The organism is Shewanella sp. 553 (assembly GCF_059338375.1).
In genome coordinates, this window is sequence record NZ_CM181701.1 from 2,017,010 (window position 1) to 2,074,680 (window position 57,671).

The 57,671-nt window shown below is 45.2% G+C and carries 45 protein-coding genes, 2 tRNA genes and 3 pseudogenes (2 of these 50 running past the window's edge); 19 read left to right on the forward strand and 31 right to left on the reverse strand.

The window, feature by feature from the left end; translation table 11 throughout:
• On the reverse strand, window positions 1-1,237 hold the 5' portion of the coding sequence (aroA, locus tag AC5YBZ_RS09095) for a 3-phosphoshikimate 1-carboxyvinyltransferase (RefSeq protein WP_475516885.1). It extends 44 nt beyond the left edge of the window; only the first 1,237 of its 1,281 coding nucleotides appear in the window; the start codon lies at window positions 1,235-1,237; the stop codon falls past the left edge of the window.
• A 389-nt stretch (window positions 1,238-1,626) separates the two neighbouring features.
• On the opposite strand from aroA, the gene AC5YBZ_RS09100 reads away from it, so the two are divergent.
• Window positions 1,627-2,817 (forward strand): amino acid aminotransferase, encoded by a 1,191-nt coding sequence (locus tag AC5YBZ_RS09100; protein ID WP_494523557.1) that lies wholly within the window; start codon window positions 1,627-1,629, stop codon window positions 2,815-2,817.
• A gap of 73 nt (window positions 2,818-2,890) precedes the next feature.
• Here the strand turns inward: AC5YBZ_RS09100 and serC are convergent, their stop codons facing one another.
• Together serC and gyrA are read right to left on the reverse strand one after the other, a co-directional pair.
• Window positions 2,891-3,979 (reverse strand): 3-phosphoserine/phosphohydroxythreonine transaminase, encoded by a 1,089-nt coding sequence (serC, locus tag AC5YBZ_RS09105; RefSeq protein ID WP_494519082.1) that lies wholly within the window; start codon window positions 3,977-3,979, stop codon window positions 2,891-2,893.
• A gap of 182 nt (window positions 3,980-4,161) precedes the next feature.
• Window positions 4,162-6,855, reverse strand: coding sequence for a DNA gyrase subunit A (gene gyrA, locus AC5YBZ_RS09110; protein WP_494519081.1), 2,694 nt, complete (start codon window positions 6,853-6,855; stop codon window positions 4,162-4,164).
• A gap of 298 nt (window positions 6,856-7,153) precedes the next feature.
• Between gyrA and ubiG the strand changes: the two genes are divergently transcribed.
• The 6 genes from ubiG to AC5YBZ_RS09140 all read left to right on the forward strand — a co-directional run bounded on the left by ubiG (window position 7,154) and on the right by AC5YBZ_RS09140 (window position 14,353).
• Complete coding sequence (ubiG, locus tag AC5YBZ_RS09115) at window positions 7,154-7,870, forward strand: bifunctional 2-polyprenyl-6-hydroxyphenol methylase/3-demethylubiquinol 3-O-methyltransferase UbiG (protein ID WP_494519080.1); 717 nt, start codon at window positions 7,154-7,156, stop codon at window positions 7,868-7,870.
• Complete coding sequence (locus AC5YBZ_RS09120) at window positions 7,863-8,561, forward strand: HAD family hydrolase (protein ID WP_494521621.1); 699 nt, start codon at window positions 7,863-7,865, stop codon at window positions 8,559-8,561. The genes ubiG and AC5YBZ_RS09120 overlap by 8 nt, the downstream gene beginning before the upstream one ends.
• A 567-nt stretch (window positions 8,562-9,128) precedes the next feature.
• Window positions 9,129-11,417, forward strand: a complete 2,289-nt coding sequence (gene nrdA / locus AC5YBZ_RS09125; RefSeq protein ID WP_494519079.1) for a class 1a ribonucleoside-diphosphate reductase subunit alpha — start codon at window positions 9,129-9,131, stop codon at window positions 11,415-11,417.
• Window positions 11,418-11,490: 73 nt separating this feature from the next.
• On the forward strand, window positions 11,491-12,621 hold the full coding sequence (gene nrdB, locus AC5YBZ_RS09130) for a class Ia ribonucleoside-diphosphate reductase subunit beta (protein WP_494519078.1): 1,131 nt from the start codon (window positions 11,491-11,493) through the stop codon (window positions 12,619-12,621).
• Window positions 12,622-12,742: 121 nt separating this feature from the next.
• A complete protein-coding gene (gene yfaE / locus AC5YBZ_RS09135) occupies window positions 12,743-13,159 on the forward strand; it encodes a class I ribonucleotide reductase maintenance protein YfaE (RefSeq protein WP_494542838.1) in 417 nt (138 codons plus the stop codon).
• A gap of 72 nt (window positions 13,160-13,231) precedes the next feature.
• Window positions 13,232-14,353 carry an ISAs1 family transposase gene (locus AC5YBZ_RS09140; protein WP_096035922.1) on the forward strand — a complete coding sequence of 374 codons (1,122 nt, stop codon included), beginning with the start codon at window positions 13,232-13,234 and terminating at the stop codon, window positions 14,351-14,353.
• A gap of 240 nt (window positions 14,354-14,593) precedes the next feature.
• Here the strand turns inward: AC5YBZ_RS09140 and AC5YBZ_RS09145 are convergent, their stop codons facing one another.
• Together AC5YBZ_RS09145 and AC5YBZ_RS09150 are read right to left on the reverse strand one after the other, a co-directional pair.
• Window positions 14,594-15,283 (reverse strand): hypothetical protein, encoded by a 690-nt coding sequence (locus AC5YBZ_RS09145; RefSeq protein ID WP_494519075.1) that lies wholly within the window; start codon window positions 15,281-15,283, stop codon window positions 14,594-14,596.
• Window positions 15,284-15,843: 560 nt separating this feature from the next.
• Entirely contained in the window at window positions 15,844-17,859 is a 2,016-nt protein-coding gene (locus tag AC5YBZ_RS09150; RefSeq protein ID WP_494542839.1) for an oxidoreductase, read from the reverse strand.
• A gap of 165 nt (window positions 17,860-18,024) precedes the next feature.
• On the opposite strand from AC5YBZ_RS09150, the gene sppA reads away from it, so the two are divergent.
• Entirely contained in the window at window positions 18,025-19,866 is a 1,842-nt protein-coding gene (sppA, locus tag AC5YBZ_RS09155; protein WP_475516982.1) for a signal peptide peptidase SppA, read from the forward strand.
• A gap of 316 nt (window positions 19,867-20,182) precedes the next feature.
• Window positions 20,183-21,196 carry an asparaginase gene (gene ansA, locus AC5YBZ_RS09160; protein ID WP_475514018.1) on the forward strand — a complete coding sequence of 338 codons (1,014 nt, stop codon included), beginning with the start codon at window positions 20,183-20,185 and terminating at the stop codon, window positions 21,194-21,196.
• A gap of 37 nt (window positions 21,197-21,233) precedes the next feature.
• On the opposite strand, the gene AC5YBZ_RS09165 is transcribed toward ansA, so the two are convergent.
• The 7 genes from AC5YBZ_RS09165 to AC5YBZ_RS09195 form a co-directional block, all read right to left on the reverse strand.
• The gene (locus tag AC5YBZ_RS09165) at window positions 21,234-21,515 is read right to left on the reverse strand and encodes a YeaC family protein (protein ID WP_494542840.1); all 282 of its coding nucleotides are present in this window, start codon (window positions 21,513-21,515) and stop codon (window positions 21,234-21,236) included.
• Window positions 21,512-21,829, reverse strand: a complete 318-nt coding sequence (locus AC5YBZ_RS09170) for a zinc ribbon domain-containing protein (protein ID WP_494519071.1) — start codon at window positions 21,827-21,829, stop codon at window positions 21,512-21,514. The genes AC5YBZ_RS09165 and AC5YBZ_RS09170 overlap by 4 nt, the downstream gene beginning before the upstream one ends.
• Before the next feature lie 12 nt (window positions 21,830-21,841).
• Complete coding sequence (locus AC5YBZ_RS09175; RefSeq protein ID WP_494542841.1) at window positions 21,842-22,969, reverse strand: M14 family metallopeptidase; 1,128 nt, start codon at window positions 22,967-22,969, stop codon at window positions 21,842-21,844.
• 208 nt (window positions 22,970-23,177) lie between these two features.
• Window positions 23,178-23,855: a response regulator transcription factor gene (locus AC5YBZ_RS09180; RefSeq protein WP_494542842.1), complete on the reverse strand. Its 678-nt coding sequence runs from the start codon at window positions 23,853-23,855 to the stop codon at window positions 23,178-23,180.
• A 453-nt stretch (window positions 23,856-24,308) separates the two neighbouring features.
• Window positions 24,309-26,084, reverse strand: coding sequence for a DUF885 domain-containing protein (locus AC5YBZ_RS09185; RefSeq protein WP_494542843.1), 1,776 nt, complete (start codon window positions 26,082-26,084; stop codon window positions 24,309-24,311).
• Between the two features lie 258 nt (window positions 26,085-26,342).
• Window positions 26,343-28,265: a RecQ family ATP-dependent DNA helicase gene (locus AC5YBZ_RS09190; protein WP_494523559.1), complete on the reverse strand. Its 1,923-nt coding sequence runs from the start codon at window positions 28,263-28,265 to the stop codon at window positions 26,343-26,345.
• A 95-nt stretch (window positions 28,266-28,360) separates the two neighbouring features.
• Window positions 28,361-29,167: an endonuclease/exonuclease/phosphatase family protein gene (locus AC5YBZ_RS09195; RefSeq protein WP_494519066.1), complete on the reverse strand. Its 807-nt coding sequence runs from the start codon at window positions 29,165-29,167 to the stop codon at window positions 28,361-28,363.
• A gap of 167 nt (window positions 29,168-29,334) precedes the next feature.
• Here AC5YBZ_RS09195 and cls point away from each other — a divergent pair, with 167 nt between their 5' ends.
• The gene (gene cls, locus AC5YBZ_RS09200) at window positions 29,335-30,789 is read left to right on the forward strand and encodes a cardiolipin synthase (protein ID WP_494519065.1); all 1,455 of its coding nucleotides are present in this window, start codon (window positions 29,335-29,337) and stop codon (window positions 30,787-30,789) included.
• Between the two features lie 144 nt (window positions 30,790-30,933).
• Here cls and AC5YBZ_RS09205 read toward each other — a convergent pair whose 3' ends face one another.
• The 9 genes and pseudogenes from AC5YBZ_RS09205 to astE form a co-directional block, all read right to left on the reverse strand.
• Window positions 30,934-31,278: a zinc ribbon domain-containing protein YjdM gene (locus tag AC5YBZ_RS09205; RefSeq protein WP_110457673.1), complete on the reverse strand. Its 345-nt coding sequence runs from the start codon at window positions 31,276-31,278 to the stop codon at window positions 30,934-30,936.
• A 173-nt stretch (window positions 31,279-31,451) separates the two neighbouring features.
• The gene (locus AC5YBZ_RS09210; protein ID WP_494519064.1) at window positions 31,452-31,643 is read right to left on the reverse strand and encodes a CopG family transcriptional regulator; all 192 of its coding nucleotides are present in this window, start codon (window positions 31,641-31,643) and stop codon (window positions 31,452-31,454) included.
• Window positions 31,644-31,977: 334 nt separating this feature from the next.
• Window positions 31,978-32,065, reverse strand: a tRNA-Ser gene (locus AC5YBZ_RS09215).
• 262 nt (window positions 32,066-32,327) lie between these two features.
• Entirely contained in the window at window positions 32,328-34,316 is a 1,989-nt protein-coding gene (locus AC5YBZ_RS09220) for a methyl-accepting chemotaxis protein (RefSeq protein ID WP_494542844.1), read from the reverse strand.
• A gap of 362 nt (window positions 34,317-34,678) precedes the next feature.
• The gene (gene nadA, locus AC5YBZ_RS09225) at window positions 34,679-35,746 is read right to left on the reverse strand and encodes a quinolinate synthase NadA (RefSeq protein ID WP_494542845.1); all 1,068 of its coding nucleotides are present in this window, start codon (window positions 35,744-35,746) and stop codon (window positions 34,679-34,681) included.
• Window positions 35,747-35,858: 112 nt separating this feature from the next.
• A pseudogene (locus tag AC5YBZ_RS09230) lies at window positions 35,859-37,452 on the reverse strand (dihydrolipoyllysine-residue acetyltransferase).
• 10 nt (window positions 37,453-37,462) lie between these two features.
• A complete protein-coding gene (locus tag AC5YBZ_RS09235; protein WP_494519060.1) occupies window positions 37,463-38,440 on the reverse strand; it encodes an alpha-ketoacid dehydrogenase subunit beta in 978 nt (325 codons plus the stop codon).
• A gap of 3 nt (window positions 38,441-38,443) precedes the next feature.
• Window positions 38,444-39,622: a thiamine pyrophosphate-dependent dehydrogenase E1 component subunit alpha gene (locus AC5YBZ_RS09240; RefSeq protein ID WP_494519059.1), complete on the reverse strand. Its 1,179-nt coding sequence runs from the start codon at window positions 39,620-39,622 to the stop codon at window positions 38,444-38,446.
• 207 nt (window positions 39,623-39,829) lie between these two features.
• Window positions 39,830-40,873, reverse strand: coding sequence for a succinylglutamate desuccinylase (gene astE / locus AC5YBZ_RS09245; RefSeq protein ID WP_494519058.1), 1,044 nt, complete (start codon window positions 40,871-40,873; stop codon window positions 39,830-39,832).
• A 296-nt stretch (window positions 40,874-41,169) separates the two neighbouring features.
• On the opposite strand from astE, the gene msrA reads away from it, so the two are divergent.
• Window positions 41,170-41,649 carry a peptide-methionine (S)-S-oxide reductase MsrA gene (gene msrA, locus AC5YBZ_RS09250; protein WP_494523562.1) on the forward strand — a complete coding sequence of 160 codons (480 nt, stop codon included), beginning with the start codon at window positions 41,170-41,172 and terminating at the stop codon, window positions 41,647-41,649.
• 298 nt (window positions 41,650-41,947) lie between these two features.
• Here msrA and AC5YBZ_RS09255 read toward each other — a convergent pair whose 3' ends face one another.
• Complete coding sequence (locus AC5YBZ_RS09255; protein WP_494519056.1) at window positions 41,948-42,604, reverse strand: glutathione S-transferase family protein; 657 nt, start codon at window positions 42,602-42,604, stop codon at window positions 41,948-41,950.
• 491 nt (window positions 42,605-43,095) lie between these two features.
• Window positions 43,096-43,608 carry a type II secretion system protein gene (locus tag AC5YBZ_RS09260; protein ID WP_494523563.1) on the reverse strand — a complete coding sequence of 171 codons (513 nt, stop codon included), beginning with the start codon at window positions 43,606-43,608 and terminating at the stop codon, window positions 43,096-43,098.
• 128 nt (window positions 43,609-43,736) lie between these two features.
• On the opposite strand from AC5YBZ_RS09260, the gene AC5YBZ_RS09265 reads away from it, so the two are divergent.
• Window positions 43,737-44,030, forward strand: coding sequence for a tyrosine-type recombinase/integrase (locus tag AC5YBZ_RS09265; RefSeq protein ID WP_494542846.1), 294 nt, complete (start codon window positions 43,737-43,739; stop codon window positions 44,028-44,030).
• 435 nt (window positions 44,031-44,465) lie between these two features.
• Here the strand turns inward: AC5YBZ_RS09265 and AC5YBZ_RS09270 are convergent.
• Window positions 44,466-44,556, reverse strand: a tRNA-Ser gene (locus AC5YBZ_RS09270).
• 149 nt (window positions 44,557-44,705) lie between these two features.
• Window positions 44,706-45,971 (reverse strand): purine nucleoside transporter PunC, encoded by a 1,266-nt coding sequence (punC, locus tag AC5YBZ_RS09275; RefSeq protein WP_494523568.1) that lies wholly within the window; start codon window positions 45,969-45,971, stop codon window positions 44,706-44,708.
• A 117-nt stretch (window positions 45,972-46,088) separates the two neighbouring features.
• Between punC and punR the strand changes: the two genes are divergently transcribed.
• From punR to AC5YBZ_RS09305, 6 genes and pseudogenes are all read left to right on the forward strand, one after another.
• Window positions 46,089-46,991 (forward strand): DNA-binding transcriptional activator PunR, encoded by a 903-nt coding sequence (gene punR / locus AC5YBZ_RS09280; protein WP_494519052.1) that lies wholly within the window; start codon window positions 46,089-46,091, stop codon window positions 46,989-46,991.
• A gap of 227 nt (window positions 46,992-47,218) precedes the next feature.
• Window positions 47,219-47,880: pseudogene (locus AC5YBZ_RS09285) on the forward strand (Bax inhibitor-1/YccA family protein).
• A gap of 127 nt (window positions 47,881-48,007) precedes the next feature.
• Window positions 48,008-48,397, forward strand: coding sequence for a sulfurtransferase complex subunit TusD (gene tusD / locus AC5YBZ_RS09290; protein WP_494519050.1), 390 nt, complete (start codon window positions 48,008-48,010; stop codon window positions 48,395-48,397).
• Between the two features lie 59 nt (window positions 48,398-48,456).
• On the forward strand, window positions 48,457-48,813 hold the full coding sequence (tusC, locus tag AC5YBZ_RS09295) for a sulfurtransferase complex subunit TusC (RefSeq protein ID WP_494519049.1): 357 nt from the start codon (window positions 48,457-48,459) through the stop codon (window positions 48,811-48,813).
• Entirely contained in the window at window positions 48,813-49,085 is a 273-nt protein-coding gene (gene tusB / locus AC5YBZ_RS09300; RefSeq protein WP_494519048.1) for a sulfurtransferase complex subunit TusB, read from the forward strand. Before tusC ends, tusB begins: the two co-directional genes overlap by 1 nt.
• Window positions 49,082-49,419: pseudogene (locus tag AC5YBZ_RS09305) on the forward strand (TusE/DsrC/DsvC family sulfur relay protein). Before tusB ends, AC5YBZ_RS09305 begins: the two are co-directional and overlap by 4 nt.
• A 225-nt stretch (window positions 49,420-49,644) precedes the next feature.
• On the opposite strand, the gene serS reads toward AC5YBZ_RS09305, so the two are convergent.
• From serS to lrp, 6 genes are all read right to left on the reverse strand, one after another.
• A complete protein-coding gene (gene serS, locus AC5YBZ_RS09310; protein ID WP_494542847.1) occupies window positions 49,645-50,931 on the reverse strand; it encodes a serine--tRNA ligase in 1,287 nt (428 codons plus the stop codon).
• Window positions 50,932-50,950: 19 nt separating this feature from the next.
• The gene (gene crcB, locus AC5YBZ_RS09315; RefSeq protein WP_494519045.1) at window positions 50,951-51,325 is read right to left on the reverse strand and encodes a fluoride efflux transporter CrcB; all 375 of its coding nucleotides are present in this window, start codon (window positions 51,323-51,325) and stop codon (window positions 50,951-50,953) included.
• Complete coding sequence (locus tag AC5YBZ_RS09320) at window positions 51,318-52,649, reverse strand: replication-associated recombination protein A (protein WP_494519044.1); 1,332 nt, start codon at window positions 52,647-52,649, stop codon at window positions 51,318-51,320. The genes crcB and AC5YBZ_RS09320 overlap by 8 nt, the downstream gene beginning before the upstream one ends.
• A gap of 8 nt (window positions 52,650-52,657) precedes the next feature.
• Window positions 52,658-53,284: an outer membrane lipoprotein periplasmic chaperone LolA gene (lolA, locus tag AC5YBZ_RS09325; RefSeq protein WP_494521620.1), complete on the reverse strand. Its 627-nt coding sequence runs from the start codon at window positions 53,282-53,284 to the stop codon at window positions 52,658-52,660.
• 71 nt (window positions 53,285-53,355) lie between these two features.
• The gene (locus AC5YBZ_RS09330; protein ID WP_494542848.1) at window positions 53,356-55,872 is read right to left on the reverse strand and encodes a DNA translocase FtsK; all 2,517 of its coding nucleotides are present in this window, start codon (window positions 55,870-55,872) and stop codon (window positions 53,356-53,358) included.
• A 179-nt stretch (window positions 55,873-56,051) separates the two neighbouring features.
• Window positions 56,052-56,555: a leucine-responsive transcriptional regulator Lrp gene (lrp, locus tag AC5YBZ_RS09335; RefSeq protein ID WP_110457698.1), complete on the reverse strand. Its 504-nt coding sequence runs from the start codon at window positions 56,553-56,555 to the stop codon at window positions 56,052-56,054.
• 178 nt (window positions 56,556-56,733) lie between these two features.
• On the opposite strand from lrp, the gene ald reads away from it, so the two are divergent.
• On the forward strand, window positions 56,734-57,671 hold the 5' portion of the coding sequence (gene ald, locus AC5YBZ_RS09340) for an alanine dehydrogenase (protein WP_494542849.1). Its footprint extends 178 nt past the window's final position; only the first 938 of its 1,116 coding nucleotides appear in the window; its start codon is at window positions 56,734-56,736; its stop codon lies off the right edge, out of view.

Here is a 57,671-nt window from a genome sequence, read left to right on the forward strand (position 1 = left end):
TTTTCGAAGTGCAATCGGGATCATTAATGGTGATACCACAATCGGCAAAGGCCAACATGGAAAAACACATCGCCATACGATGGTCATTGTACGTATCTATCTGCGCAGTGTGAGGCTGTTCGGGAGGCGTCACGGTAATATAGTCGTGGCCTTCGTCGACCTCGGCGCCTACTTTACGTAACTCGGTTGCCATGGCAGCTAAACGGTCGGTTTCTTTAATGCGCCAATTATAGATATTACGAATCGTGGTCGGCCCTTTAGCAAATAAGGCCGTCGTTGCTATTGTCATCGCCGCATCGGGAATATGGTTCATGTCCAGGTCGACGCCAGTTAATGGCGCGGCGCGGGCAATAATATAATCATCGCCCCACTCTATCTGTGCGCCCATTTTCGCCAGTACATCAGCAAACTGAATATCGCCTTGAATGCTATTACGCCCAACACCAGTGACCTTAACTTCGCCGCCTTTTATCGCTCCGGCCGCCAAAAAGTAAGACGCAGACGAAGCATCCCCTTCGACTAAGACTGTTCCTGGCGATACATATTGCTGCCCAGCAACAATCTCAAAGCACTGGTAGTTATGGTTTATCACCTGAACACCAAACTGAGCCATCAAAGCGATGGTGATATCGATATAGGGCTTGGAGACGAGTTCACCCTTAATTTGAATATTAACGGCCTCTTTTGCTAATGGCGCCACCATTAATAAGGCCGTTAAAAACTGGCTAGAGAGATCGCCTGCAATGGTGACATCACCGCCATTTAAGCCGGTTGCATTAATCGTCAGAGGGGGGAAACCGTCGTTTTTAAGGTACTCAATATCAGCGCCAAGCACCCGAAGTGCATCGACTAAGTCACCGATAGGGCGCTCTTCCATACGGGGCTCACCCGTTAAGGTAAATTGCCCTGTCCCTAAGGTAAGCGCCGCACATAATGGTCGCATTGCGGTACCCGCATTACCTAAGAATAAGCACTGAGGTTGCGATGCATGGAGCGCACCGCCAAGCCCTTCGAGTTCACAGACGGTTTTGTCATCTGAAAGCCGATAGTTAACACCTAATTGTTCAAGTGAAGCCAACATATGACCAATATCATCAGAATCGAGTAGATTGGTCAGTGTGGTCGTTCCTTTGGCTAAGGTTGCTAATAATAATGCACGATTAGAAATGCTCTTAGAGCCAGGGATGTTAATCGTACCTTGCACTTTGCTTATGGGCTCGAGTCGTAGTTGCTTCATTAATCACTCTTTTATCATTGCACGACCTATTTATCGGCCTGCGGGTTATCATTAACGTTATTACCATCACGACAAAATGGCGATCTGTTCAAAAGACTTTGAACCTCGTAGTTATAAAATTACTGATTGACGCGCAGTATTCAACCCTTTTTTACTATTTTTACCCATTATTGCGTCGTTTTATTACTAAGCGGTTAAAAATAGGGTTTGTAGCCTGTGGTGATCCCTTAATGACTTAGGGTAAATTGCTCTGGCATGAATTATTGCCAACTGAACAATGAAATCATTTCATCATGTTGACTGTTACTTAGAATAGGGTTTAGTTTATTCTTAATCACTTCACCGCATTCGCCGCTTACGGCCCAAAACAACAATAAAGGTTATCGAATATGTTTGAAAATTTGAGCCCTATGCCAGCAGATCCTATTCTAGGATTGATGGCTCAATACCGACAAGACCCTCATCCGCACAAAGTCGATTTAGGCGTTGGCGTTTATAAAGATGCTGTCGGTAATACACCCATTCTTGCTTGTGTAAAGCGGGCCGAACAACTGCGTATCGATACCGAACGGACCAAGGTATATATTGGCCCAACAGGCTCACCCGAGTTTAATCAATTAATTGCCGAATTAGCTTTCGGCAAAGATCATCAAGCCTTGCAAGAGGGCCGCATCCGAACGGTGTCGACTCCAGGAGGCACTGGCTCGCTGCGTGTCGCCGCAGATTTTATTAAACGCCTTAACCCCAATACCACCGTATGGGTTAGCGACCCGACATGGGCTAACCATATAGGGCTATTTGAAGCCGCTGGGTTAAGGGTCAAAACCTATCCCTATTATGATCACGCCAACAAAACCCTTAAGTTCGATGAGATGCTCCAGGCGTTGGCACAGATTGGCAAAGACGATGTAGTGTTACTGCATGCCTGCTGTCACAACCCAAGCGGCATGGATTTGACCAATGCGCAGTGGAACAAGGTCGTTGACCTCACAGTACAACAAGGGTTCACCCCGCTCATCGATATGGCTTACCAAGGCTTTGGCGATGGTGTTGACGAAGATGCCTACGGAGTTCGGCAAATGGCAACTCACGTCGACGACATGATTTTATGTAGCTCTTGTTCAAAAAACTTTGGTCTCTATCGTGAGCGTATTGGTGCCTGTTCAATTGTGGCAGCATCGAGTCAGGCTGCCGAGGTGACATTATCGGTATTGTTATATGTAGTGCGTTGTCTTTACTCCATGCCCCCGGCCCATGGCGCCGCGATAGTAGAGAGTATCTTAGGCAACACAGAACTAAAACAACAGTGGCTCGATGAACTGAAAGTGATGCGGGATCGGATCAATGGTAACCGCGCCATGTTGGTTAATAAACTGCTAGAAAAAGGCGTTAGCCGTGATTTTAGTTTTATTGCCCAGCAAAAAGGGATGTTTTCTTTCTTAAGCATCACACCTGAGCAAGTCGCGCGATTGCAACGCGATCATAGTATTTACATGGTGGATTCTAGCCGTATCAGTATTGCGGGAATTGCTGAAGGAAATGTCGACTACTTAGCTGAATCAATTGCCAAAGTGCTATAAAACAAAAAAAGTTCCTAGGATCTTTATCCTAGGAACTCATTTAATATAAATCACTTATAATAGCTAGCTGCGACTAATGTTGCTCAGCAAAATCCCGCATAAATCTGACTAACGCTTCAACCCCTTCAATGGGCATGGCGTTATAGATACTGGCACGCATACCACCGACACTGCGGTGACCCTTTAATGCTACTAAACCCGCCGCTTTCGCCTGAGTAATAAATTGCTCGTTGAGCGATTCATCTTTTAAGTAAAAGGTCACATTCATTTGCGAGCGATTGGCTTTAGCTACGCGGCTTTCATAAAAGTCATTGCTATCGATAAACTGATATAGCGCTTGGGCTTTTTGCGTATTGAGTTTCGCCATCTCGGCAATCCCCCCTTTACCCTTAAGCCATTTAAACACTTCAGCAGCCAAGTACCAGGCAAAAGTCGGCGGCGTGTTGTACATAGAATCATGCTTAACGGCTAAGCGGTAATCCATGATTGAAGCTTGCGGCAGTTGCGGCAGAGCCAATAGCTCATCTTTTACGATAACAATACTCAGTCCTGAAGGACCTATGTTTTTCTGCGCACCCGCGTAAATTACCCCAAAACGACTTACATCGATGTCACGCGACATAATGTTCGATGACATGTCAGCGACAATCGGCCATGGCGAATCTAATTCATCAAAAATTTCGATACCATCGACAGTCTCGTTAGGACAGTAATGTAGGTAACGATAATCTTGATCAATACTGCTAAGATTTGGAACGACAACACTGCTGATATTATTACTTTTTTCGACAATATCAAGCACGTCAATATTCTGCTCACCTACCAGTTTAATCGCTTCTTCTGCCGCGGCTAAAGACCAACTACCATCGACTAAATAGAGTGCCCTGCCATTGTTGCCTAAAAAATTATTCACCACAGCAGCAAACTGGCCTCGACCGCCGCCATGCATAAACAAAACATGGTAGTTATCGGGGATAACCATTAGCTCACGCAGATCTGCCTCGGCTTGCTCTGCCAGCGCAATAAACTCTTTACTGCGATGACTGACTTCCATCACCGACACACCTTGGCCATTCCAATCTAATAACTCCGCTTGTGCCTGTTGCATAACGGGGGCGGGCAACATTGCAGGGCCTGCACAGAAATTATATGTCGCGCTCACTTCTCTTCTCCTTTGACCTTTGATGTGTCATTGCGTGGGTACAAATGGTTATATTTAATTATGGGTAATACGTTTCGGGGACTACATTTCAAGTACTATATTTTAAGGTTTCACGTACTCAGGGTTTGGCTTGCACAAACAAAACGAGCGTCCCAAAGGACGCCCGTTAATTTACCTAGCTGTTACTCAGCGGGCTCTGTATCGGGTGCATCACCCGACGCCCCCTCAACAGGCGCTTCATGGGCCTCGACTAAGATAGGATTACCCTCTTCGTCTAGTTCAACCTCATCTTGGATCTCATCGATACGCTGCAGACCGACCACTTTCTCATCTTCTGCGGTGCGAATGATAGTCACACCTTGAGTGTTACGACCAATGCTCGATACGCCGGTAGCTGGTGTACGAACCAAGGTGCCCTTGTTACTGATCAGCATGATTTCATCATTTTCGCCAACTTGAACTGCACCGACAACGGCACCGTTTCGTTCGCTCACCTTGATAGAAACCACCCCTTTAGTGCCACGACTCTTAGCCGGGTACTCAGACAAGGCTGTACGTTTACCATAACCATTTTCGGTCACGGTGAGGATATCACCATCACCTTTTGGCACGATAAGTGAAACCACACTGTGGCCTTCTTCTAGCTTAATACCGCGTACACCGGTTGCCGTACGGCCCATGGCACGCAGGGCTATAATTTCTTCGCCAGTTTCAGGATCGATCTTCACTTCACCCGTCTCAGAGTTACGGGCTTTTTCATTGAATCGAACTACTTTACCTTCGTTAGAGAACAACATGATATCGTCATTACCATCGGTAATATCGACACCAATAAGCTGATCGCCATCTTTCAGGTTAACGGCAATGATACCGTTAGCACGAGGGTTGCTATAAGCCGTCAATGCGGTTTTCTTCACCGTGCCGTGCGAGGTCGCCATGATAATAAACTTATCTTCAGCGTACTCACGTACTGGTAAGATTGCCGTGATATGTTCACCATCAGACAGTGGCAACAAGTTAACAATTGGTCGTCCACGGGCGGTACGACTGGCTAGCGGTAGTTGATACACCTTCAGCCAGTACATCTTACCAAAGTCAGAGAAGCATAAGATGGTGTCGTGGGTATTGGCGACCAATAATTTTTCGACGAAATCTTCATCTTTAACCTTAGTCGCTGCTTTACCTTTACCACCACGACGCTGAGCTTGGTAGTCAGACAGAGGTTGGTATTTAGCATAACCAAGATGAGACAGGGTCACGACCACGTCTTCTTCGTTGATCAGATCTTCAAGGCTCATGTCAATTTCGTTGGCATTAATGATGGTGCGTCGTGCATCACCGTACTGCTCTAAAATCTCTTCAAGCTCTTCTTTGATCACTTCCATCAGACGCTCAGGGCTGCTCAAAATAAGCAATAGTCCAGCGATGAAGATCAGTAGTTCTTCATATTCTGATAGAATTTTCTCATGTTCTAGACCGGTTAAGCGATGTAAGCGCAGTTCTAGAATCGCCTGAGCTTGTTGCTCAGTCAGGTAATATTTGCCGTCGCGAATACCAAACTCTGGCTCTAGCCATTCTGGACGTGCGGCATCATCACCCGCCTTCTCGAGCATGCTTTGTACATGACCCAGTTCCCAGCCCTGTGCCACCAGTTGTACTTTGGCTTCCGCTGGGGTTGGCGAGGCTTTGATAAGCGCAATAATAGGATCGATGTTTGCCAGAGCAATGGCGAGTGCTTCCAAGATATGAGCACGTTCGCGAGCTTTACGCAGTTCAAACACGGTGCGGCGAGTCACCACTTCACGGCGGTGTAAAATAAAGCACTCGAGCATCTCTTTGAGGTTAAACAGCTTAGGCTGACCGTCGGTCAACGCCACCATGTTTATACCAAAAGAGCACTGCATCTGAGTTTGGGCATAAAGGTTATTAAGGACAACCTCACCCACTTCGCCACGCTTGATCTCGATAACGATACGCATACCGTCTTTATCTGACTCATCGCGCAGGCCGCTAATGCCTTCAATCTTCTTATCTTTAACCAGCTCGGCAATCTTTTCGATTAAGCGAGCCTTGTTCACTTGATAAGGGATCTCATGAACGATAATGCGTTCACGGCCATTGTCTTCAGTTTCGACTTCTGCTTTAGCGCGCATGACGGCGCGGCCTCGGCCAGTATTGTAAGCATCAATGATGCCTTTACGACCGTTAATAGTGGCGGCCGTTGGAAAATCAGGCCCTGGAATATATTCCATTAGCTGTTCAATCGATAAGCTTGGCTCTTCGATTAACGCTAAACACCCTTTTACCACTTCGGTTAAGTTGTGCGGTGGAATATTGGTCGCCATACCAACAGCAATACCCGAGGAACCATTGATTAACAGGTTAGGTACGCGCGTTGGTAATACGGCCGGAATGAATTCGGTGCCATCGTAGTTAGGTACAAAATCGACGGTTTCTTTGTCTAAGTCAGCCAGTAAAGAGTGAGCTAACTTCTCCATACGAATTTCGGTATAACGCATTGCTGCTGCAGAGTCACCGTCGACCGAACCAAAGTTACCTTGGCCATCAACTAGGGTGTAACGTAGCGAGAATGGCTGCGCCATACGAACGATAGTGTCATAAACCGCGGTATCACCATGTGGGTGATATTTACCGATAACGTCACCGACAACACGTGCCGATTTTTTATAGGGTTTATTCCAATCATTCTTGAGTTCGTTCATCGCAAATAACACGCGGCGGTGAACAGGTTTGAGTCCGTCTCTTACATCAGGTAGAGCACGGCCAACGATAACGCTCATGGCGTAATCTAAATATGAATTCTTTAATTCGTCTTCAATATTAATTGGTGTTATAGATGAAGCCAGATCAGTCATAAACTGCTCGATCCCTTGAAATTTAGCCGACACCCTACTGTATGAAAATAAAACAGTGTTGTATCAAGCCTGAAAACGTGATTTGGCATTCTAACACAGATAATTATTGTCGCTAGACCCTATTGATATTTCCCAGCAAATATATGATTAAACCGATAAACATTGACTCAAATCAAACCCAGTATGCTTTGACAGCAAAGTCAACACCGAGCTTACGCAACCTGATTGATAATCCTTTGTTTATTAATTGCTATCGGTATAATAGCACCACAATAAAATCTCGATGAGAGGTCCAAGAGTGTCTAACCATAGCAATGTTGATCCACAGGAAATCGCTAAATTTGAAAAAATGGCAGAAACCTGGTGGGATCCAGAAGGCGAGTTTAAGCCTATTCACAAACTCAACCCGCTACGACTGAACTTCATCGACCAAACGGTCGGCGGCCTGTTTGGCAAACGTGTATTAGATGTCGGCTGCGGCGGCGGGATCTTATCTGAAAGCATGGCCCGTATTGGCGCTAAAGTGGATGGGTTAGACATGGGGACTGAGCCATTAGATGTCGCTCGCTTGCATGCACTTGAGACCGGGGTTGAGATCAATTACATTCAAGATACCGCCGAAGCTCACCGCGATTACCACCTTGCTGCATATGATGTGGTTACTTGCATGGAGATGCTGGAGCATGTGCCCGATCCTGCATCAGTCATTCAAGCCTGCAGCGACATGGTCAAACCTGGCGGCTATGTGTTTTTCTCGACTATTAACCGTAATATCCGTGCTTACATAGAGACAGTACTGGGCGCAGAATATCTGCTTAAGATGTTACCCGTGGGCACCCATGATCATAATAAGTACATCAAACCTGCTGAGCTTATCGCGATGGCAGATAATGCCGAGCTTATCTGCAGCGACGCTACTGGGATCACTTACAATCCGTTAAGCGGTATGTTTCGTTATACCAAGAGTCTCGATGTCAATTATATGATAGCGACAGTCAAAAATGACGATGCCTAACAGTACGATCCTCGGGGTGCTGTTTGATTTAGACGGCACCTTGGCTGATACCGCACCCGATCTGGTTGCGGCGCTGAATCTGGCTCTGCACGATTTCGATTACCCCAGTGTTGCACTTGAAGATGTACGTGACGCCGCATCCAATGGCAGTTTAGCCCTAGTTACTGCGGCGCAGCCGACACTCGATGCTGCGCAAAAAGTCCAACTGCAGCAGGCGCTGCTGGCGCACTATCAACGCATTAATGGCGACAATGCTAGGTTGTTTGATGGCATGACTGAAGTACTGCACTATTTAATGGAGAATGGCATTGCCTTTGGTGTGGTCACGAATAAGGCAGCACGATTTACCCGCCCTTTATTAACTAAACTGTGTTTAGGGCAACAGCCCCTTATCGAGTGTATACGCAGCGTTATCAGCGGCGACTCTACCACCCAAGGTAAACCCGCTGCAGCGCCGATGCTGTTAGCTGCGCAGCAGCTGGGCTGTGATGCTGGTAACATCATCTATATCGGTGATGCACGGCGCGATCTTGAAGCGGCGCAAAATAGCCACATGCATGGGGGGATCGCCATGTGGGGCTATATCGCTAAAGATGACAAGCCAGCTGATTGGCCACATCAAATATGCTTTGATAAGCCATACGCAATTATCGACTATCTTGCTCAAGCCTCTGTCAGCCATAATACGTAAACGAAACCACTGATAACCAGTAAATCGCACTATAGCGATTTGCTGGTGTTGGTTTTAAAAACACGCTGCTTTTGACGATTTTTTATAAAATGTTGCTTTGAAATGTCGTTTTATGATTTCCAGTGTTTTACATCGAAGCACCTTGATGGATATTTACAGTGATTTGCTCGCCATCTCACAACCCATTTGCCAATCATCGATCGTCGCGATCGATGATAAAACTAGCGTTCTATTAGATTAAATTTAGCAGCACAAAACTTACTCAAAATCAGCAAGCATTATTGAAAACAAGCCTTAAAGGTTAGCCGTTACTAACCCTTAATGTTACCCCCAAGATATCCACAACTTGTCCCCTAAAATGCCGCTTGCAAAATGCCACCAACCTCACTATCTTGTATCCTATTATTTATATAACACCATATATTGTGTGTGAGTGACGATCGAAGCCACTAAAACCTAAGTTGTATTTTGGTAGTTTTTGTTAACTTTTCGATTGTTTTGACAGGGAAACGTTGAGTGTATTTTCCAGCTCATATGACCACAATATTTAATCAAGGCTTATCTTTAATGAACAGCACTATGCAAGTCACTAAACGCAGTGGCGAACGTGAAACTATCGATCTCGATAAGATCCACCGAGTGATCACTTGGGCGGCAAATGGACTGAAAAATGTCTCTGTCTCTGAAGTGGAATTACGTTCTCACCTTCAGTTTTATGATGGAATTCCAACTGAAGCAATTCATGAAACCATTATTAAGGCTGCCGCAGATTTAATCTCGCCAGAATCACCTGATTATCAGTTTCTCTCTGCCCGTTTAGCTATCTTCCATTTGCGTAAGAAAGCCTTTGGTCAATTTGAACCGCCTAAGCTATATGATCATGTCATTAAGCTGGTGGAGATGGGCAAATACGATAGCCACATCCTAAGTGACTACACTCGCGAAGAGTTAGATTTGCTTGATGAGCATATCGATCACTGGCGCGACATGAACTTCTCTTACGCAGCCGTTAAACAGCTCGAAGGCAAGTACTTAGTGCAAAACCGGGTTAGTCATGAGATTTATGAGAGCGCCCAGTTCTTATATATCCTGGTTGCGGCATGTTTGTTTGCCAAATACCCAAGAGAGACGCGTCTAGATTATGTAAAAAACTTCTATGATGCGACTTCAACCTTTAAGATCTCGCTACCCACCCCCATCATGGCGGGTGTGCGTACCCCTACGCGTCAGTTCAGTTCGTGCGTACTGATTGAATGTGGCGATAGCTTAGACTCAATCAATGCTACCGCGTCGGCCATTGTAAAGTACGTATCACAACGTGCCGGTATTGGTATTAATGCTGGTCGCATTCGTGCGCTAGGTAGCCCAATTCGTGGCGGCGAAGCTTTCCACACCGGTTGCTTACCTTTTTATAAGTATTTCCAAACCGCGGTTAAGTCGTGCTCACAAGGCGGCGTTCGTGGCGGCGCAGCGACCCTCTTCTACCCTATGTGGCATTTAGAAGTTGAATCACTGCTGGTATTGAAAAACAACCGTGGTGTTGACGATAACCGTATTCGTCATTTGGATTATGGTGTTCAGATCAACAAGTTGATGTATCAGCGCTTGATCCAAGGTGGCATGATAAGCCTATTCAGCCCATCTGACGTACCTGGTATGTATGATGCATTTTTTGAAGACCAAGCCGAGTTTGAACGTCTTTATCTGCAATATGAAGCGGATGACAACATTCGTAAGAAGCAAATTAAAGCCGTTGAGCTATTTGCATTAATGATGCAAGAGCGCGCTTCTACTGGTCGTATCTATATTCAAAACGTCGATCACTGTAATACTCACAGCCCATTCGACTCTAAAGTAGCACCAGTGCGTCAATCTAACTTGTGTTTAGAAATCGCTCTGCCAACCAAACCACTGAACAATGTAGACGATCCTAACGGTGAAATCGCGCTGTGTACCTTATCAGCCCTTAACTTAGGTGCAATTAAGAATCTTGAAGAGCTAGAGCCATTAGCTGATCTGGCTGTACGTGCGTTAGATAATCTACTCGATTATCAAGATTACCCTATAACCTCGGCTCATAAAGCATCGATGAACCGTCGTACCTTAGGGATAGGCGTGATTAACTTCGCCAACTACTTGGCTAAGGAAGGGGTACGTTACTCCGATGGCTCAGCCAACGGCATTACCCACAGAACCTTTGAAGCTATCCAATATTATCTATTGAAAGCTTCGGTAAACTTGGCGAAAGAACAAGGCGCTTGCCCTTTGTTCCATGAGACTAATTATGCCAAAGGCATTTTACCCATAGACACCTATAAGCGTGACTTGGATAAAATTTGTGACGAACCATTGCACCTTGATTGGGAAACACTGCGTGAAGAGATAGTGACTCATGGCCTGCGTAACTCTACGCTGTCGGCCCTGATGCCATCAGAGACCTCATCACAGATCTCAAATGCGACCAATGGCATTGAACCTCCACGCGGATTAATCAGCGTGAAAGCCAGTAAAGATGGTCAGCTTAAGCAAGTGGTGCCTGACTTTGAAAAGTATCAGCATAGCTATGAGTTATTATGGCAAATGCCGAACAACGATGGTTATTTGCAATTAGTGGGGTTAATGCAGAAGTTTGTCGACCAATCGATTTCAGCCAATACTAACTATGACCCAAGTCGTTTCCCTGGGTCAAAAGTCCCTATGCAAGTGTTGCTAAAAGATCTATTGACCGCTTACAAATACGGTGTGAAGACACTTTACTATCACAACACTCGTGATGGCGCCTCAGATAGTCATGACGATATCACCGCCATTGAAAAAGAAGATGATAGTTGCGCTGGCGGCGCGTGTAAGATCTAATCACTTGATGTTTATCATCAGTATTTCACGTTAATATATGGGGGCTTAGCCCCCATTGTCGGAAGATAGAAACATGGCCTATTCTACATTTTGTCAAACCGCTAATAATGCCTCATTGGAACCCATGTTTTTGGGACAATCGGTTAACGTAGCGCGTTATGATATTCAAAAATATGAAGTTTTTGAAAAGCTAATCGAAAAGCAATTATCGTTTTTCTGGCGACCAGAAGAAGTTGATGTCAGCAAAGACAAAATCGACTATGCAGCACTACCCGATCATGAAAAGCATATTTTCATTTCAAACTTAAAGTATCAGACTCTGCTTGACTCGATTCAAGGCCGCTCACCTAACGTGGCATTTTTACCCTTGGTATCATTACCCGAGTTAGAAACCTGGATTGAAACTTGGTCGTTTTCTGAAACCATTCATTCACGCTCATACACTCACATTATCCGTAACATTGTTAACGACCCATCGGTAGTATTTGACGATATCGTCGCCAATGAAGAGATCCTCAAACGTGCTAGCGATATTGCCGAGTACTACGATAAGCTAATTGTCCTTAGCCAAGCCTTCCACTTGTTTGGTGAAGGTACGCACGAGGTTGACGGTAAACACGTCGTGGTCACCCAGCGTGAGATCAAAAAAGCACTGTATCTGTGTATGGTGTCGGTTAACGTATTGGAAGCGATTCGTTTTTACGTCAGTTTTGCCTGCTCTTTTGCCTTCGCTGAACGTAAAGTTATGGAAGGTAACGCTAAAATTATTCGATTGATCGCCCGTGATGAAGCTTTGCACCTAAATGGTACCCAGCATATCCTTAAGATTATGCAAGCGGGTAAAGACGATCCAGAGATGGGGGACATTGCCAAAGAGTGTGAGCAAATAGCCACAGATATTTTTATCAAAGCGGCAGAGCAAGAAAAAGAGTGGGCAAAATACCTATTCAAAGATGGCTCAATGATCGGTCTTAACGAACAGATCTTATGCCAATACGTTGAGTACATCACTAACGAGCGTATGAAATCGGTTAACTTAGTCAGTCCGTACGCAGATCAGAGCAACCCGCTGCCTTGGATGAAGAACTGGCTAGAGAGTGATTCAGTACAGGTCGCACCGCAAGAGGTAGAAGTATCATCTTACCTTGTGGGCCAAATTGACTCTTCAGTCGATGAAAGTCAGTTTGCCGATTTTGATCTGTGATGATATGGCTCTGTGATTGAGTGGCTAATAGTCCTGCATGGATAAATCGATGCATCCTATTTTTAGTCACAATAACGTGAGCAATCATAGCTCAATAAATAGATGTTAGATAATTAACAGCATGACGTTTAAGCAAGCGACCTTTAAAAAAGCGCCCATTGTCAGCCTACAAGGCCAGCCAGTGCTACTCTATACAGAGCAGCACGTTAGCCTGCTACAGGCACTAGAACAGAAAAACGTTAAGGTATTTTCAGAATGCCGAAACGGCTTTTGTGGTGCCTGTAAAACCAAACTCAATCATGGCTCGGTGATATACCATACTGAGCCTTTAGTTGAACTGGAGGCCGATGAATGTCTGCCTTGTTGCTGCCATCCCGATGGCGACGTGGACTTAGCCTTATCTACTCAAGGTGTTAATGTAGTTGTCACACGAGCGTCAATCTCGACAAAAAGCACTGCCACATCGACCAATAATATCCAGTCAACTAAAATGTCGACCCAGCCAGGGCGAGATCGCGAACATAATTTGAGCTATTAGGGTGATATTCGCTCAAATAGCTGGACGGGCCATATTGGCTGTGATCTTATACTCTCTTTTGTGGAGAGCCCTATGAACTCCGGTGCATTTCAACAGTTCTTTAGTTCCTTAGAAGATCCTCGTCAGTCAGCCAAAGTCGAGCATCTATTTACTGATATTTTATTCCTCGTGGTTTGTGCCTCAATAGCTGGGGCACAAGGTTGGGAAGATATCGAAGATTTTGGCGATCTCCACTTTAACTGGTTTGCCAAAAAAGGACTTTTTAAGAATGGGTTACCTGTTCATGACACTATTGCTCGAGTCATATCGAGAATAGATAGCGAGCAGTTTCAGTATTGCTTTATCGACTGGATGAAGTCTGTTGCTGAGTTATCCGACGGTCAGCTTATTGCGATAGATGGTAAACGGCTATGTGGTTCATATAATCGCGAGAACAGACTGTCAGCCATCCACATGGTAAATGCCTTCGCAACAGAAAATAACGTCGTGCTTGGGCAAGTTAAAACCGAAAGTAAGTCGAATGAAATTACCGCCATTCCCGCATTACTGGCGCTGTTGGATATAAAAGGTTGTCTGATATCAATAGATGCCATGGGATGTCAGACAGATATCGCCGAACAAATTATTGAGCGGGGTGGAGATTATTTACTTGCCGTAAAAGGTAATCAAAAAACACTGCATAATGCCGTTCGTAAGGCGCTTGGCAGCGAGATTGACGAAGAAGTGCTTTGCTTAGAGAAGCAGCACGGACGTAACGAAGCTAGAGCCTATTGTGTAATGGACGCAGGCAGCTTAGCCGACGCTTTCCCTGAATGGAAAGGGCTTAAAAGTATTGGTGTTGCGTTAAGCTATCGTCGAACGAAAAGCGGCAATGAATCCCTTGAGTACCGTTATTACATCAGTTCAGCCAAACTGAGTAAGGCTCGTTTTGCCAATGCAGTACGCAGCCACTGGGCGGTTGAAAATAGCCTGCATTGGGTATTGGACGCGTCGATGAAGGAAGACCAATGTCAAATATATAGAGGCAATGCGGCGGAGGTATTGTCCGGAGCAAGGAAGATAGCGTTGAATATGCTCCGAGCGGAAACAACTCGAAAAATCAGTATCCCACGCAAACAGAAGCGTGCACACGGCAGCACTGATTATCTGGAGCAGGTACTAACAGCAGGCTTAAAGACGTTGGGTGATATTTAAGCATTCATGCTCTCACCCTGCGACCCAGCAAGTTTAGACACTGTTATTGCGCAGGAAGCGGGCAACGATTTCTACCAGTTGCGATCGTTCTACATAGGCTCAACATTAAGACTATCGCAAATTGTTAACAGCATTGCTGGCTCAACAGTGTCGAGCCGTTGGTTTAATAAAAAGGCTAACCTCATCGGTTAGCCTTTTTATTATGTTGACAGTGACGAAACCATAATTTGGCTCACTTTATTATCTAGGCAGGGTTATGGATTTAACGTCAGGATTGGAGTTAAAAGAAATACGGTACTCAAAAATTCCAGTGTCGGAATTATGAACTTCCATAGAGTTAACAAAACCCGATTTATGAGTCGGTGAACTATCCCCACGAATAAACTCAATAAAAAACTTATCTAATTCATCTTTAGATTCCGAAGAAAAGTAACCAAAGCATATATCATTATTACACGCGACATCATAATCGCTAAGAAGTGGATTGACATCTGACTTGTTTATATAGTCGCTAATACGGTTTTCATACTCAACAGTATCAGACTCTTTATTTGTATAATTAGGCAGTTCTTTAACAATCTCTCTATATACAGGAGATGTCATTATTGCTGCTAGAGTAACGCCATCAACAACATTATCACTCACGATCGATTGATAAAGTTTTTCACCAATGTCGCTAACTTTTATCTGCTTATCTCCTATTTTATAACTTTGCCTATCAGTTTCAGAAATCTGATTATTTGATTTACCTTCATAACTGTTAGATAAAGCATTGCCGACATCACTCACAAAATCAAGGTTTTCACTTTCTTTAACTTCATTACTTTCTGATACGGATGAATCATTGCTTGAACTATAAAAATAGACAAACACAATAGACATTATGGCTAAAATAAGTAGTGATGATAGTACTTTTTTATTTGCAATCATGATTTACCAACTCTTAAGTGGTTATTGAATTCTAGTGTGTTCTACCATAATGATCTAGGATTGTGCCTAAGCAACTATTTTTCACATATTGGAATAGGATTAATTACGTAAGCAAAGTCGCCGCTCGATAAGGAAATCGCGAATATATAGTCACATTTATTTATAATCATTATTTCCCTATAAAATTATAAACAGAACATATTTAAATATAGCCCACAGTATTGCAACCATGCTAGCAACTGGCCAGATTCACGTCAACAAACTGTTAACACTCTGAGTTGTAGGTTTTTCCATAATGTAGATAATAACATTATCCACTCTAATTGAGATGTAGGAAGGGAGTGAAGAAGCTATATTGGTTGGTTTATCAATAATTGTATTAGGCGTTTACGGCCAATTCTAGATTGGTACCCCATCAGTCTCTACATCGACAAACGACACTGCTACAATAAAGTCGTTTTTGCATCAGTAATGTCGTAGCAACACCACGTTATTCGCTTATTATGCTGAGATCTGATTATAAGATGGGATAACCCAAGTGTTATCCCATACTCAGTTAATTACAAGCTGATAGCCAGCTCTGCCCCCTGACGGATCGCGCGTTTAGCATCCAGCTCTGCCGCAACATCGACGCCGCCTATCAGGTGCACGGGTAATCCCGTTGCTTTCATCTCATCGACCAAAGTACGGTTCGACTCTTGGCCAGCGCACAAGATAACATTATCGACGTCAAGCACGCGTGAGTCATCACCCACCTTGATATGTAAACCTTGCTCATCGAAGCGTTCATAGTTAACTCCAGTTAACATTTGCACTTGATGGTGTTTTAACACAGAGCGATGGATCCAGCCGGTGGTTTTACCCAGCCCTTTACCCATTTTACTGGTTTTACGCTGCAGTAAATAAATCTGCCGCTCAGGCGCCGATAGCTCTGGCTCAGTGAGCCCGCCAGGCTCAGCATACGTCTTATCAATGCCCCACTGTTTAAACCACTTGTCCGGTTGCAGTGTACTCGACTCACGTTCACCAAGATAATGCGCCATATCAAAGCCAATACCGCCCGCACCAATCAAGGCTACCCGCTCACCAACGCTAATTTCACCGCTAAGCACCTGCTGATAGGTCACCACCTTAGGGTTATCAAAACCAGGAAGTTCTAGGCGGCGCGGCACGACGCCTGCCGCAATCACAACCTCATCAAAGGCTTCATCACGTACCACAGAAGCATCGAGACGAGTGTTGAGTCTAAGCTCAACATGATGGCGTTTCATCTGCTCAGTAAAGTAGCGAATGGTTTCATTAAACTCTTCTTTACCAGGGATCTTACGCGCTAAATTAAACTGACCTCCCACCTCACTTTTCGCCTCAAATACCACGACTTGATGACCACGCATAGCCGCATAGATTGAAAATGCCATGCCGGCAGGGCCAGCGCCCATCACGGCAATGCGCTTTTTGGTCGCAGCTGGAGTAAAGTTAAGCTCAGTTTCATAGCAGGCTCTTGGGTTAACCAGGCAGGTCGCACGCTTAAGGGCAAAGGTATGATCCAGACAAGCCTGATTACAACCAATACAGGTATTAATCAGCTCGCTTTCACCCGCAGCGGCTTTGTTAACAAACTCGGCATCGGCAAGAAACGGGCGCGCCATCGACACCATATCGGCCTGCCCTGAGGCAATGATCTGTTCACCTATTTCGGGCGTGTTAATGCGGTTGGTAGCAATTAACGGTACTGTTACTTCCTGCTTGAGTCGCTCAGTCACCCAAGCAAAGGCGCCGCGCGGAACACTGGTAGCAATGGTTGGTACCCTAGCTTCATGCCAGCCAATACCTGTGTTGATAATCGACACCCCAACCTGCTCAAGGGATTTGGCTAAACTGACCACTTCATCCCAGCTCGAACCATTATCCACCAGATCCAACATAGATAGACGGAAAATAATAATAAAGTCAGCGCCAACCTTAGCACGTATCGCCTTGACGATTTCGATGGGAAAGCGAACGCGATTGTCAAATGTACCGCCCCATTCATCCTCACGCTTATTGGTACGCGAACAGATAAATTGGTTAATCAGATACCCTTCCGAACCCATGACTTCGACGCCATCATAACCGGCTTTTTTAGCCAAGGCCGCCGATGTCGCGTAATCTTTTATCGTGTTTTTCACCTGTCGAGATGACATGGCCGAGGGGGTAAATGGAGTGATAGGCGATTTGATTTTGCTTGGTGCCTGTGAAAACGGGTGGTACCCATAACGCCCGGCATGTAAAATTTGCATACAAATTTTACCGTCAGCCTCATGAACCGCATCGGTCACTATTTTATGTTTAGCCACTTGCCACGGGAAACTTAATTGACAGGCATGTGGGGCTAAGCGGCCGCGCAAATTGGGGGCTATTCCGCCAGTTACAATTAGCCCTACGCCACCTTTAGCACGCTCTTGATAAAATGCTGCCAGTTTCTCAAAACCGCCCTTTTCTTCTTCAAGCCCGGTATGCATGGATCCCATGAGTACACGGTTCTTGAGTTGAGTGAATCCAAGATCTAAGGGTTCTAATAAATGTGGAAACGACATTCAAACATCCTTTTTAAACAAGTGATTTAAACTAGCATACCCGTTGTTTGTTTTAAGCTCAATACACAATCAAAGGGCTATGAAAAGATTCATTTACAATTGTGTTTCACCCCAAAGAGGATTTTCAGTTAGCATAGGGAAATCTAGCTAATATAGGAGTGGATGATGTCCGCTAAACCCTCAGTTTTTAAAAGGATCTTAATCGGTTTGTGGAAAGGCCTTAATGGTACTCGCAAGCTAATACTTAATCTGTTCTTTTTCGGTTTCCTCGCGCTCATTGTGGTTGCCATGAGCAGTGACGAGCTGCCTACCGTTGAAGATGGCTCTGCGTTAGTGCTCAATTTATCCGGCACTGTGGTAGAACAGTTACGTCAAGTTGATCCCATAGAAGCAGTGATGAAAAGCAATCAAGGCGCCGATGTTGATGGTGAGATTTTACTGGCCGATCTGTTACGCACCATAGATAACGCCGCCACCGATAATCGCATCGCCGCAATTGTACTCGATATTGGTGAACTCAGAGGCACGGGGATCAGTAAGCTGCAAAGTATCGGTGAAGCGTTAGAGCGCTTTAAAGCATCAGACAAACCGATCATTGCCATGGGCAACTGGTATGGCCAAAATCAATATTTTTTAGCCTCTTTTGCCGACACCATTTATCTAAATCCACAAGGTGGAGTTGAAATTGATGGCCTAAGTCGTTATCGCCAATATTATAAATCGGCGTTAGACAAACTTAAAATTAAGGCACATGTGTTTCGGGTTGGCACCTTTAAATCGGCGGTTGAACCTTTCGTACGCGATGATATGTCAGCAGCAGCCAAAGAAGCTAACAGCGCCTTACTTAACGATATTTGGACCAGTTACGAGCAAACGGTTGCCCGTAATCGCGGTCTTGAGCAAAGTGATTTAGTGCTCACATCTGAGCAGTACCTTGCCGAGCTAGATAAAGCTAAGGGCCGCTCGGCAGAAATGGCCGTGAATATGGGCTGGGTCGATAAACTGGTCTCGGCCGAGGCCTTTCGTTTAGCCATGATAGATAACGTGGGTAAAGCCAAAGAAGGTCATCAATATAAGCAAATAAATTATTACGATTACCGCACGCTTGTAAAAGAGTTACCACCTCTGATGATACAAGACACTGTTGGCATCATTGTGGCCAAAGGCAATATTCTTAATGGTAGTCAACCTGCTGGCCAAATTGGCGGTGAAAGCACCTCAGCCCTGCTGCGTAAGGCGCGCTTTGATGACAAAGTCAAAGCGGTTGTGCTACGTGTCGATAGTCCTGGTGGTAGCGCGTTTGCCTCTGAGCAGATCCGCCAAGAAGTGCTCGCACTGAAAACCGCTGGTAAGCCGGTGGTTGTCAGTATGGGCAGTTATGCGGCTTCTGGTGGTTACTGGATCTCGGCCAGCGCCGATTATATCTTTGCCACGCCAACGACCCTAACAGGCTCTATTGGTATCTTTGGTATGGTTGCCACATTTGAAGATTCACTGGCTTCCCTTGGCGTGTACACAGATGGAGTGTCAACATCAGACAGAGCTGCATTCTCTGTCGCTAAAGGCATTAGCCCTGAGTTAAAGCAGATCATCCAACGCCAAATTGAGCGCGGCTATTATGACTTTATTTCACTGGTCGCCACTGAGCGCGATATGGAATTGGCCGAGGTCGACAGCATCGCCCAAGGTCGTGTTTGGTCTGGTAAAAAAGCCCTCGATTTGGGATTAGTGGATGCGCTCGGCGATCTCGAGCAAGCCGTAACCAAAGCGTCTGAGCTGGCTAAACTGGATAAGTTTGACACTCGCGTGATTGAGCAAGAGCTCACACCTCAAGAACTATTTATTCAAGAAATGTTCGCCAGCGTTGGCGCCTATTTACCTGAATCGGCATCAAACAGCCAGTTAGCAGATAAAATCATCGGTCAATGGAGCAAATTTGCTCAAGAGTTCAGTGCCTTTGACGACCCAAATGGCGTGTATCTCTACTGCGATACCTGTAATTTTTAATCTCACAGATCTTGACCATTAACGACAGGTGTTAATCAAAAAGCCCTCGCATTTTCGCTGGGGGCTTTTTTATTCCTCCTCACCATTAATCATGCCCATAAGACACGGCAATAGGTCATATTGCCGTCTCCATGTGGTTCAGCTGTGGGTATGTTAGCGCCTGCAGATTTTGGGTAACGCCACACTCAGACAGAGAATCACCAAAGTAGAGGCGGATTATGGGCAATTGCTAAGCGCTTACCAGCTATAACCTTTTTTATTAATGCCAACCCCAGTATAATCGCGCCACCCTTGCGATTAACCAGCCACCATTATTATGACAAAACGCTCAATCTACGTTGCCTACACAGGCGGTACCATCGGCATGCAAAAAACCGATAACGGCTTCGCGCCGGTACCAGGGTTCTTAACCGATTGTGTTAACGATATGCCGGAGTTTTTCCATGCAGAGATGCCCAGCTTTGTCATTCATGAATACCAGCCGTTAATCGACTCATCCAACATGGCGCCCAACGATTGGCAGATGATCGCCAATGATATCAAGGCTAACTACGACAAATACGACGGATTCGTGATTTTGCATGGCACAGATACCATGGCCTTTACCGCATCGGCACTCTCTTTTATGTTACAGGGACTCACCAAACCCGTGATTGTCACCGGCTCGCAAATTCCATTGGCGCAGTTGCGCTCCGATGGGCAAACCAATTTGCTTAATGCCTTGTATATCGCGGCAAACTACCCGGTGGCCGAAGTGTGTTTGTTCTTCAATAATAAGCTGTTTAGAGGCAATCGAACCACTAAAGCCCATGCAGACGGTTTTGACGCTTTCGCCTCGCCTAACTTTCCACTGTTAATTGAAGCCGGGATTAAAATTCGTCTGCGCGCAGGCAAGATCAGTCAATCGCAGGCCAACACCCTTAAAGTGAACAATATCAGCCCGCAGCCGATTGGCGTGGTCACCTTGTATCCCGGTATCACCACTGCCATTATCGACAATATTTTACAGCAACCGGTTAAGGCGTTAATTTTATTAACTTATGGCGTGGGTAACGCGCCGCAAAATCCTGAATTGCTCGACTGTTTACGCCGCGCGAATGAACGCGGAGTGATCTTAGTTAATTTAACCCAATGCATGCAGGGAAAAGTCAACATGGGTGGCTATGCCACTGGTAATGCGTTGGCACAAGCGGGGGTGATCAGTGGCTTTGACATGACCACAGAAGCGGCGTTAACCAAACTGCACTATTTACTGTCTACCGATTATAGTACGGCGCAAATTCGCGAAATGATGCAGCGGGATCTGTTTGGGGAGTTAACCGAAGATTAAAAAAATGCCCCTAATTATGGTTAGGGGCATTATTTAATTATAATTCTTCGGCTTTAAACGCGGCGATGCTCTCGCCTTTAAACTGTTTTTTAAGCTCTGCTTTAGACAGCTCGTTTAAGGTGCCTTGGTTACCTATGGTAAAATGGTCAGTTTGATTTAACCTTCTTGCCTGATAGAGCATCACCAGTTGTAAGGTTTGCTCTTTTTGTTTATCAGACAACACACTGCCATCATCCCACTTGCCCAATTCAGCAGCGCTTAATAATCGCGCATACACTTCATCTGGCATCTCATCGATTACTTTATTAATGTCACTCATACACTTTTCCGTTTATGTAATACTATTCGCACTCTGGCAATGAGGTAACCCACAAACCCAAACACTACGCACGCACCAGCAATGTTGGCCCGCGCACCTTCGGCAGGCTCTCCGCCCCAAAACCAAATCACCACCCCAGCGATGAATAATGTCATAGCAAAAAAACTATGATTCATTAACTGGTTACTGCGTTTAATATGGCTTATCCGATTAAGCGATTCATTGTCACCACTGGATTTAGCAGCGCAGTGAGGACACGTTTTCGCTAGGCTGGATATGCGCTTATTACAATTTGGACATTGTATTAACGCCATATCAGCCCTCCATTACTTAATATCGTCAACCACGGCCAACATGGCCAACAACGAGGCTTCACCTAAATAGATACAGCGCTCTGGCGACCAACCCGACATAGGATCAGCCATATTCGCATTATCTTTAAAGGGCATTTCCAAGGTATTGGACAAGCAGCCAAAGGTTTCGGCTACCCAATTTGAGGCAACCGTAAGATTCGCCTTGCCCGGCTCATCTTTATCGTAGCCAAATTTATCTTGAAAATCGGCGCTGGTCAGTAGCAAAGCATCGACAAAGCGACGCTGTAACTGCGCCATCTTATCGTTAAAGCACGGCACGCCTTCGCAGCCGGCCAAAAACACATAAGGTAAGCCTTCATCACCATGCACGTCGTAATATAAATTCACCCCAGTTTGCTGCATCTTGTTCACAACATGATACACCTCGGGGCTTTTCTCCAGTGAAGGGGTTTGCCATTCGCGGTTAAGGTTGACGCCCGCAGCATTAGTGCGTAAATGACCTCTAACGCCGCCGTCGGGATTCATATTCGGTACTATGTAGAAATTAGCTTTGTCTAACAATGCCTTGGCTGTCGGGCAATCACCGTCGAGTAAGTTGGTCAGCAGGCCTTCAACTAACCACTCGGCCATGGTCTCACCTGGATGTTGGCGAGCGGTGATCCAGATATTAGCTTTATCGGGATCTTCATCGCCGACTTTGACTAAGGTTATGTCGCGCTCATCAAGTGTGAGGCCTAGGTGCTCTAGCGACACCAAAGGATGTACTTGAACGGTGCTGAGCAGATCTTGGTGACGCTCATAACTGTATGGCGCAAAATAGGCGATTTGAATAACGTCACAATCGAGTTCAACCTCAATGGTCAATTTACCGTCTTGATAACGGGTTGGCAGACGAAACCACTGCTGGCGATCGTAACTGGCCACGGCTTGGTAATCTTCCCAACCCTTGGTGTACGATGCTGAGCCGGCATTGATAATATTAAGGGTATAGTGTTGGCCGACAGTGCCCTGCAACTTAAAGTTAAACCACTGAAAAAATTCGCCGCCTTCATCTGGTCTGATCGCCAGCTGTATATCATTTATATTATCTTGATTGATGACATCAATATTACCGCCATCGAAATTGGCACTGATCCGCATATCCATTCCTTCATATTATATCGCCGCATAAGGCAGCGTTGTTATTTGAAATCCGCTTATCAATCAAATGCACCCACTGATCAGACTATGGTTACGCCCGACACCGATTATAAGTACGCTTGATATTAATGCCCATAGGATAAACTAAATTGGCTCACTTTCGCAGTCGCCACCACAAAAAACCATAAATCTTGATCAAATAGCTCGTTTAACTTGCAAAGCTGTACCCTTGTCCTCGTACCGTGTTAATCATGCTTTTGGGCAGATTGGTCTGGGCGAGCTTTCGACGCGTATTGCTGATGTGCATATCAAGGTTACGATCGAACTGGCCTAACTCCTTTTTGAGCACCGCACGTTGTAACTCCTGCTTGGTGACCACCTCTCCCTTGCGCTCAAACAGGTATTTGATCAACTTAAACTCTGTGTGTGTCAGAGTAACCCGGCGCTCATCCACTTCAATACTGTAATCGAGTTCATTAAAGTTCATCTGCTGAAATACACAGCGTTGTGGCCGAGGTTGAGTACGGGCCAGTTGAATTCGACGCTGCAACGCGGCGACTCTGACCAGTAACTCTCTAGTGCTAAAAGGTTTTGCGATAAAATCGTCAGCGCCTAGCTCGTAGCCTTTGATGCGAGTCTCTTCATTATCATTAGAGGAGATAACAATGACAGGCAAACTATCGCGGCGAGATGTTAAGAACGCAAAGCCGTCTGCACAGGAAATATCAATATCGAGTATGATAAGTTCTGGTTGCAGCTGTTCAACTTTGTCTAGCGCTTCTTTGCCAGTACTGGCGTGATCAATTTGGCAAGCTTGTGAATACAAGGCTTGAGCCACGATCTGTCTTACGCTCAGATCGTCATCGATAAGTAATACCCTGCTCATCCATCAACCTTAATGATAACAATTATCATTAAGGTTACCTCTTTTAAGTATGCGAAGCCATTAATTTTCTATATACAGTGGCTGCTTTTAAGCAAGATTTAATCACATCGTGACAATCCTCACCCTTTTTCCTACCTGAGCTCAAAATACCCCACAGTAGCGAGCCAACATTTGCACCTAAAACACTCCAGCCGTATAAGCACTATCATTGCGCTCAATATTTGGCAGGCTATCGATAATAAGTAGGTTATCGACATTAGGCGGCCGTGAACACCTGCAGCCAGTAACCTCTTAGACTCTTAAGCTCTATAAAAAAGCACTTAGTGCTGATTGACTCAGAACGATAAAATGCAGTCAAAACTCCTCATAAAAATGCCATAAAAAAGCAGCCTCTGAATCGCGATTCAGAGGCTGCTGCTATAGCAAGTCACAAGATTAATGCATATTAAGCCGTTACTGCTGCGCTAACATCAACTGACGAATGTATTTTACTGGCGCACTGCCATAACTTAAAAAGGTCTCATGGAAAGATTTAAGGTCAAACTTATCCCCCTCGACCTGCTTTAACTCTTCTCTAAAGTCATAAATCTCACGGTAACCGGCATAATAACTGGTTAATTGCACTTGGCTCAATGTCGCTCGGCGCCATTTACCTTGCGCCTCGGCTTCCTGCTGAAACGCCTCTTGCGTCATCAGTGCTATCGCTTCAGCCTCTGTCATGCCTTTGACTTGGATGGCATAATCTAAAATGGTGTTGGCAATGACTCTCAGATTCCATTTGTAATACATTAGCCACATTTCTGGTTCAAAATTACCGTAACCTTCTTCCAGCATCATACGCTCAGTGTACACCGCCCAACCTTCGACCATAGCGCCATTACCAAAGAGGCTTTTGACTAAACTTGGCGACTCATTAGAATAAACTAACTGAGTATAGTGACCTGGGATCGCCTCATGAATATTGAGAACCTGTAAAATCCAGTGATTATATTCGCGTAGATAGCTTTCAGCAGACTCATCACTCATGTCATCGAGTGGCGTCACATTGTAATAAGTGTTGCTGGACTTTTCATAAGGCCCTGGGGCGCTAATAGAAGCCCCCGCAAAACCGCGCATGTATTCAGGTGTTTCACGCACCACTAACGGCTTGTTAGGATCTAATGTGACTAACTGTTTAGCGTTGACAAACTTAACCAACTGAGGAATTTGTGCACGCACCTCATCAACAAAGTCTTCCCGTTTAACATGTTTGGCCGACAACTTATCGATCAGCTGACGAGTCGCCACCGTACTGTCGCTTGGCATAGGCGTGGTAAAATAAGTCGACCACAACTGAGCGGTGATCTTGGCCATTTCAGCTTGAACGCGATCTTTATCGGCTAACGCTTTCTCATACAATGCCTTTGCTGTCATGCCTGACTGAATATCAAAGGCAAACTTTTGCTCGTATAGCGACTCACCAATCCTAAAGCTACGCGCGCCCTCTTTTTCAAGCTGACTTTCTAATGACTTAAGCCATTGTATATGTTCATTAATGGCGCTAGTTGCCGCGTTAAAACGACTAACAAACAGTGCTTTTTCTTGCTCGCTTAATCCTGAGCTTTTAACCGTGCCTAGCAGTTCATCAGAAAAAACCGCAAACGCCCCCTCATTTTGCATCACAGCCAACTGAGTATGCTCAAGGGTAGGATTGTTAATGTTAGCGCGCGCGGCATCGTAATAAGCGGGAACATTTTCCATGCGGCCTAAAAATGAGCGCAGGCGTTCATCGAGCGGCGCAAAATCTTCATTGATGATCTGCGCAAAGCCACCAGCGACATTATAAGCCGAGGGATCCCATTGCCATGATTTAAAGGTCTCTATCTCCCATTTATCCCGCAGTAGCAAATTTTCAATCAGGCGATAATCGATCAGTTGACTCGCCGACAGTGATTGCGGCTCAAACTGCTGGAGTAGCGCCAACTGCTGTTCGATAAATTGCAGCGATAGCGCACGATTAGCCGCATTCGGTACTTTTAACTGTGCATCATATTGATGGTAGCCACTGTACAATGCCCACGTTGGTGACTCCTGCCAAAGTGCGTCGATAAATTGCTGTGAAAACTGCTCAAATTGATATTGTGTCGCTTGCGTCATGGCAGGCTCACTCGGTGTTACAAGCTGATGCTGACAGGCAGTCAAACCGCCTAACGCGAGCACAACGGCCGCTGCGAGAAAGGATTTTTTCATCTTGGCTTCCCTGATATATTTTACTTTGTTATTAATTTTTAATCGGTTGGGGTAATTTTGTATTTAACACTCGTACATACACAAGTCCATAGATGCTGGAGACTCAGATTATTACCACTATGACGAATGACGCCTGAGTTAATCACGTTAGCCGCTAAATTGCAGCTAAAGGGTTAATATTGACAAAGATTGTTACAAAAAGTCCTGTCTAAAAATGCACGTGCAGTCGGTGCAACGCGACTGCACGTTCTAGGCGCACTAACCTAAATGCTGCTGGCAACAGGCTTTCACATCGGCAAACGGATATGACTCTAGCGCTGCAAAGTTAGGATCACGGCGTAATTTAAGTTTGGTAAACAGTGGTGTAGGTAAGCCACATAAGGCACGGGCTAACATATTGGCATCGGCTCGTTCGCCTAATAGGTTCAATAATCCGTCACACAGCGCTGCAAAAGGTTGGCTCGCAAGTGGCGCCAATCTGGTGTTATGGGGTAACACAGCCGCACCTTGTGTACATACCGAGCAATGACCACAGTCTTGCGTCAACTGTTCATCGGCAAAATAGGCTGACAATCTGCGGGTTAGGCATTGGTCACTGCCTAGCATATCAACCATGGCTTGGATCCGCGCAATCTCACTTTGCTCTTTACGTAAAAACTGCAGATATAATTTCTCGACTAAAGCATCAATCTTTTCATCAAACTCAAGCAGCTGATAAACCTCAGTCATTTGCTTAGTTTGCAATTCTATCAAGCCTTTCTCTTCAAAATAATTGATAGCAGATACTGCCCGGCTACGGTCACTCGGATAATGCCGATTCAGCGCATTAAAATCGATGGTATACCAAATTCTGGCTTTATTGGCACTAGAGAGCAATGCGTGCACAAATGCCTGACGCTCACCGCTAAAGCGTGCAATAAGCTCCTCTTCACTGCACAACAACTTAAAACGGTATTCGGCGTAATAGCTAAAAGCGGGTTTGATCACCGCAAGCATCTCTAAATACACCAATAAGGTTTTTAAGCTTAACAGGCGCACATTAGATTGCATTGAGAGAGTATTGAGCATCACTTCCCATTGTGACGACTGTTGTTTGGTTTGGACGATTTCATGTAACACGTAAGCAATACCTTGTTTATCGGGCGTATCCCCATACACAAAGTTTTGTAACACATTGAGGTTATCGGTGTTGGCAAGGACTAAGCAGTCCGATGGTAAGCCATCGCGTCCGGCTCGTCCTATCTCTTGAGCATAGTTTTCTATCGATTTAGGCAGATCATAATGCACTACAAATCGTATATCTTGTTTATCGACCCCCATACCAAAGGCGATGGTCGCCACAATGATCGGGCAATTTCCGGCCATAAAATCACGTTGTATGGCTTGACGAACATCGCTCTCCATACCCGCATGATAAGCCTTAGCCGCTATATTGGCGCGATTAAGTGCACTGGCCACCTGCTCAGCACTTTGCTGTAAGGTGACATAGACAATGCCGTGCTGAGCCTGACGAGGTCGTAGCCAGTCAATCAATGTCGCTAGCTTATCTTTGCCGCTCACCCCTTTCACATTAAGGTGTAAATTAGCACGATAAAATCCGGTTAGCGCAATATCACCACGGGGAATGTTAAATTTAGCCCCCATATCCTCAATCACTTGTGGTGTGGCTGTTGCCGTTAACAACAAGGTTTGAGGAATGCCAAGATCATGTTGGTATTGAGGTAGTTTTAAATAATCGGGCCTAAAATTGTGCCCCCACTCTGAAATACAGTGGGCTTCATCGACCACCAGCAATGAGATGGGCACATTAGCGATAAATTGCCGAAAGCGTTCATTGTTAAACCGCTCAACAGAGATCATTAAAATCTTAATCTGCCCTTGGCGGATCCCTGCCATAACCGCTTGGGTTTGTTCATGGGTTTGGGTGGAGTCAATACTTGCAGCCGCGATGCCTTTTTGATGCAAAAAAGCCAGTTGATCTTGGATCAAGGCCAATAAAGGTGACACCACAATGGTTAAATGCGGTAACGCTAACGCGGGTAATTGATAGCATAAAGACTTACCCGAGCCTGTGGGGAAAATAGCCGCTGCACTGCGACCAGCCATAATGGTTTCAACCACTTGCTGCTGACCTGGGCGAAACGTAGCGAAACCAAAATACTGTTGTAAAAGTTGCTGCACAATAAAAGCCTATGACTGAGAAGCCCTAAAGGAGGCCAGTCTGCCTAGCCTATCTTGAATTGGCAAGTATCGCTGCGTATATCAATAAGAACCCGCTAAGGGGTCAGTGCAAACTTAGCCACTATGGGGTTGTGATCTGACGCCTTAGTCTTAAATGACTCGGCTTCAAGTAACGTTAAGCCGCGGTAATAAAGGTGATCCAACGGTAAGCCAAAGACTCTGTGCCTATGATCAATATGATACTTAGCTTCTTTCAATTTAAGCCGCTCAGTAAGCTGAGCGACAACGCGTAACCGCCCCTCTCGCCAAGTATTAAAGTCACCGGCAAGCACCACCGGCCCTTGGTGTAGCGCTACTTTTTTAATGATCTGCTCCCACTGAGCTTGGTAAGTATCAAGGCGCCAATCAAAATTCACCCCATGTAAATTAATCACCAATAAAGATTGATCATTCGACAGCCGATATTGAGCAATTAAGGTCGATTTAGCAAAGCGGATAAGCGGTTCTCGGGCTTGAAAAGCACAGGCTTCATAGGCCGATTGCCAAGAGAGGTTCATCACTCCCATGGGCACATTCAACCACTTAAACCCTTTTGCCATCACTACATGTTGTTGCTGTTGTTGTAAATAGCCGGCAAAACGCCGCGTTAAACGCGCCTCTTGTAATAGTACTAACTCGCTTTGAGACGTCAGTTGTTGCAACACAGCCTGCCATTGCGGTTTTTGTTGTTTATAAATATTCCATACCGCGATATTGAGTAAGCCCTCTCTGTCTAATGCCTCTGACGAAGCGGCATGCTGGCATTGTGACACAAACATCGGCTCAACTTGGCTCATCATCACCTCGGCACTTCCATTAAGCTGCTGCACGACAACAACATAACACAATGGCAATAGAAGCATTATGGCCCCTAAGCCTACTTTTACTCGTGTTGAAACCAATCACTTTCCTTACTTAAGCCTATAATTCACTCGAATTTGTGTGTATAGCTACGTTTTATTATGATTAATCAGTACAATCAAGCATAGCGTGCTCCATTACAACAACCAAGGCTAAGTGCCACACAATTATGGAAAATTTTTATCAAATACTGACCATTGCGGGTGTACTGCTCTATTGGTTAACACTGGGAGCGGTGGCTGTACGTGTAGTGATTAAACGCCGCACCATTGGGGTGTCATTTTCTTGGTTACTGGTTATCTACTTTCTTCCCTTTATCGGTATTGTTGCTTACATGCTGTTTGGCGAGTTGCACTTAGGGAAATCAAGGGCCAGCCGGTCTAAGGCGATGTTTAGGCCCTACGGCCAGTGGTTTGCCAAACTGTACCAGCATCCTCAACACCAACCACACTGTCAAAGTCACTACGGTGTTTCGATTAGTAAATTGTGTGACAGCCAACTGGCTATTCCCTCTCTAAGCGGCAACAACCTGTTGCTACAACATACGCCAGAGCAGATCTTAAACTCAATCATTGCCGATATCGATGCCGCCCAACAGAGCGTCATCATGGAGTTTTATATTTGGCATCCAGGTGGTAAAGCCGACAATGTGGCCCAAGCCCTGATCAGCGCAGCCCTTAGAGGAGTGAAGATAAAGCTGCTGCTTGATGCTGCCGGTAGCCGCCAATTTTTCAAATCCAAATGGCCAAGTCAACTACGCAGTCATGGCATTCAAGTCGTCGGCGCATTAGCTGTGAGTCCACTGAGAATGTTCTTTCGGCGTCTGGATTTACGTCTGCATCGAAAAATTGTGGTTATCGATAATACCATTGCTTATACCGGCTCAATGAACCTCATCGATCCGCAATACTTTAAGCAAACTCAAGGTGTGGGCCAATGGATTGATGTCATGGTACGTATCACAGGGCCCGTGGTGCCAGTTGTCAGCGCAGTGAGCGCGTGGGACTGGGAAGTGGAAACCAACCAGCGCGAGTTGCCTCAGCAACCTATTGATGGGCATTTATTGCCCTGTTCAACCTCTCTGGTACAAGTGATCCCATCGGGGCCGGGGATGCCAGAAGAGGTGATCCATCAAGTGTTGCTGCAAAGTCTTTATGAAGCTCGACGCAAAATTGTTATCACCACCCCCTACTTTGTGCCCAGTGAAAACTTACTCGACGCATTGGCTACCGCCGCTCACCGCGGCGTCGATGTGAATATTATCATTCCACGTAAAAACGACTCCACCATGGTGAAATGGGCCAGTCGCTCTTTCTTTGGTGAGTTGCTTAAAGCGGGGGTTAAAATTCATCGATTTCATGGCGGTCTACTACACACCAAATCGGTAATGATCGATGATGAACACTGCCTTATCGGCACAGTTAACATGGATATGCGCAGTTTATGGCTTAATTTTGAACTCACGCTTGCTGTTGATGATGTCGTTTTTGCCGCTAAATTAGCCCAATTACAACAGCAATATATTGATAATGCTGAGCAGCTCAATTTAACTCGCTGGCAAAATAGAGCGCTTTATAAACGCTTTATTGAACACCTATTTTATCTGTTTAGTCCCTTGTTATGATATGGGGGCGTTACATCCATTATCCGATGAATAGCCTAGCTAAGAACCTTTAAAAATGCTCATATCTGCACTTTCATTAGTTAATTTCAGGCAAAAAAATACCTGCTCATAGCAGGTATTTTTAACAGTAAAACTAATAAGAATTTAGTTTTGTTTTCTGACAAACTGCGATTTCAACATCATTTGACCATTGCCATCAACTTTACAGTCGATATCGTGATCACCATCGACGAAACGATTAATGACAGCTTTAGTACCGACTTTAAGTACCAGTGAAGAGCCTTTCACTTTAAGATCTTTGATCAACGTGACCTTATCACCTTCGGCCAATAGGTTACCCACAGCATCTTTTAAGATGATGGCATCTGGATCAACGATCTCTTCGTTGGGATTCCATTCATTCGCACACTCAGGGCAGATCAATAGCGTGCCATCTGAATACGCATAAGGAGACTCACATTTTGGGCATGGTGGGATTATATCGCTCATCACTAATTCTCTTTAATTTACAAAATATAACAGTCAAAGCTTTATCTATAGCAATAATCGCCTCGCATACATGATGCCTTTGACGTTCGCTCTGACCAAAAATGATAATAGTATTATAATAAAATTATCATGTTTCAGCTAGCCAACTTTGGTGACAATGCTGTAAAACTAAATTAGCTTCTCACTTTGGGATTATGAATCGGCTTTTGTTGACCATAGCTCACATCATACTGCTCAAGGTAGCCACGAATAAGCTGGCGCACCACTTGCGATGGGGTTAAATCTTGAGACGCGCAAAGCTGCTCAAAAGCTTGTTTCTTGGCGGGATCGAGTAATACGGTAAATCGCGCTGTTTTATTTTCCATTGAGAGTAGACCTACACCTAAACATTATCATCTGATTATAATCAATCCCCCCTTGAATGCCTACCATTGCAATAAGTTGACTCTAAAAAGACAACTATTCAGACGAGTTAATCAGTAATGTATATTGACATCGCGTCTACAAGCTTGAATGACCGATTCAGATAGATCGGAGGCACTAAAAGAGCTAGGTGTGGCTAGGGAGCCAATAGGTCGATAGCGAGCAGAACAGGAAGATATTCGAACAAGAAAAGGTAAAGAGAAAGTGGTGAAAATTACGAAAAGGCACCAAACAAAAACGGGAACCAGTAAGTTACTGATTCCCGTTCTTTTAATTTGGCGGTGAGAGAGGGAGTCGAACCCTCGATACGTTACCGTATACACACTTTCCAGGCGTGCTCCTTCGGCCACTCGGACATCTCACCGTATCATCAACTTTATCGGATCCTTAGGATTCGATGCGGCTAACGGAGCGACACTTTACGCAAATCACTAAACAGGGTCAAGCAATAAAACAACAGCGTCAAGCATTTGCATAATAGTTCACCAGTTCCCCTATTTCCCTGTCCTATTCTGGTCAGGCTCTGGTTAAAATATCTAAGATCTGTTCTGTAGGGCACAAAATGATGCATATGCAAATCATCAGATGAAAACCTAAATCGCCCGCCCTACTCACTAGCAAGTGAGTTACTTAAATTTACTTACGAGTTGTGACATCGCACTGACATCGTTAAGTAAGGCTTCATTAAGTTGACTGAGCTTATCGGATACATCATGGGTGTTACGATAAATCTCACTTATCTTCATCGCATTTTGATTCACCTCTTCAGAGACTGCCGACTGTTGATGTGTTGCCGCGGCGATCTGTTCGTTCATGCTATCGATGACACTGACCTCACGCACAATACGCACTAATTCTTCACCTGCGCGGCGAGACTCCACAACACTGGTTTCAGCTCGCGCCTTGCCCGCTTCCATCGTTTTTACCGCTAGGCGAGCGCCTCGCTCTAGGCGCTCTGTCATGCTGCGAATATCTTCTGTCGAACTCTGTGCCCGTTGAGCCAGACTTCTGACTTCATCGGCCACCACAGCAAACCCACGGCCCATCTCACCAGCACGAGCCGCTTCAATAGCGGCATTAAGTGCCAATAAATTGGTTTGCTCGGCGATGCCACTGATCACGCTAAGCACATCGACAATCCCTTTAATATCTTTATCAAGGTGATTAATGGCGAGCGCCGCTTCATCAATTTCAATCGCCAACTGATTGATAGACTGAGCCGTACGTTCCACCTCCTGACTACCCTCTTGGGCTTCTTTATTGGCTTTTGCAGACGCTTCTGATGCTTGCACCGCATTTTGAGCAATCTCTTGCACCGTGGCACTCATCTGCGTCATTGCAGAAGCAACTTGATCCACTTCACTATGACCTTGAGTGACATCTTCGCGCATATTACGCGCGTAGCCCTCCATCTCTTGACAAGCATCGAGCAAGCCTTTGGTATTAGTGCGCACCGAACCGATAACCGTATCAAAATCAGCCATCATATGGTTAAACGCTTGCCCCAACTGCGCAATCTCATCACGTCCAACAATATCGACCCTTACGCTCAAGTCAAAATGTTGCTGCGATTCGGTCACTTTATTATATAGGCTGCGTAGTGAGCCATGTAGATAACGGCCAATAAGCAATGACAACAAAATCACGATTAAACCAGAGGTCAGCATCAACACGATGGCGCTGATCATCAAGGTGGTGGCTTGAGTCAAAGCACTACGAGTATCGGCAAGCAGATCGCTAGATAAACGCTGTTCAAATTGCCGAAGGGCTTCTATTCTCGCGGTCGACTTGGCAAACCATTGAGGTGAGCTGTTGGCTTGTAATTGCTGTGGGTCTTGGCTAAATGCAATGCTACGTAACTGGTTAACCTCGGTAAATACTGAAGAGTTAGCAAGTTGTTGATACGCCATTTTAACTTTAGGTGTCGCCAATGCCAAAAAGCGCTCTTTATAAGTATTTTGCTCTGATACTAGTGTCGCAAATTTAAGAAACATATTGGGCTTAAAACTGGGGTTACCAAACGTGGCACTCAATACGGCTCGTTCGATACCAGCACGCTCCTTCATCTGCAAATAGGCAGCGAAACTAGCAGATTGAATGGCAATAGCGCGGCTATCCCCCTGCTGACTGGCGTGGTCGACAATCGCTAATAATGCCGTATTGAGGTCGCTATAATACTGCACCTCCTCTGCCACACTAATGGTCTGTTGATCGATACGGCGGCGCACCTCATCGAGTTGACTCAGCATACTGTTAACGCTGTTCATCTGAGTTGCAAAATCAGGTGGGATCGCATGGTTTAAGGTAAAGGATCTAAATGTATCAACTTGTTGATCGCTTAGCTGACGTTGACTAGGCAACTTATCGGCAAATGCTTGACCTTTTGATCCAAGAAATCCGGCGCTCATGCCGCGCTCTTTTTGCAATTCATGGACTAAATTACTGTTCACTTGTGAAAACTCAGCCAGAGTTTCTATTTGACTCAGTCCTTGTTGCATTTGATATTGACCATAAACAACATATAGGCCAAAAAATAATGCCCCAAGGATAGGCGGCACGATAACAAGTAACAGTTTATTTTTAATTGAAAGATTGCTTACCCATTGCATATTCATGATTGGTTATCCCTAACGCCGCATATTTTAAGCCATAGTATTAACATCTGATTAAGACACTCCGTAATATGATCCACTGGATCGCTGCATGAGGTCTTGGTTTATAAACACTAGCACACAATCCAAATGTAATGAAAATGCTAACAAAACATAGGCTAAAGCCAACCCAATGAGACAGTGTTACTTAACCCTTCAGTATTGAAGTGCAATGCGCCTCTGTTCTAGCACTGCGCGGCATTAGAACAAATTCAGGCATAAAAAAAGCGCCTTTAAAGGCGCTTTTTTTGCTTAATATCAAGTTTACTTAACTGTTGGATAATTTACAGCCTTATTGACCACTTTTCAGCTGCTCCATGGCGGTGTTAGGCATTACCTTTAATTTGCATATTTAACGTTTTGGCAAAGTTGAGCATTCTGTCTAAAGGCAACAACGCCCTTTGACGCAAGGACTCATCGACAAATATCTCATGTTGTGCGCTGTCACTGTCACTTAACGCTGCCTCAATGGCTTGTAGGCCGTTCATCGCCATCCATGGGCAATGGGCACAACTTCGGCACGTTGCTCCGTTACCACCAGTGGGCGCCTCGATTAATGTCTTGTTAGGTGCAGCTTGCTGCATCTTATAGAAAATGCCTTTATCGGTTGCCACTATAAAGGTGTCGTTATCCATTGATTGTGCAGCTTTAATCAACTGGCTGGTTGAGCCCACTGCATCGGCTAACTCGACCACACTGGCGGGTGACTCAGGATGAACTAACACGGCTGCATTTGGATGCAGTGCTTTAAGCTCACGCAAGGCCTTGGCCTTAAATTCGTCATGGACAATACACTCACCTTGCCACATCAACATCTCGGCGCCAGTTTGCTTGGCAATGTAACTGCCTAAGTGTCTGTCTGGGCCCCAGATGATTTTTTTACCTTCGCTATCTAGATGCTCGACAATTTCCAGTGCAATACTAGATGTGACCACCCAATCGGCGCGGGCTTTGACCGCTGCAGACGTATTGGCATAAACCACTACGGTATGATCGGGATGAGCATCGCAAAAAGCACTGAAGGTTTCGATGGGACAACCAACATCCAATGAGCAAGTTGCATCAAGGGTGGGCATTAAGACGGTTTTTTCTGGGCTCAAGATTTTTGAGGTTTCGCCCATAAATTTAACCCCAGCTACAATCAATGTCTTAGCTGGATGATCGCGCCCAAATCGCGCCATTTCAAGTGAGTCAGATACACAACCGCCAGTCTCCTCGGCTAATGCCTGGATCTCTGGGTCGGTATAGTAATGGGCTACTAACACCGCGTCCTTTTCTTTTAAAAGCTGCTTAATACGCGCCTTATAATGCTGTTTTTGCTCATCATTTAGCGGAATAGGTTTAGCGGGAAATGGATATTGAATGTTTGCAATACTTGGAGCTAACTGACTCATGCTTAAACCAAAAGTAGTGGATTAATTTGCGTTATTATACTTAATTCGGGCCAAAGATTAATAGCATTAAAAAAAAAGAGCGCTAGGCGCTCTTTTTCAAAAAAACCTTTTGTTAATGCATGGCCAGCAGCATCTCTTGAGGCTGCTCAAGATACTGTTTCCACAAGTTACAGAAGCGCGCAATCGTACCGCCATCGATAACGCGATGATCACCCGACCAACTGACTTGCATGATCCTACGGGCCTCCACCTCGCCCTGCGCATTAAAGCGCGGCAACGTTTGCAGTTTACCCAGCGCCACAATCGCTACCTCAGGTTTATTAATAATAGGCGTTGCGACGGTGCCGCCTAATGCACCAATATTAGAGATAGAAATGGTGCCACCTTTAAGATCCTGCGGGCTCACCCTGCCACTTCTCGCATCTTTAGTTAACCGAGTGATCTCACTGGCCACGTCAAGAATCGATTTAAGCTGCACATCTTTCACATTAGGCACCAATAAACCCACTTTCGAGTCGACCGCCATGCCTATATTGTGCGAAGCAAAGAAAGTCTGCTCGGTGCAGTCGTCATTCACGCGGCTATTAATATCGGGGAATTGACTTAAGGCCAGCGACATCGCTTTCATAAAAAACGGCATCATAGTGAGTTTTAACTCATCGCTAGAATAACGCTGCTTCAACGATTCGCGCAGGGCAACTAACTCAGTTAAGTCTAACTCTTCACAATAGGTGAAATGCGGTATGGTCGATACCGACTCCATCATCATCTTCGCCATCACGGCGCGAACGCCACGAATAGGTTCGACTCGCTCAGGTAGATGGCTCACAGGTGTGGCGATCTGCTCGGCGCTGCTGGCAGCTTTAGCCGCTTTGGCTTTAACCGCTTCGCCACCACGATAACGCTCGACATCTTCTTTATAGACGCGGCCATGTTTGCCTGTACCAGGCACTTTGGCTAAATCAATATCATAACTGCGCGCCAAACGTCTTACCGCTGGGCTGGCGAGTGCTTTACCATTGCTTGGTAATGTCCCCTCGACGTCTAAGGTGTCATTATCTGTCGCCGCATTATGAGCACTAGCGGCATGCGATGGCGACATAGCTTGAACTGCAGGCGCCGACTCCACCTCCACTTCGATAGCAAATAGCGGTGAATGCACTTGAGCCAGTTTGGCCTTTGCGATAATGCAGTTTGACAACCTTGCCACTTTTTATGGCTGGAATTTGCACCAGTGCTTTGTCGGTCATGACATCGGCAATGGGTTGGTCTTCAACCACCATGTCGCCTTCTTTGACTAACCAATCCACTAATTCACATTCGACAATCCCCTCGCCAATATCAGGCAGTAAAAACTCTTCAATGGCGGTGCCCACTGCGCTTGTGCTGGCATTATCTTGCGATGAATTATTTTGAACGTTAGCTGAGTTAACGGCCGCTTCCTCCGATGATTCAGTCTCAGCAATATCATCCAGCTCCACCGAGTAGAGTGGTGCATGCACTTTCGCGACATCGCCTTTTTTGTAATGAAGTTTTTTGATAATACCTGCATGGGGTGCGGGAATTTGCACTAAGGCTTTGTCGGTCATGACATCGGCAATGGGTTGGTCTTCAACCACCATGTCGCCTTCGCTTACCAACCATTCGACCAGTTCGCACTCAACGACCCCTTCACCTATATCGGGTAAAATAAATTCTTTAATCATGCCTGCGCTCCTAATATTTCATCGATGCTTTGATCGCTTCAAACGTTTTGAGCGCATCTGGCATATATTCTTTTTCGTGCACCAAGGGGTAAGGCGTATCTAGGCCACACACTCGGCTAATAGGAGATTCAAGATACAAGAAACACTCTTCTTGAATCGTGGCAGCAATTTCACCAGCGAAACCACCGGTTAATGGCGCTTCGTGATTGATGAGCAAGCGACCGGTTTTCTTAACTGACGCCGCGACGGTCTCAACATCCCATGGGGCAAGTGTACGTAAATCGATGATTTCGCATGAAATGCCCTTTTTGGCTGCCATCGAAGCTGCATTTTCGATGATCTCCATCTGCGCCCCCCAAGCCAGTAAGGTGATATCGGTGCCCTCTTTAACCACTTCAGCTTTACCTAGCTCTATCTCATAGGCGCCTTCAGGGACTTCACCGACACTGGCGCGGTACAAGCGTTTAGGCTCGAAAAACACCACAGGGTTGTTGTCGCGAATAGACGCTAATAATAACCCTTTAGCCTGATAGGCATTTCGTGGCACAACCACTTTTAAGCCTGCGGTTTGAGTGAAATAAGCTTCAGGTGATTGCGAATGATAATGACCACCAGCGATACCTCCGCCATAAGGAGTGCGGTAAGTGATGCCACCGACGTTGAATTCGTTACCACTGCGATACCTAAACTTGGCCGACTCGTTGACGATTTGGTCAATGGCAGGAAAGATATAATCGGCAAACTGAATTTCGGCAATCGCGGTCATGCCGTTTGAGGCTAAACCGTTAGCAAAACCGGCAATGCCTTGCTCGGTCAGTGGGGTGTTAAAACAGCGATCGCGGCCAAATTTTTCCTGTAAGCCTGAGGTGGCACGAAATACGCCACCAAAGTGGCCTACATCTTCACCAAACAATACCGTTTTTTCGTCGGTTTCCATTGCAATGGTTAAGGCATCATTGATGGCTTGTAACATATTGATCTTTGCCACGATTTAGACTCTCCCTGCGCTATTTGGATAGGACTCTGGATATTTTTTAATATGTTGTTTAAGATTTTTGAGTTGCTGTTCGAGACGCGGCGTTGGCGTGTCATACACATCGGTTATCAGTTCATCTATGGTCACGACAGGCAGCTTTTCAGCCACTTTAACCGAGGCTAACACCTCTTGACGATATTTGTCATACAGTGCGCTGTCATCGCTTTCGGTTAGCCAACCTTTATTGATCATCCACAATTTAAAACGCTGCACGGGATCATGCTGTTGCCACTTCGCCTCTTCCTCTTTGGAGCGATAGCCAGAGGGATCATCAGACGATGAATGTGCGCCTAAGCGATAGGTCATCGCTTCAATGAGTACTGGCGCATTATGCTCTAGCGCATAGGCTCTGGCTTGCTGGGTAGCGGCAAGCACAGCTAACATGTCGTTACCATCTACGCGTATGGTGTGCATACCATAGCCCACCCCTCGGCTAGCAATACCATTGCCGGCAAACTGCTCACTGGTCGGCGTTGAGATGGCATAGCCGTTGTTACGACAGAAAAAAATCGTCGGCGACTTGAGCACGGCGGCCATATTCAATCCGGCGTGAAAATCTCCTTCAGAGGCGGCACCTTCACCGAAATAACAGATAGCAACATTACGTTTACCCTGCATTTTAAGGCTATAACCGACCCCAGTGGCTTGTGGTATTTGCGTCGCCAGTGGCGATGAAATGGTTTGATAATGTAAGGCACTGCTACCATAGTGAATCGGCATTTGACGGCCTTTGCCCAGATCTTTTTCATTACTGAACATCTGGTTCATAAACTGCTCGGTGGTAAATCCACGGTAACGCAGCGCGGCATGCTCACGGTATTGCGCTAAGATAACATCTTCATCATCGAGCGCCGCGACGCTGCCAACGATAGAGGCTTCTTCACCGGTGCAAGTCATGTAGAAGCTGATGCGGCCCTGACGCTGTGCACCTAACATACGTTCGTCGAGTACTCGGGTGAATACGCACGTGTCATGAATTTTTTCAGCTAAGGCTTGGTCAATCACAGGTAATACCGCTTCTTCAAACGTGGTGCCGTCTGCTTGAAGGATCTTTAACATCGGGATTGACAGCGAATCCTTATCAAGAAAGCTGACCCTATGGACAGTTTCTGTTGTGCTCTTAGTGTTGCTCATACTATTCTCTTATCAGCTGAGTTTTCTTGTTATTTATTTGCCAGCGATTAAGCGTAACACTTAATCACTGGCCATTATTATGCTTCACACGTGAGGTTTAAATTACGTTAACGTAAACTACCTATCAAGCCCAACATGTTTAAAGGGGATAACTAGCATCTAACATTGATGTATATATAGCTTTACAATCCTTAGCGCGCTAAGGCTTTAGTCAACCCGATAATCCGCTGCGGGCACCAAACAGAGCACCGTTCTTTGCCCAACGGGCACATTGGCATTAGGAAACACGATAGACTCGAATGCAGCATCGACCTTAACCTCTGCCCCCCCCTCTTTAGCTAACACATAACCTTTAGGAAACGCGGTAAAGTTCTCCACGTCATTGGCAAACGTAAACTCAAAATCATCATAACCCTTATTGATAGAGCGATTAACTTGATAGAGGTTTAGCTGGCTAGGATCGAATGCAGGTAATGCCAAAGGCTCACCTTTAATTAATTGAATTAGCATTGTTTTGAGCGCAATAAAGCGTGTCATATCATTTTGGCCCATCGGCATAACCTTGCCAAGTTCGATAGTAAACGCATGGGCTTGATAATTATGAGCAGAAAAATAACTAAAGGTGGTGGTTGGCTCATGGTGAAATAACACTGTTTTAATACCACAAGCGGCTAAAAACATCAGTTGTTCACCACTATAAGGCGCACCTTGACGGTAGGGATAAATGGCAAATTTTTCATGCTTGGAGCCGCGAATAGCGGTGTGTAGGTCGTAGTGATATCGCGGCGAGTTAGGCTGACCGCCAGTAAAGAAGCGATCGACATAACGTTCAAGCTTCTTGGCTCTCACACGCTCGGCGTTGATGAGTCCTTGCCCACTGGAGTGCGCCCCACTAAAAAGCCGGTTAAGGTTTTCTTCGACAAAACGGGTGCCATTTAAAATAGCCGCAGGGTTACCAATTAAAAAGAGTAACCTTTGCTGCGTGATGATTTGACCGCTGAGCAACTGAGTGATCAGCGTGTTACACAGTTCAATGGGCGCGGTTTCATTACCGTGTATGGCACTGGACAATACAATATTTTTGACTGGTGCATCGCCGCAAGATAAAGGCTCAAATGCAATCACGCCGGTATCCCAAACATGTACGCGGGTATGTTCACCTATGGTAAAGGTCAACGGCTCTGGGATAGATTTTGGATTTGCGAGGGTAAATTGCAAAAAGTCATTCGACAGATTTAGTGCTTGTGGCACACAAAACTCCTTACATTATTCATACCTTACAGATCATGTTGATCTGCTGTAATAGGCATGACTCCTTGGATTTATTAGTATTATGTTTATCAAGGGCTGATAGTACCATTTAACGGATCAGACAGCCATTTGTCACCACATAATAACTCAGTAACCGATAAATTAAGCTTGCATTCTCATTCAAGCCACCACACAATAAAGCCATCTAGACGTCTATTTTAGTTGTAAGGTGATGCTAAGCGCTTCATCCTCTACCGGTGAATAGGCATATCAATTAAAAGTCATGAGGTGTACAAATGGCTATAGCCACATTTGGTGCTGGTTGTTTTTGGGGTGTTGAGTACTTTTTCAGACAAATTGAAGGGGTGACAGCAGCAAGCTGTGGTTATATGGGCGGTGACGATAAGCGCACCACTTACGAGCAAGTCAAACAAGGTAATAGCGGTCACGCTGAAGTGGTTCAAGTTGAATATGACGAACACCAAGTTAGTTACCAACAACTGTTAGCCGTATTTTGGTCTAATCACAACCCGACCATGCTCAACATGCAAGGCGGTGACATAGGCCATCAATATCGCAGCGCGATCTTTTTTTACGATCAGCAGCAAAAAGCGGCCGCTGAGCAATCGAAACTTGCCTTAGCGCGAAGCGGAAAATGGGGGGAGCGCCAAATTGTCACAGAAATCGTGCCAGCGATGCCGTTTCACCGCGCCGAAGAGTATCACCAAAACTACTTAGAAAAGAATAAGCTACCCAGTTGTCACTTGACCTATTAAGTAGCCGTTAATCGCAGTATTTAGCCTGCTCTGCTATTCTTAGAGCCACTTTCAGTAAGTTACTCTTGATCGGAGCAGCGAGATAGTACGTTTGTTTTATCCAAAAAAAGCGGCTGCTAACCTATTAGGTTATTAGCCGCTTTTTGGTCTCATCTGTAAGGCAATTCAATCAGTTATCCATCATGGCCATTTATGTAACGGCCTAACCTGTACTGCAGCCTACCTAATGTTAGGATCACGCGGGCTAACTAAGCCTTAGTTGCGCCCTGCACCAGCAAAAGCTAGAGCAGAGTTATCACTAGGCCGTTATTTTGGCAATGATGGTTTGCTCTGCCGGTAACAAGGCTTGCATCGATGCACGCGCCTTAACCCGTAAATATAAGGCACTCAAATATGGCCAGCGCGCCGCATCTATCGTCTCACCAGCGTGCTCCATATTCACCATCTGACAACTGAAAGCCAGATCGGCTAAGGTGAGCTTTCCCGCGACAAAATAATCATTACCCGCTAACTGCTGTTCGAGGTAATCGAAATGGCTCGGTAATTTTTCTGTCAGCGTTAATTGCACAGCGGCTTCGTCACACTCTTTACCCATGCTTTTTTGGATAATGCGTTGTGAAAAAACGCTAAAGGTGGTTAATGGTGCCAGCTCATCATCGGCATATTTAGCTAACCAGCGCACTCGCGCATTTTGCTCGGCATTGTCGCCGAGCAAGCTTGTTGCTTGCGGATATTGCTCTTCAAGGTATTGGCAGATCACACTCGAATCTGCCAAGGTGAAATCACCATCTTTAATAGCAGGAATACGGTTAAGCGGGCTTATCTCTTTATACCAAGACGGCTGATCAAACGGCGAAATTATCTCTAATTGATAATCCAGCGCCTTTTCGGCCAAGCACAAACATACTTTACGCACAAAAGGCGACAGCGGCACACCATAGACTATCAGACTCATCGTAAACCCTCAGTTAATTTAGAATTAGTTAATTTAAAAACGAGCCATGCTATACACCTTAAGCTACGAACACAAGGCCCAGTAATCACATCGGCTTCACCACTAAAATAACAAACAGCCATATCTTTTGGTGCATCTTCAAATTGGATGGGAGAAGCCTTAATCCTAAACCGTATAACGCCGCATTAAAGTGTAAGAGCCCCCCACAAAGGTACGGCAAACGGCACGGCTACAACAATAATAAAAGGTCTTAGGTACACGTTTGAGTTTAGCCAGAGAGCGGCATAAAACCTCCTGATTTCATGCTCAATCAAAGCTTAGTCGGAGGCTAATGTCTATGTCATTAACTATGGATATCGGTTTTTATGTGGAATGGGATCCCACGCCACTATTTAAAACGAAGCTTAAAAATGATTAAAGTAAAGAGTAAAATCCGAGCTGAGTGGCCGTCATAATAGATTAACACTGACTAGCGCTAGCTAAATAGGCCTTTAACAACCTGAGGTGACTTGCTCATAATTTGGCGTTTTATAATGCTCTTGGCTGAAACCATACTTGAGATAACATTTAGAATCGACCATCTCTTGTATGCTAGTTGCGCCAAACGCCGGCGCACCTCTTGGGGTGAAATAGGCTTGAGCATAAACGCCAGAAGAAGCTAACACGGTCCAGTCAGCTTCATCAATGTTCATGACTTGATAGATATTCCACTTGGTTGCCTGGATACGACCATAATGCAGGCTGACCTTTTTGCCATTGATGATCAGTGATGAATCCACTTGATTATGGATATCGTTGAAAGCCAGCTCTTCCTTACCTTCGAGTGCGGCTTTAGAAAATACCAATTTATTAGCGGTTTTCAATTCGCCCTCCATATCTTGAATCTCTACGATTAAGACCTCACTTGTCACGCCAATAAATTTAGGAACAGCGACCACGGCTAAAATGCCAAGAACAATGATCACAACAACAAGCTCAATAAGGGTAAATCCTGATGATTTCATAATAAGACTCATTTTAGGTGGCATTATTAACTAGGGTGTTAGGTTACTACGGCGTTATCGATAAGTTTAAATTGATTTTAGTTGATTTTAGATAATTTTACCTAAGCAAAAAGGTATCTAGGAAACCAGTGGCGATTCACAGTTTGCAAACGGAAAAGTCTTATCTTTACTGGGTGCGCTATCTCATCAGCTATAGCCAAGTTCAACGAGCATTAAGAGTCGCCACAAAACAGGCTCAGGTGGGTAAGCGAGTCACAGCCCATGCTTTCAGGCATTCGTTCGCGACTCAACTTCTACAACATGGAACAGATATAAGAACCATACAAGAACAGCTTGGACATAAAGATCTTAAAACCACCCAGATTTATACTCATGCAGCGGGTATCAACCAAACCGGCATCGTCAGCCCACTGGACAGATAAAACCTAAATCTTGTCATTAGGATCGAACTGAAATTTTGCCTTGTTTAAAATTTAAAGTTAACCCTAGGGTCAAGTCGCTATCATAAGCGAGTACAAGTAGTGGTCGTACAAATAGCAAAAAACCCGTTATCTTTCGATAAGGCCTTTTGTTTTAATGTGGTAAAGAGATAGCTGACTTTAAACAATAGGAACCCGAGGGTTCAAGTCGCTATCTTTAACTAGTAATAATAGCGGAAGTACAAATAGTGATAGTACAAACAGCAAAAGCCCGTTACCTTTCGATAAGGCCTTTTGTTTTAATGTGGCGAAGAGATAGCTGACTTTAAACAATAGGAACCCTAGGGTTCAAGTCACTATCATAAGCGAGTACAAGTAGTGGTCGTACAAACAGCAAAAAGCCCGTTATCTTTCGATAACGGGCTTTTTGTTTTAATGTGGCGGAGAGATAGGGATTTGAACCCTAGATGGGCTATAAACCCATGCCGGTTTTCAAGACCGGTGCATTCGACCACTCTGCCATCTCTCCTAACGCCGCGAATAATATAGCGCGCTTTAATCGATGTAAAGTAAAAATGGTATTCGCGGCATCAACTGCTTAACTAACCATCAACTAAGGGGCATCACTGACTTTCAACTATGTTTAAAGAACATGATGGCCCTGAATGATCAATGCGATTAACTTTCGTCGCTGTTAATACCAACGCGAGAGTTATCGGGTGTTGCCAGTTCTTTACTCAACTTTTTTCTTAATTCGCCCCAGCTATTTAAACGGCGCATTTTATATCCAACCAGCACACCTAGCGACGATACCACAATCGCAATAGCTATGGTCACTTCGGCATGTATTGCCCATATCGCAACAATTGATGATGCACCAAACGCTAAGCTTATCTGCAAAAAGTTCTGTAAACCTGCCGCCTTCGCTGAAGCTTGCTTAAAGACCTGCAGCGCACAATTAACCACAATAGGATAACAAGCACCATTAGCCGCCGCTAATACCGAAAAGATGCTCAACAAAGGCCAAATGGTGTCGGCCTGCATCACTAAGGTGCTAAAGGCGATCCCAGCAACACACATGCCAAACAGTAACAATAAAATAGTTAAGGTCTGCTCAGTACCGATTTTGCGAATAAGCACTTTGCTCATGTAACCTCCCACAATAAACATGACTGTTTGAGGTATAAAGCTCAGGCCAATTTCAGTGGCTTGGTAACCGTGTTGTTCCATGGTGATTGGCCACAGCGTCAGATACGAGAAAAACGCCGCAGAGCAAGCCCCAAATATTAATACGTTACCCAGGTATTGTGGGCTCTTAAGCATATCAAGATAACTCACCCCCACCTTTGTAGGTGCTGCAGCGTTACTTTCAACTCGCTCCGATTTAACCCACATAATGGTTGCCAACATCAACAGCACTGTGAGGCCAGTCAATAGCATAAATATACTGCGCCATTCACTATGCTCTAATACATACGCACCTAGTATTGGCGCTAACGCAGGTGAGAGTGCCACCAAAGGCATAATATTACTGAACATTTTTTGTGCTTCAGTCGCTTCATATTTATCGATAACGATGGCTTGCCAAATCACGGCAGCGCTGCAGGCACCAATGGCCTGGAAGAAGCGGCCAAGATTGAACAGCCACATAGTATCACTCACCGCAACCATATAACTGGCACAACCAAACACCATTAAGCCAAATAGCAAGCTGTTACGCTTACCAAAACGCTGCACCAATGGCCCATATAATAATTGACCGATAGCCAAACCAGCTAAGAAAAAGGTCAATGAACTTGCCACATGGCTGGGGGTCGCTCCAAATGTTGCTTCAATTGCTTTGAAAGCAGGTAAATACATATCAGTTGCAACAAAACCCAACATACTCAGCAACGCAAGATAGATAAAAAACAGCAATTTTCCGCATTTATTCATAAAATTCATACATTCACACTAGTAACAAAATAACGAGTCGCGGAGTGTAGATACTTGCTTATTGGTTGTGAAGCGTTTATTTTTGCTTACAGGTTTGAAAAATTCTCACAGCAAGGACCCAAGAGTATGCTTTCAGAACAATCTATGAAACTGATCGACATGGTGGCCCGCGCGGGTAGCTTTACCGCCGCAGCCAATAAGCTGCATAAAGTGCCTTCTGCTGTGAGTTACGCCGTTAAGCAAGTAGAAGATGAGTTAGGCGTGGTGCTGTTTGAACGTCACCATCGCAGTGTTAGCTTAACGCCGGCCGGCGAGCACTTTGTTAAACAGGCTCGCCAAGTGCTCACCAAAATCGAAGACCTAAAAGACAATACTAAACGCGTGGCTAATGGTTGGCAGCCGACATTATCTATCGCGCTAGATAATATTGTCAGGGCGGATAAGATCAGTGTGTTGATTGCCGATTTTTATCGCCATTTCGACAATGTCGAGCTGATCATTCGCATCGAAGTGTTTAATGGTGTTTGGGAGTCTATCGCCACAGGTCGCAGCGACATTGCCATTGGCGCAACGACTGCCATCCCTGTTGGGGGCGATTATCGTTTTAAAGATATGGGCCATATCGATTGGACCTTCTTGGTCAGTAAACATCATCCATTAGCTGCAATAGACCGCCCTTTACTTGACGATGAACTCAAGGCCTACCCTGCCATTTGCCTTGAAGATACCTCACGAGAGATCCCCAAACGCATGACTTGGTTGCTTGAAAATCAGCGCCGCTTAGTCGTTCCCGATTGGATACGTGCAATTAACTGCTTCCGTGAAGGTTTAGGTATAGGTTATATGCCCAAACATTTTGCAGCACCTTTTATTCAGGCGGGCGCGCTTATCGAAAAACAGTTAGAGAGGCCCAAAGCCCCTAGTCCTTGCTGCTTAGCCTGGAACGATGCCAATATGTCTCCGGCCATGGCGTGGGTATTGGATTACTTAGGCGACAGTGAAAAATTGCAACGAGATTGGTTTCATTAATCATTTAGCATCAACCAATTAGTATTAATCAGCGACTAGCGCTTTTACCTCAGCGCTGGCTCAGGTATGATTTACCCATGGACATTGACTAGCGTAAAATTCTATTCACCTAATGGAACTGTTGAATATGAATGAACTCAAATAATCATTGGACACTTTTACCATTGAGTCACACTGATTAAGCAATAACGCTAAGCAAAAGTTATTTCGGGTCACTGGAGAAAAAGATGACACAAGAAACACTGTACGCAGGACATGCTTCGACAGAAGTTGTTAATAAACTGCTTAAAAATACCTATATGCTATTGTCGATGACACTCGCATTCTCTGCATTATGTGCAGGCCTCGCCATGGCGATGCAGATTGGGCTTCTATGATGTCTTTGGGATTATCCCTTGGCGGATTGGTACTGCTATTTGTCACATTAAGAAAAGCTGAATCTGCTGCAGGGCTTTTTTGGGTGTTTGCTTTTACAGGCATGGAAGGTGCGTCTTTAGGTTATATGCTTAACCACTATGCGGGCATGGCGAACGGACCTCAGTTGATCATGCAGGCTTTAGGCTTAACCTCAGTAGTGTTTATCGCTCTGTCTGGTTATGCACTAACCACTAAAAAAGATTTTTCATTCATGCGTGGCTTTTTAATTGCCGGTTTGGTGATTGCCATCGTTGCGGGTATCGCCAATATCTTTATTGGCAGCGGTACCGTATTTATGGCGCTTAACGCGGGTGTCGCATTACTGATGACAGGGTTCATTTTATATGACACCAGCCGCATCGTTAACGGCGGTGAAACCAATTATATCCGTGCGACTATCTCGCTATACTTGGATTTCTTAAACCTATTTATCTCTATTCTGCACTTAATGGGGATCGGTAACGACGATTAATTTACCGCTTAATCACCTCCCCCTTAAAGGACTGCAGCGTCTGTTTGGGGTATAGGGATAAATTACGATAGAATAGCTCCCAATTATGGGAGCTTTTTTTGCTCTATTATTGGGAATATTGATCTTCATGAGTAAAATGTTAATTCAAGTCAATCAACCCGCCTACGGTCAAAATACCAGTTTTCAAGCATTGTGCTTTGCCAAAGCGGCTATCGCTGAAGGTCATGAAATAGTGCGGGTATTCTTTTATCAAGATGGCGTATTATCAACCAATGGTTTAAATAGTCCCGCATCTGACGAATTCGACCTCACTAAGGCTTGGATAGCATTTGGCCAACAGCATAATGTCCCATTAATTAATTGCGTTTCTGCCGCATTAAGACGCGGCGTGTTATCGCAAACAGAAGCCAGCGAACAACAACTTGCCCATTGGAACTGTGATAGCCCTTTTGTTATGGGCGGTTTAGGTGAGTTGGTGACCGGTATAGAGCAGGCTGATAGAGTGGTCTGCTTTTAGTCTTGGTGCGATTAGCTCGATGCTAACGTTTCGATTTCTGCGTCTCTTTTAGGAACAAGATGAAAAAAATCACCGTTGTGTTTCGCCATGCACCTCATGGCAGTGCCAGTAGCCGTGAAGGGCTTGATTTTGCGCTGCTTAGCGCCAGTTTTGAACAACAAGTAACCTTAATATTTGTCGATGATGGTGTGCTCAATCTGCTGCCTAATCAACAGCCAGCGCAGATTGGATGCCGTGATTTTATTGCAACCTTTAAGGCTCTGCCTCTCTATGATATTGAGCAAGTGTTTATTTGCCATCAATCTTTACAGGATAGAGCACTCAACCTTGAGCACTGTGCGATAACGGTCGAACCACTAGAGCCCAAGGCGATAACCGCGCAATTACAGCTAGCCGATGAGGTGTTTGTATACTAATGATATTACATATTATTCAAACCGCGGATACCGCGCTAATCTCTTGTTTGCGCTATATGGCTGAGCAAGATACCCTGCTGCTGCGTGGCGATGCCGTCAACCTGTTACTGCAGACTCAATGGCAGCAAGCGGTAGCACAACGTAACGTACTGCTGTTGCAAGACGATGTTGAAGCTCGCGGACTTGGCGACCTGCTGGTCAATTATTCAGGTATTGCTCAACAAGCGTTTGTGCAACAAACATTGCTTCATTCAAAGGTGATAAGCTGGTGAACTACATACAATATCAAGCTGAAAAAATTGAAACAGATGCTCAAGGCTATCTTAAAAATGTCAACGATTGGCATGAGGAGTTGGCTAAGGTGATCGCCGCGGGTGAGAATATCGAACTCACGCCAGCCCATTGGGAGGTGATACATTTTGTGCGTAATTTTTATTTAGAATACAACACCAGCCCAGCGATACGTGTATTAGTTAAAGCTATTGGTCAGGCGCTCGGCGCCGAAAAAGGCAATTCAAAATACCTTTACACGCTATTTCCTGCTGGACCTTAGCCAAGCAAGCGACGAAAGTAGCAGGCCTGCCAAAACCGGCAAAATGTATTTAAATTGAGTAGCGAGTCGACTACTCACCAATAAGCAATAGCACCTTGATTCAATACAAAAAAGCCTAGCATCGCTAGGCTTTTTTATTATAGGTTTTTTAATATCACCAAGACTGCTTTACCAAATGTAGCTAGCATAACGCCAACGAAAATACAGATAATGACTACATAGGTCAGCCACTGAAAAAAGTGCCTACCGTTATCCATTAAGCCTATGTTCTCTAAGCGTTAGCCTATTTGGGTCATGCCGCCCATATAAGGACGTAACACCTCGGGTACCGTAATAGTTCCGTCGGCGTTTTGATAGTTCTCTAACACGGCGACCAAAGTACGGCCAACAGCTAAACCTGAGCCATTGAGTGTGTGCAATAATGCAGGTTTTTTGGCTGACTTGGCTTTATAACGTGCTTGCATGCGGCGAGCCTGGAAATCTTGCATATTGCTGCAAGATGAAATCTCACGATAGGTATTTTGTGCAGGCAACCACACTTCAATGTCGTAAGTCTTAGCTGCGCCAAAGCCCATATCACCAGTACATAACACCACAGTGCGATAAGGCAGCCCCAGCTTTTGTAATACGGTTTCGGCATGTTGGGTTAGGCTTTCTAGCGCCGCCATCGAATCTTCAGGCTTAACCAGTTGCACTAATTCAACTTTATCGAATTGATGCTGACGAATAAGTCCTCGCGTGTCACGACCGTATGAGCCAGCTTCACTTCTAAAACACGCGGTGTGCGCAGTAAGCTTAACGGGCAACTCATCTTCGTCGATAATGGTATCGCGTGCAAGGTTAGTCAACGGTACTTCTGCCGTTGGGATCAAGCTTAAGCCCTGCCCCTCTTCAGTAGCCGGCTTGGTATGAAACAGATCTTCACCAAACTTAGGCAATTGACCAGTGCCTAACAGACTGTCTTCGTTGACCAATAAGGGAACATAAGCTTCGGTATAGCCATGTTCATTGGTGTGCAGGTCAAGCATGAACTGCGCCAATGCACGGTGCATACGGGCAATTTGTCCCTTCATCACGATAAAGCGTGAACCGGTGATCTTAACCGCGTTTTTGAAATCAAGACCACTGTGCAATTCACCTAAATCAACATGATCTTTAACTTCAAAATCAAATTGTGTTGCTTCACCCCAGCGACGGATCTCCACATTATCATTTTCGTCCGCGCCAATCGGAGCCGACTCGTCAGGTAGATTTGGCACGCTCATCGCAATCGCGTTAAGTTCGTCAAGTAAGACTGCTAACTCTGCTTTTTTACTATCAAGCTCTGCGCCTAAATCGCCTACTTGCGCCATGATAGGTGCTACATCTTCACCCTTAGCTTTGGCTTGACCAATAGACTTTGAGATGGCGTTACGCGAGGCTTGCAACTCCTCGGTCGCCACTTGCAGCGACTTACGCTTTTCCTCTAACTGGCTTAAACGACCAACGTCAAGAATAAACCCACGGGTTGCGAGACGCTCGGCCGTTGCTTCTAATTCTGTTCTTAAAAATTTGGGATCTAACATGTTTTTAGTTTCTTAATAGTTAAATGCGAGAAAAAACCAACTGCTGCCCTATGTAAACCATGAAAAGGCATAGACAAAGGTTCAGAGCGATATTAATAAAAGCTTTCAACCACTGCCCTTGTTGAATTAATAGCAAGGTTTCATTGGAAAAGGTTGAAAATGTTGTCAGCGCCCCTAATAAACCTACAGCCACGAGTGCTTTCATTTCCGGACTGACATGACTGACTTGACCTAGCGCATAAATCACGCCCATCAAGAATGAGCCAATCATATTGACGACCAGTGTACCAAAAGGAAATGCTGAGCCAAATACCTGAATCATCAATATTGAGATCAGATAACGAAAAACAGCCCCAATTGAGCCACCTATTGCCACAAACAGTAGATTACTCATAGCGTTTCAACTCACTTTGGCTATCGAGCTGGGCTAGTAATTCGAGTTTAGCCTTAATCCGTTTTTCAAACCCATGCTCGGTTGGATAATAAAAACGACTCTGAGCTAACTCTGCAGGGAAATAACATTCACCACTGGCGTAGGATTGCGGCTCGTCATGGGCATAACGGTAACCCTCGCCTAAACCAATATCGGCCATCAATTGTGTTGGCGCGTTACGCAGATGGTTAGGCACTGGAGCTTGACCGGTTTCACGCGCTAAGGTTCGCGCGGCTTTAAAGGCAGTATAAACCGCATTACTTTTGGGCGCACTGGCTAAATACACTATGGCTTGAGCTATAGCACGCTCACCTTCAGAGGGACCCACACGGTGAAAACAGTCCCAAGCATTGAGTGCCACCGTCATTGCCACCGGATCGGCATTACCGATATCTTCAGAGGCGATGGCCAGTAATCGTCTGGCGATATAAAGCGGATCGCAGCCGCCTTCTAGCATACGGCAAAACCAATACAGCGCCGCATCGGGCGCAGAGCCGCGAATCGATTTATGCACCGCTGAAATAAGGTCATAATATTGATCGCCATTTTTGTCGAACCCAGCCAATTGCTGACCTGCCACATCAATTAACAGCGATTCACTAAAGGATTCGCCATCGGCAATCATGTCGCTCATTAGCTCAATAAGATTAAGGGCTTTACGCGCATCCCCTTCGCAAATAGTGGCTAACTTTGTCGCCACCGTATCGGGCATCTGTAACTGACGTTTACCCAGGCCGCGCTGCTCATCATGCAGCGCCTGCTGCACTATGGCTTTGATCTCATCATCAGATAAGCGTTTAATTAAATAAACCCTCGCCCGGGACAAAAGCGCGTTATTAATTTCAAATGAGGGATTTTCGGTGGTGGCGCCGATGAAAATCACCGTACCATCTTCAATAAATGGTAAAAATGCATCTTGCTGGCTCTTATTAAAGCGATGTACCTCATCAACAAATAATAAGGTGCGCTGCCCGCGAGATTGGGCGACATTTTTAGCATGCTCGATGGCGGTGCGGATCTCTTTAACCCCTGAGGTGACCGCCGAAATCCGCTCAACATGGGCGTTAGTGTACTTGGCAATTAACTCAGCTAAGGTGGTTTTGCCTGTACCGGGTGGCCCCCACAGCATCATAGAGTGGGCTCGCCCCGCCTCAAGGGCTTTGCGCAGCGGCTTTCCAGCCTCAAGCAGATGGCCTTGACCAATATATTGCTCTATGGTTTCTGGGCGCATTCTGGCCGCAAGAGGCCTAAAGTCGGGGGCAAAATCAAAGGTTAACGTTGACACAAGCTAGCCTACTTAATTGCTTTTAAGCGTTGATCGTCAATATCAACGCCTTCGGGTACCGTAAATTCAAACAGGGTCTTATCGGCATCGGTCAATGTCGCTTGTTCAGACAAGTTAAACTCACTGAGATTACCTTGCTGATCTTCAAGTTTCATAGTGTGTAAACTAGTACTGTTAAAACACACCTCAACCTTGGCGACCCCAGCATCGACATCTTTAGGCGCGATGGAATAACAGTTGTCAGCTTGGATGACCTGATATTGTTGCCAAGTATAGTCATCACGATGAACCAATAAAGCGATGGGAGATGCCTCAATAGCCTGATTTAAATCAAGTACAGACACCTCTTCGGCAAACGGATTGTAAATCCACACATCTTGACCATCAGCCACAATGAGTGACTCATCTGGTGAGGTTAAATGCCAATAAAATTGATTGGGCACGGCAAGGGCAAATGTTCCCTCGCCCTGCTGGATAACCTTACCGTTAATGTCGGTAACGGTTTGGCTAAATTGGGCTTTTAAACTATTTAAATCGCTTAGTCTTTGCTTTAAAGAGGCCGCATTATCGGCACTGGACTGCGCGGTAAACAGCAAAGGCAAGCTTAAAGCGAGTAACGAAATTCGATTCAACATCATGATTTTTCTGTTCCTATTTATGTCTATGGCGCCAAAGCAGTTTAACTACCATTATCACCCAAGATCACTTAATACACTTTAGGTGGCGGGGGCGCTAATACCTCTCGATTACCATTATGTCCTTGAGAGCTCACCACACCTTGCGCCTCCATCTGTTCGATAATACGCGCAGCGCGGTTATAACCAATCTTAAATTTACGTTGAACACTGGAGATTGAGCCGCGGCGTGTTTCGGTAACAAAGGCAACGGCATCATCGTAAAGTGCATCGGTATCTTCATCGCTTTCCGCCGCTTCACCTGGCAACAAGACTTGTTCACCTTCCGCTGAGCCCTGTAAAATTTCATCAATATATTGTGGCTTACCGCGGCGGTGCCAATCAGCAACAACCGCATGGACTTCATGGTCGTCAATAAATGCACCATGTACTCGATTAGGCACACTCGTACCTGGTGGCAAGTAAAGCATGTCACCCATACCGAGCAAAGCTTCGGCCCCTTGCTGATCTAAAATGGTACGTGAGTCGATGCGTGATGACACCTGAAACGCCATACGTGTTGGAATATTGGCTTTAATTAAGCCAGTTATCACATCGACCGAAGGACGCTGAGTCGCTAAAATCAAGTGGATGCCTGCTGCCCGCGCTTTTTGAGCGATACGGGCGATAAGTTCTTCCACTTTTTTACCGACAATCATCATCATATCGGCAAATTCGTCCACAACCACCACAATGGAAGGCAGTTTATCCAGTTCGGGGGCTTGCTCCTCCATGCTATCTTGCGAGCGCCATAGCGGGTCGGTTATCACCTCGCCTTGTGCCTTGGCCTCTTTAATTTTAGCGTTATAGCCCTTGAGATTACGCACCCCTAATGCGGACATCAACTTATAGCGACGCTCCATCTCACCGACACACCAGCGCAGTGCATTGGCCGCCTCTTTCATGTCTGTCACCACTTCACACAGTAAATGCGGAATGCCTTCATAGACAGATAATTCGAGCATTTTAGGGTCAATCATAATAAAACGCACATCATCAGGGCCAGACTTATATAGCAAGCTGGTGATCATCACATTGACCCCGACCGACTTACCCGACCCAGTGGTACCCGCCACTAATAAATGAGGCATTTTACCCAAGTCAACGACAACAGGTTCACCCGCAATATCTTGCCCAAGTACCATACTCAGATGCGATTGACTGTCGGCAAAGGCTTTGCTATCCAAAACATCACGCATAAATACCGTTTCGCGGAACTTATTAGGCAATTCAATACCTACGTAAGCTTTACCTGGGATCACCTCGACAACACGCACACTTTCAGCAAGTAGTGAGCGAGCTAAGTCTTTAGATAAATTGGTAATTTTAGATGCTTTAACCCCTGGAGCGAGCTCTAATTCAAAGCGGGTTACCACAGGTCCTGGGAAAACCCCAACAACTTTGGCGACAATATTAAAGTCAGCCAGTTTTACTTCAACCAGCCTAGCCACTTGGTCCAACTCTTCAGGACTAATTGGATTGGCTTTGCGATTCGGGACATCAAGCAATGAAATATCGGGTAATGGCGTGGTGGGCTTAGTGGGTTGTGCACTGTCGCCACCGGGAAGGACGACAACACCGTCGACAATCTTAGCTTTCTCTTTCAATCGCTTAGCTGCAACCACCGCCCCTGTCGAATGTCTATTCTCAAAGTCGATCTCAGCATCATCAACTTCTGCGTCGATTGAGTGGGCTATTTGGCTTGATTGAGCTTTACTTTGTTTCTCTTCTTTACTCAGCAATGGCCGTGCATCATCCACATCTGAGTTAATATGAGCCATATCGATGATGCTGTCGTTATCGCTCACAAGCCTATCACCTGTTAAGTCATCATCTTGGTCATCTGCATCAAACGTGTTTTCATGGTGTTGGCGGCGCTGTTCTTTAAAGCGATTAACCACAGACATAAAGCCTTTAGTGTCATCGGTTTCGGGTGCGCTAGAGAACTTTTCAGGAATTGTTTTTAATTGCCTAAAGCACCAAATAGTGGCATAGCCGATAGCATCAATAACGGTTAACCAACTCACCCCAGTGAGTAAGGTAAAGCCTGCGCCGACAAAGCACAGTAACAGTAAGGTCGTACCGAGTTGATTAAAATAGGGCAACATGGCGCTGCTGATCACATCCCCCGATACGCCACCAGCTGAAAACTCATAAATATCATTAGCATTCATGCTAGCAAGTGCCGCAAGGCTAAACATGATCAACAGAAAACCGATAAGCCGTAGGCCAACAGAGAAGTAATCGATTTCGAGTAACTTATGGATACGTTTAAAAAGCAACCAGCCTGTTAAGGCGACGATCACCGGTATAATATAGGCTGTATAGCCAAAAAAATAGAATAAAACATCAGCCAGCCAAGCACCTACCGCGCCAGTCAGATTTTTTATTTCACCGTCGAAATGTGATTGACTCCATCCCGGATCGGAAGAATCAAAACTGCTTAACGCCAGTAGCACAAATGTTGCCACCATACAGCAAAAAATCAGTCCACCTTCTAGTAGACGCTGTATGCCGCTGAGTGTTTTTACACTATTTCCCTTAGACAAACGAAAACCCATGATGAAAAAATAATAGGTAGCGCTAAGATATCAAAATAATCTGCAAGGTGCAGCGTTTTCCCTGTTGATACAGCGTAATAGAAGACGATAATCGGGTTGTTGATGAAATTATATGCGGCATAAAAAAAAAGGAGCTTTAAAAGCTCCTTTTTACGACTTAAAAAGATCTACGATTCGAGCGTGACGTTAATTGCCACTCTATTGGTTTGCTTTACTTCTTCCATCACCACGTATGTACGGGTATCTGAAACGGCAGGCAACTTCAATAAGGTTTCACCTAACAAGCGACGATATGCGGACATATCTGATACGCGGGTTTTTAACAAATAGTCGAAGTCTCCAGAAACTAAATGGCATTCTTGAATATCATCTAATAACTGAACCGCCCGATTAAATTTATCAAATACTTCAGCAGTATCACGATTAAGCGTTATCTCAACAAACACTAATAAAGACGCCCCAAGAAAATGAGGATTTACTAACGCTGTATAACCATTGATATATCCCTGCTTTTCGAGTCTTTTAACTCTCTCCAAACAAGGCGTAGGGCTTAAGCCTACACGCTTAGACAACTCAACATTAGAAATGCGGCCATCCATTTGTAACTCATTAAGAATATTACGATCGATCCGATCTAAGTCTTTTATAGGACTCTTTTTATTATTAAGCATATTTTTGACCTTGCTTTATCACTAAAACAATATTTAGTTCTGCATACACCCGAAATACGGCAGTATTCACTACCGAAGTGATACTATACTAGATTTCCCTGAAACAATCACGTTCAGGTCATATAAAATAACAATACAACCCACAAAAATGGGTTTTTCTACATTTTGAGGCTCGAAGATGATAATTGGTGTACCTAAAGAAATCAAAAACCACGAGTATCGTGTCGGTATGGTACCGTCTAGTGTCCGCGAATTGACCAATAAAGGTCATGTTGTTTACGTGGAAACCAATGCTGGTTTAGGCATTGACTTTAATGACCAAGACTATATTGATGCAGGCGCATCTATTTTAAACACTGCAGAAGAAGTGTTTGAAAAAGCCGAGATGATTGTCAAAGTTAAAGAACCACAAGCCGTTGAGCGCGCGATGCTGCGTCAAGACCAACTGCTATTTACCTACCTTCACCTTGCGCCAGATTTGCCACAGACCAACGATCTTGTTAACAGCGGCGCCGTTTGTATCGCTTACGAAACGGTCACCGATAATCGTGGTGGTTTACCGCTATTGGCCCCTATGTCTGAAGTTGCCGGTCGTATGTCGATTCAAGCTGGTGCCATGGCACTTGAAAAATCTAAAGGTGGCCGCGGCATGTTACTTGGCGGTGTGCCAGGGGTTGAGCCAGCAAAAGTGGTCATTATCGGTGGCGGTATGGTTGGTACCAACGCTGCGCAAATGGCGGTAGGTCTCGGTGCTGATGTGGTTGTTCTAGATCGCAGCATCGATGCCCTACGCCGGTTAAATGCCCAGTTTGATAATCGAGTTAAAGCCATCTATTCAACAGCTGCTGCTATTGAAAAACATGTATTAGAGGCAGATTTAGTGATTGGCGGAGTGTTAGTGCCTGGCGCTGCAGCGCCGAAACTGGTCACTAAAGAGCACATCAAGCAGATGAAGCCTGGTAGCGCGATTGTCGACGTTGCTATTGACCAAGGTGGTTGTGTTGAAACCTCTCACGCAACCACTCATCAAGATCCTACCTATATTGTGGATGACGTGGTTCACTACTGCGTGGCTAACATGCCTGGTGCAGTTGCACGGACATCGACGGTTGCATT

Bases quoted from the DNA above. Each gene is read 5' to 3' on its own strand.
- lrp (WP_110457698.1), bottom strand. From the start codon at position 56,555: ATGCTTAATAATAAAAAGAGTCCTATAAAAGACTTAGATCGGATCGAT.
- AC5YBZ_RS09195 (WP_494519066.1), bottom strand. From the start codon at position 29,167: ATGCTTCTATTGCCATTGTGTTATGTTGTTGTCGTGCAGCAGCTTAAT.
- nrdA (WP_494519079.1), top strand. From the start codon at position 9,129: ATGAACAGCACTATGCAAGTCACTAAACGCAGTGGCGAACGTGAAACT.
- ansA (WP_475514018.1), top strand. From the start codon at position 20,183: ATGACAAAACGCTCAATCTACGTTGCCTACACAGGCGGTACCATCGGC.
- tusB (WP_494519048.1), top strand. From the start codon at position 48,813: ATGATATTACATATTATTCAAACCGCGGATACCGCGCTAATCTCTTGT.
- AC5YBZ_RS09205 (WP_110457673.1), bottom strand. From the start codon at position 31,278: ATGAGCGATATAATCCCACCATGCCCAAAATGTGAGTCTCCTTATGCG.
- AC5YBZ_RS09180 (WP_494542842.1), bottom strand. From the start codon at position 23,855: ATGAGCAGGGTATTACTTATCGATGACGATCTGAGCGTAAGACAGATC.
- tusD (WP_494519050.1), top strand. From the start codon at position 48,008: ATGAGTAAAATGTTAATTCAAGTCAATCAACCCGCCTACGGTCAAAAT.
- AC5YBZ_RS09240 (WP_494519059.1), bottom strand. From the start codon at position 39,622: ATGAGCAACACTAAGAGCACAACAGAAACTGTCCATAGGGTCAGCTTT.
- tusC (WP_494519049.1), top strand. From the start codon at position 48,457: ATGAAAAAAATCACCGTTGTGTTTCGCCATGCACCTCATGGCAGTGCC.
- crcB (WP_494519045.1), bottom strand. From the start codon at position 51,325: ATGAGTAATCTACTGTTTGTGGCAATAGGTGGCTCAATTGGGGCTGTT.
- AC5YBZ_RS09165 (WP_494542840.1), bottom strand. From the start codon at position 21,515: ATGAGTGACATTAATAAAGTAATCGATGAGATGCCAGATGAAGTGTAT.
- sppA (WP_475516982.1), top strand. From the start codon at position 18,025: ATGTCCGCTAAACCCTCAGTTTTTAAAAGGATCTTAATCGGTTTGTGG.
- AC5YBZ_RS09220 (WP_494542844.1), bottom strand. From the start codon at position 34,316: ATGAATATGCAATGGGTAAGCAATCTTTCAATTAAAAATAAACTGTTA.
- punC (WP_494523568.1), bottom strand. From the start codon at position 45,971: ATGAATTTTATGAATAAATGCGGAAAATTGCTGTTTTTTATCTATCTT.
- punR (WP_494519052.1), top strand. From the start codon at position 46,089: ATGCTTTCAGAACAATCTATGAAACTGATCGACATGGTGGCCCGCGCG.
- gyrA (WP_494519081.1), bottom strand. From the start codon at position 6,855: ATGACTGATCTGGCTTCATCTATAACACCAATTAATATTGAAGACGAA.
- AC5YBZ_RS09185 (WP_494542843.1), bottom strand. From the start codon at position 26,084: ATGAAAAAATCCTTTCTCGCAGCGGCCGTTGTGCTCGCGTTAGGCGGT.
- lolA (WP_494521620.1), bottom strand. From the start codon at position 53,284: ATGTTGAATCGAATTTCGTTACTCGCTTTAAGCTTGCCTTTGCTGTTT.
- AC5YBZ_RS09150 (WP_494542839.1), bottom strand. From the start codon at position 17,859: ATGTCGTTTCCACATTTATTAGAACCCTTAGATCTTGGATTCACTCAA.
- serS (WP_494542847.1), bottom strand. From the start codon at position 50,931: ATGTTAGATCCCAAATTTTTAAGAACAGAATTAGAAGCAACGGCCGAG.
- msrA (WP_494523562.1), top strand. From the start codon at position 41,170: ATGGCTATAGCCACATTTGGTGCTGGTTGTTTTTGGGGTGTTGAGTAC.
- yfaE (WP_494542838.1), top strand. From the start codon at position 12,743: ATGACGTTTAAGCAAGCGACCTTTAAAAAAGCGCCCATTGTCAGCCTA.
- AC5YBZ_RS09260 (WP_494523563.1), bottom strand. From the start codon at position 43,608: ATGAAATCATCAGGATTTACCCTTATTGAGCTTGTTGTTGTGATCATT.
- AC5YBZ_RS09120 (WP_494521621.1), top strand. From the start codon at position 7,863: ATGCCTAACAGTACGATCCTCGGGGTGCTGTTTGATTTAGACGGCACC.
- AC5YBZ_RS09145 (WP_494519075.1), bottom strand. From the start codon at position 15,283: ATGATTGCAAATAAAAAAGTACTATCATCACTACTTATTTTAGCCATA.
- AC5YBZ_RS09100 (WP_494523557.1), top strand. From the start codon at position 1,627: ATGTTTGAAAATTTGAGCCCTATGCCAGCAGATCCTATTCTAGGATTG.
- AC5YBZ_RS09140 (WP_096035922.1), top strand. From the start codon at position 13,232: ATGAACTCCGGTGCATTTCAACAGTTCTTTAGTTCCTTAGAAGATCCT.
- AC5YBZ_RS09210 (WP_494519064.1), bottom strand. From the start codon at position 31,643: ATGGAAAATAAAACAGCGCGATTTACCGTATTACTCGATCCCGCCAAG.
- AC5YBZ_RS09175 (WP_494542841.1), bottom strand. From the start codon at position 22,969: ATGCGGATCAGTGCCAATTTCGATGGCGGTAATATTGATGTCATCAAT.
- AC5YBZ_RS09170 (WP_494519071.1), bottom strand. From the start codon at position 21,829: ATGGCGTTAATACAATGTCCAAATTGTAATAAGCGCATATCCAGCCTA.
- nadA (WP_494542845.1), bottom strand. From the start codon at position 35,746: ATGAGTCAGTTAGCTCCAAGTATTGCAAACATTCAATATCCATTTCCC.
- AC5YBZ_RS09255 (WP_494519056.1), bottom strand. From the start codon at position 42,604: ATGAGTCTGATAGTCTATGGTGTGCCGCTGTCGCCTTTTGTGCGTAAA.
- cls (WP_494519065.1), top strand. From the start codon at position 29,335: ATGGAAAATTTTTATCAAATACTGACCATTGCGGGTGTACTGCTCTAT.
- nrdB (WP_494519078.1), top strand. From the start codon at position 11,491: ATGGCCTATTCTACATTTTGTCAAACCGCTAATAATGCCTCATTGGAA.